The sequence below is a fragment of the Actinacidiphila epipremni genome (assembly GCF_012034175.1).
GTDB lineage: Bacteria > Actinomycetota > Actinomycetes > Streptomycetales > Streptomycetaceae > Actinacidiphila > Actinacidiphila epipremni.
In genome coordinates, this window is record NZ_JAATEJ010000028.1 from 57422 (window position 1) to 115092 (window position 57671).

At 74.7% G+C, this 57671-nt stretch carries 49 protein-coding genes and 1 riboswitch (2 of these 50 running past the window's edge); of the genes, 21 read left to right on the forward strand and 28 right to left on the reverse strand.

Translation table 11 applies throughout. The annotated features are described in order from the left end of the window. The 6 genes from HCN08_RS28220 to HCN08_RS28245 form a co-directional block, all read right to left on the reverse strand. Window positions 1-1180 carry the 5' portion of a CBM96 family carbohydrate-binding protein gene (locus HCN08_RS28220; protein WP_167986100.1) on the reverse strand. It extends 863 nt beyond the left edge of the window, so 1180 of the gene's 2043 nt are visible here — the first part of the coding sequence; its start codon is at window positions 1178-1180; its stop codon lies beyond the left edge, outside the window. An 88-nt stretch (window positions 1181-1268) separates the two neighbouring features. Further along, on the reverse strand, window positions 1269-2741 hold the full coding sequence (locus HCN08_RS28225; protein ID WP_322974733.1) for a DHA2 family efflux MFS transporter permease subunit: 1473 nt from the start codon (window positions 2739-2741) through the stop codon (window positions 1269-1271). Between the two features lie 267 nt (window positions 2742-3008). Next, a complete protein-coding gene (locus HCN08_RS28230; protein WP_167986101.1) occupies window positions 3009-5660 on the reverse strand; it encodes a LamG domain-containing protein in 2652 nt (883 codons plus the stop codon). Continuing rightward, window positions 5657-6490, reverse strand: coding sequence for a carbohydrate ABC transporter permease (locus HCN08_RS28235; RefSeq protein WP_167986102.1), 834 nt, complete (start codon window positions 6488-6490; stop codon window positions 5657-5659). The genes HCN08_RS28230 and HCN08_RS28235 overlap by 4 nt, the downstream gene beginning before the upstream one ends. Then, window positions 6487-7386, reverse strand: coding sequence for a carbohydrate ABC transporter permease (locus HCN08_RS28240; RefSeq protein WP_322974734.1), 900 nt, complete (start codon window positions 7384-7386; stop codon window positions 6487-6489). Before HCN08_RS28240 ends, HCN08_RS28235 begins: the two co-directional genes overlap by 4 nt. Before the next feature lie 28 nt (window positions 7387-7414). Beyond that, complete coding sequence (locus HCN08_RS28245) at window positions 7415-8692, reverse strand: ABC transporter substrate-binding protein (protein WP_167986103.1); 1278 nt, start codon at window positions 8690-8692, stop codon at window positions 7415-7417. Between the two features lie 328 nt (window positions 8693-9020). Between HCN08_RS28245 and HCN08_RS28250 the strand changes: the two genes are divergently transcribed. From HCN08_RS28250 to HCN08_RS28260, 3 genes are all read left to right on the forward strand, one after another. Then, on the forward strand, window positions 9021-9992 hold the full coding sequence (locus HCN08_RS28250) for a LacI family DNA-binding transcriptional regulator (protein ID WP_167986155.1): 972 nt from the start codon (window positions 9021-9023) through the stop codon (window positions 9990-9992). 597 nt (window positions 9993-10589) lie between these two features. Further along, window positions 10590-13448, forward strand: a complete 2859-nt coding sequence (locus HCN08_RS28255; protein WP_167986104.1) for a glycosyl hydrolase family 95 catalytic domain-containing protein — start codon at window positions 10590-10592, stop codon at window positions 13446-13448. A 397-nt stretch (window positions 13449-13845) separates the two neighbouring features. Further along, window positions 13846-15435: a CocE/NonD family hydrolase gene (locus tag HCN08_RS28260; RefSeq protein WP_206319342.1), complete on the forward strand. Its 1590-nt coding sequence runs from the start codon at window positions 13846-13848 to the stop codon at window positions 15433-15435. A 115-nt stretch (window positions 15436-15550) separates the two neighbouring features. Here the strand turns inward: HCN08_RS28260 and HCN08_RS36760 are convergent, their stop codons facing one another. After that, window positions 15551-17206, reverse strand: a complete 1656-nt coding sequence (locus tag HCN08_RS36760) for a GDSL-type esterase/lipase family protein (protein ID WP_206319343.1) — start codon at window positions 17204-17206, stop codon at window positions 15551-15553. 251 nt (window positions 17207-17457) lie between these two features. Beyond that, window positions 17458-17517, forward strand: a riboswitch (guanidine-III (ykkC-III) riboswitch). A 31-nt stretch (window positions 17518-17548) separates the two neighbouring features. Between HCN08_RS36760 and HCN08_RS28270 the strand changes: the two genes are divergently transcribed. From HCN08_RS28270 to HCN08_RS28280, 3 genes are read left to right on the forward strand one after another with little or no spacing between them, the layout of a single operon-like run. After that, window positions 17549-17869: a DMT family transporter gene (locus tag HCN08_RS28270; RefSeq protein WP_167986105.1), complete on the forward strand. Its 321-nt coding sequence runs from the start codon at window positions 17549-17551 to the stop codon at window positions 17867-17869. Between the two features lie 30 nt (window positions 17870-17899). After that, the gene (locus HCN08_RS28275) at window positions 17900-18301 is read left to right on the forward strand and encodes a hypothetical protein (protein WP_206319344.1); all 402 of its coding nucleotides are present in this window, start codon (window positions 17900-17902) and stop codon (window positions 18299-18301) included. Between the two features lie 32 nt (window positions 18302-18333). Continuing rightward, window positions 18334-19428, forward strand: a complete 1095-nt coding sequence (locus tag HCN08_RS28280) for a P1 family peptidase (RefSeq protein WP_167986157.1) — start codon at window positions 18334-18336, stop codon at window positions 19426-19428. 32 nt (window positions 19429-19460) lie between these two features. Here HCN08_RS28280 and HCN08_RS28285 read toward each other — a convergent pair whose 3' ends face one another. Further along, entirely contained in the window at window positions 19461-20630 is a 1170-nt protein-coding gene (locus HCN08_RS28285) for a hypothetical protein (protein WP_167986106.1), read from the reverse strand. A 218-nt stretch (window positions 20631-20848) separates the two neighbouring features. Here HCN08_RS28285 and HCN08_RS28290 point away from each other — a divergent pair, with 218 nt between their 5' ends. The 4 genes from HCN08_RS28290 to HCN08_RS28305 all read left to right on the forward strand — a co-directional run bounded on the left by HCN08_RS28290 (window position 20849) and on the right by HCN08_RS28305 (window position 24096). Then, window positions 20849-21457 (forward strand): DedA family protein, encoded by a 609-nt coding sequence (locus HCN08_RS28290; RefSeq protein WP_167986107.1) that lies wholly within the window; start codon window positions 20849-20851, stop codon window positions 21455-21457. A 101-nt stretch (window positions 21458-21558) separates the two neighbouring features. Beyond that, complete coding sequence (locus HCN08_RS28295; RefSeq protein WP_167986108.1) at window positions 21559-22350, forward strand: DUF4232 domain-containing protein; 792 nt, start codon at window positions 21559-21561, stop codon at window positions 22348-22350. A gap of 45 nt (window positions 22351-22395) precedes the next feature. Beyond that, on the forward strand, window positions 22396-22983 hold the full coding sequence (locus tag HCN08_RS28300; protein WP_167986109.1) for a glycoside hydrolase family 25 protein: 588 nt from the start codon (window positions 22396-22398) through the stop codon (window positions 22981-22983). 51 nt (window positions 22984-23034) lie between these two features. Beyond that, window positions 23035-24096 carry a PHP domain-containing protein gene (locus HCN08_RS28305; RefSeq protein ID WP_167986110.1) on the forward strand — a complete coding sequence of 354 codons (1062 nt, stop codon included), beginning with the start codon at window positions 23035-23037 and terminating at the stop codon, window positions 24094-24096. 114 nt (window positions 24097-24210) lie between these two features. Here HCN08_RS28305 and HCN08_RS28310 read toward each other — a convergent pair whose 3' ends face one another. The 7 genes from HCN08_RS28310 to HCN08_RS28340 form a co-directional block, all read right to left on the reverse strand. Further along, window positions 24211-26301 carry a cellulose binding domain-containing protein gene (locus tag HCN08_RS28310; protein ID WP_322974735.1) on the reverse strand — a complete coding sequence of 697 codons (2091 nt, stop codon included), beginning with the start codon at window positions 26299-26301 and terminating at the stop codon, window positions 24211-24213. 113 nt (window positions 26302-26414) lie between these two features. After that, window positions 26415-27815, reverse strand: a complete 1401-nt coding sequence (sthA, locus tag HCN08_RS28315) for a Si-specific NAD(P)(+) transhydrogenase (RefSeq protein WP_167986111.1) — start codon at window positions 27813-27815, stop codon at window positions 26415-26417. Window positions 27816-27894: 79 nt separating this feature from the next. Beyond that, window positions 27895-30261, reverse strand: coding sequence for a glycoside hydrolase family 65 protein (locus HCN08_RS28320; RefSeq protein ID WP_167986112.1), 2367 nt, complete (start codon window positions 30259-30261; stop codon window positions 27895-27897). Continuing rightward, on the reverse strand, window positions 30258-31001 hold the full coding sequence (locus HCN08_RS28325) for an HAD family hydrolase (protein WP_167986113.1): 744 nt from the start codon (window positions 30999-31001) through the stop codon (window positions 30258-30260). The genes HCN08_RS28320 and HCN08_RS28325 overlap by 4 nt, the downstream gene beginning before the upstream one ends. A gap of 76 nt (window positions 31002-31077) precedes the next feature. Beyond that, window positions 31078-31755, reverse strand: a complete 678-nt coding sequence (locus tag HCN08_RS28330) for a Rossmann-fold NAD(P)-binding domain-containing protein (RefSeq protein ID WP_167986114.1) — start codon at window positions 31753-31755, stop codon at window positions 31078-31080. A gap of 99 nt (window positions 31756-31854) precedes the next feature. Then, window positions 31855-32493 carry an NAD(P)-dependent oxidoreductase gene (locus HCN08_RS28335; RefSeq protein ID WP_167986115.1) on the reverse strand — a complete coding sequence of 213 codons (639 nt, stop codon included), beginning with the start codon at window positions 32491-32493 and terminating at the stop codon, window positions 31855-31857. 89 nt (window positions 32494-32582) lie between these two features. Further along, the gene (locus tag HCN08_RS28340) at window positions 32583-33047 is read right to left on the reverse strand and encodes a MarR family winged helix-turn-helix transcriptional regulator (RefSeq protein WP_167986116.1); all 465 of its coding nucleotides are present in this window, start codon (window positions 33045-33047) and stop codon (window positions 32583-32585) included. Window positions 33048-33240: 193 nt separating this feature from the next. Between HCN08_RS28340 and HCN08_RS28345 the strand changes: the two genes are divergently transcribed. Next, window positions 33241-34518, forward strand: coding sequence for an MFS transporter (locus HCN08_RS28345; protein ID WP_167986117.1), 1278 nt, complete (start codon window positions 33241-33243; stop codon window positions 34516-34518). On the opposite strand, the gene HCN08_RS28350 is transcribed toward HCN08_RS28345, so the two are convergent. After that, entirely contained in the window at window positions 34490-35026 is a 537-nt protein-coding gene (locus HCN08_RS28350) for a hypothetical protein (RefSeq protein ID WP_167986118.1), read from the reverse strand. The two genes, HCN08_RS28345 and HCN08_RS28350, sit on opposite strands and share 29 nt — an antisense overlap. 236 nt (window positions 35027-35262) lie before the next feature. Here HCN08_RS28350 and HCN08_RS28355 point away from each other — a divergent pair, with 236 nt between their 5' ends. Next, entirely contained in the window at window positions 35263-36630 is a 1368-nt protein-coding gene (locus tag HCN08_RS28355; protein ID WP_167986119.1) for an NAD(P)/FAD-dependent oxidoreductase, read from the forward strand. Window positions 36631-36657: 27 nt separating this feature from the next. Here HCN08_RS28355 and HCN08_RS28360 read toward each other — a convergent pair whose 3' ends face one another. After that, window positions 36658-38628 (reverse strand): ATP-binding SpoIIE family protein phosphatase, encoded by a 1971-nt coding sequence (locus HCN08_RS28360; RefSeq protein WP_167986120.1) that lies wholly within the window; start codon window positions 38626-38628, stop codon window positions 36658-36660. Between the two features lie 131 nt (window positions 38629-38759). Here HCN08_RS28360 and HCN08_RS28365 point away from each other — a divergent pair, with 131 nt between their 5' ends. Continuing rightward, window positions 38760-39479 (forward strand): ribonuclease H family protein, encoded by a 720-nt coding sequence (locus HCN08_RS28365; RefSeq protein WP_407648904.1) that lies wholly within the window; start codon window positions 38760-38762, stop codon window positions 39477-39479. Window positions 39480-39500: 21 nt separating this feature from the next. Here the strand turns inward: HCN08_RS28365 and HCN08_RS28370 are convergent, their stop codons facing one another. From HCN08_RS28370 to HCN08_RS28385, 4 genes are read right to left on the reverse strand one after another with little or no spacing between them, the layout of a single operon-like run. After that, on the reverse strand, window positions 39501-40361 hold the full coding sequence (locus tag HCN08_RS28370) for a DUF4232 domain-containing protein (RefSeq protein WP_167986121.1): 861 nt from the start codon (window positions 40359-40361) through the stop codon (window positions 39501-39503). After that, entirely contained in the window at window positions 40345-40836 is a 492-nt protein-coding gene (locus HCN08_RS28375) for an RNA polymerase sigma factor (protein ID WP_167986160.1), read from the reverse strand. Before HCN08_RS28375 ends, HCN08_RS28370 begins: the two co-directional genes overlap by 17 nt. Before the next feature lie 53 nt (window positions 40837-40889). Next, the gene (locus HCN08_RS28380) at window positions 40890-41549 is read right to left on the reverse strand and encodes a class F sortase (RefSeq protein ID WP_240970508.1); all 660 of its coding nucleotides are present in this window, start codon (window positions 41547-41549) and stop codon (window positions 40890-40892) included. 4 nt (window positions 41550-41553) lie between these two features. After that, window positions 41554-42282 carry a DUF4232 domain-containing protein gene (locus HCN08_RS28385; RefSeq protein ID WP_167986122.1) on the reverse strand — a complete coding sequence of 243 codons (729 nt, stop codon included), beginning with the start codon at window positions 42280-42282 and terminating at the stop codon, window positions 41554-41556. A 306-nt stretch (window positions 42283-42588) separates the two neighbouring features. On the opposite strand from HCN08_RS28385, the gene HCN08_RS28390 reads away from it, so the two are divergent. The 4 genes from HCN08_RS28390 to HCN08_RS28405 all read left to right on the forward strand — a co-directional run bounded on the left by HCN08_RS28390 (window position 42589) and on the right by HCN08_RS28405 (window position 46158). Next, on the forward strand, window positions 42589-43857 hold the full coding sequence (locus HCN08_RS28390; protein ID WP_167986123.1) for a VWA domain-containing protein: 1269 nt from the start codon (window positions 42589-42591) through the stop codon (window positions 43855-43857). Further along, window positions 43857-44705 carry a hypothetical protein gene (locus HCN08_RS28395; RefSeq protein ID WP_240970509.1) on the forward strand — a complete coding sequence of 283 codons (849 nt, stop codon included), beginning with the start codon at window positions 43857-43859 and terminating at the stop codon, window positions 44703-44705. Before HCN08_RS28390 ends, HCN08_RS28395 begins: the two co-directional genes overlap by 1 nt. 282 nt (window positions 44706-44987) lie before the next feature. Continuing rightward, a complete protein-coding gene (locus tag HCN08_RS28400; RefSeq protein ID WP_167986124.1) occupies window positions 44988-45755 on the forward strand; it encodes a dienelactone hydrolase family protein in 768 nt (255 codons plus the stop codon). Between the two features lie 100 nt (window positions 45756-45855). Then, on the forward strand, window positions 45856-46158 hold the full coding sequence (locus HCN08_RS28405; RefSeq protein WP_167986125.1) for a YciI family protein: 303 nt from the start codon (window positions 45856-45858) through the stop codon (window positions 46156-46158). Here HCN08_RS28405 and HCN08_RS28410 read toward each other — a convergent pair. The 5 genes from HCN08_RS28410 to HCN08_RS28430 form a co-directional block, all read right to left on the reverse strand. After that, window positions 46130-47092 (reverse strand): carbohydrate kinase family protein, encoded by a 963-nt coding sequence (locus tag HCN08_RS28410; RefSeq protein ID WP_167986126.1) that lies wholly within the window; start codon window positions 47090-47092, stop codon window positions 46130-46132. The two genes, HCN08_RS28405 and HCN08_RS28410, sit on opposite strands and share 29 nt — an antisense overlap. Before the next feature lie 150 nt (window positions 47093-47242). Next, complete coding sequence (locus HCN08_RS28415) at window positions 47243-50113, reverse strand: NHLP bacteriocin export ABC transporter permease/ATPase subunit (RefSeq protein ID WP_167986127.1); 2871 nt, start codon at window positions 50111-50113, stop codon at window positions 47243-47245. 1 nt (window position 50114) lies between these two features. Beyond that, window positions 50115-52349, reverse strand: coding sequence for an NHLP family bacteriocin export ABC transporter peptidase/permease/ATPase subunit (locus HCN08_RS28420; RefSeq protein ID WP_322974736.1), 2235 nt, complete (start codon window positions 52347-52349; stop codon window positions 50115-50117). Beyond that, complete coding sequence (locus HCN08_RS28425) at window positions 52346-53143, reverse strand: hypothetical protein (RefSeq protein ID WP_167986128.1); 798 nt, start codon at window positions 53141-53143, stop codon at window positions 52346-52348. The genes HCN08_RS28420 and HCN08_RS28425 overlap by 4 nt, the downstream gene beginning before the upstream one ends. A 203-nt stretch (window positions 53144-53346) precedes the next feature. Continuing rightward, entirely contained in the window at window positions 53347-53553 is a 207-nt protein-coding gene (locus HCN08_RS28430) for a type A2 lantipeptide (RefSeq protein ID WP_167986129.1), read from the reverse strand. 543 nt (window positions 53554-54096) lie between these two features. Between HCN08_RS28430 and HCN08_RS28435 the strand changes: the two genes are divergently transcribed. Both HCN08_RS28435 and HCN08_RS28440 read left to right on the forward strand, forming a co-directional pair. Then, complete coding sequence (locus HCN08_RS28435; protein WP_167986130.1) at window positions 54097-54585, forward strand: peptidylprolyl isomerase; 489 nt, start codon at window positions 54097-54099, stop codon at window positions 54583-54585. Window positions 54586-54822: 237 nt separating this feature from the next. Beyond that, window positions 54823-55494, forward strand: coding sequence for a DUF4232 domain-containing protein (locus HCN08_RS28440; RefSeq protein WP_167986131.1), 672 nt, complete (start codon window positions 54823-54825; stop codon window positions 55492-55494). A 27-nt stretch (window positions 55495-55521) separates the two neighbouring features. Here HCN08_RS28440 and HCN08_RS28445 read toward each other — a convergent pair whose 3' ends face one another. After that, on the reverse strand, window positions 55522-56178 hold the full coding sequence (locus tag HCN08_RS28445) for a PhzF family phenazine biosynthesis protein (protein WP_167986132.1): 657 nt from the start codon (window positions 56176-56178) through the stop codon (window positions 55522-55524). Between the two features lie 240 nt (window positions 56179-56418). Here HCN08_RS28445 and HCN08_RS28450 point away from each other — a divergent pair, with 240 nt between their 5' ends. Then, on the forward strand, window positions 56419-56715 hold the full coding sequence (locus HCN08_RS28450; protein ID WP_167986133.1) for a dsRBD fold-containing protein: 297 nt from the start codon (window positions 56419-56421) through the stop codon (window positions 56713-56715). A 49-nt stretch (window positions 56716-56764) separates the two neighbouring features. Here HCN08_RS28450 and HCN08_RS28455 read toward each other — a convergent pair whose 3' ends face one another. After that, window positions 56765-57202: a nuclear transport factor 2 family protein gene (locus HCN08_RS28455; protein ID WP_167986134.1), complete on the reverse strand. Its 438-nt coding sequence runs from the start codon at window positions 57200-57202 to the stop codon at window positions 56765-56767. Between the two features lie 369 nt (window positions 57203-57571). On the opposite strand from HCN08_RS28455, the gene HCN08_RS28460 reads away from it, so the two are divergent. After that, window positions 57572-57671: the start of a hypothetical protein gene (locus HCN08_RS28460; RefSeq protein ID WP_167986135.1), read on the forward strand. Its footprint extends 443 nt past the window's final position; 100 of the gene's 543 nt are visible here — the first part of the coding sequence; the start codon lies at window positions 57572-57574; its stop codon lies beyond the right edge, outside the window.

The following is a 57671-nucleotide window of genomic DNA, read 5'->3' on the forward strand; positions in this document are numbered from 1 at the left end:
TGGCGATCCGGGTGAACTCCCCGCCGACCCACAGGTAGTCGGTGCCGCCCTTGCCGGCCAGCGTCAGCGCCCGCGGGCCGATCTGCTCGGTGCCGGCCGGGCCGTCGTCGGTGTCGGGGAACCAGCCCAGCAGCTGCGGGCCGCCGACCGGCTCGGCGAGCAGGTGCTGGCGGTCCTGCATCTGCGGGAAGCCGCCCATGCTGGAGCAGTCATGGGCGTGCGAGGCGCTGTACAGCACGCCCCGGTAGACCTGCACCGCCTGCGTCGCGCCCAGGCACGAGTCGCGCCAGCGCACCGCGAGGGTGCCGAAGTCCACCGCGATCCGGCCGTCGAAGCCGCCGGTGCCCTCGTTCGCGGTGTAGAAGCCGGTCGCGTCCGACGCCAGGTCCTGCACGGTGGAGGTCGCGCCGATGAGCCCGGGATACGTGTGGACGTTCGCGCCGGTGGCGGCGTCCACGACCGCGAGGGCGTGCGAGTTCGCGCCGTTGACGGTGTCGAAGTCGCCGCCGAGGACCGCCTTCGAGCCGTCGGGCGAGAGCGCCAGCGCCTTGCCGGCCTTGTCCGCGGCCGGTGCGAAGGGCCGCAGCGCGCCCGCGGTGCTCACCGCGGCGAAGTGCTGCCGGGCCTGGCCGCCGACCGAGGTGAAGTTGCCCGCGAGGTAGACGGTGTCCGCGGTCGCGAGGATGCCGCGGACCTGCGCGGACACCGCGACCTTGAAGCCGCTGCGGACCGTGCAGGTCGCGATGTCCACCGCCGCCAGGTTGCTCACCGGTGTCCCGCCGACCGCGCCGAACGTACCGCCCACATACAGCGTCGACCGGTCCGGCGACACCGCGAGCGCCCGCACCGTCGCGGTGCCGGTGCCCACGGTGAACGACAGCCGGCAGGAGGTCGGGACGCCGGTGGCGGCGTCGAACGCCTGGAAGTTCAGGGCCTGTTGCTCGCTCGTGCCGGCGGCGGCGCCCGGCGGGCGGACCGCGGAGAACGTACCCCCGGCGAAGACCACGCCGCCCGCCTGGGCGAGCGCCCAGACCACGCCGTTGGTCTGCCAGGTCGGCAGGTCGTCCGCGGTCATCGCCACCGGCGCCGTCAGCGCGACCGCCGGCGGCGCGGCGGTGAAGCCGGCCAGCGACGCCGCCGCGAGCCCTAACGCCGCAAGACCCGCGCCGTAACTCCTCATGTGCCGCCGCCCCCACCCGAGAAGCCGATCACGGCACGGCGCCGCACCGTGCCGTACGGCACCGCTCCGCGCGGCGCCCGGGGCAAGGCTAGCTTTTCCCCTTCTCCAGGATGCCCGTTTCGCCGCCTCCCACCCGTGCCGCGGGCTCCGGCTGCTGCGCCGGGGCCGCGGCCGGGGGAGCGGGGCGGCGGGCCGGGACGCCGAGGGCGACCAGCGCCCCGAGGAAGGCGTAGCCGGCGACCGCCGACATCGCCGCGGTGAAGCCGCGCTGGAAGTCCGCCGCCGAGGCGTAGCCGCCGCGCCCGGCGAAGACCGCCACGGTGACCGCGGTGCCGAAGACGCCGCCGAAGATCCGCAGCATCATGAACGCGCCGGACGCCTGCCCGATCTCCTGCGGTCGCACCGCCCCGACCACCGCCCGCTGCGCCGCCGGCATCGCCATCGTCAGGCCCACGCCGCTGACGACCAGCCCGGGCAGCAGCTCCGGGTAGGCGGTGCCGGTGCCGGCGACCGCCGCGATCCACGTCATGCCGAGCCCCTGCAGCAGCAGGCCGCCGGCCACGAACGCCCGCTCGCCGAAGCGGTCGGCCAGCCGCCCGGCGATCGGCGCGCACACCATCAGCGTCGCCGTCCACGGCATCAGCCGCAGGCCCGCGCCGAGCGGGCCCTGGCCGCGTACCGTCTGGAAATACTGCGCCAGGAAGAACAGCGTGCCGTACAGGGACGCGAAGACCAGGAAATTCGCCGGGTTGGCGGTCGCGAACGCCCGCACCCGGAAGAAGCGCATCGGCAGCATCGGCGCCGCCGTCCGCCGCTCCCACAGCACGAACGACGCCACCAGCACCACGCCCAGCACCCACGCGCCGAGCACCTCCGCGCTGCCCCAGCCCGCGGTGTTGCCGCGCACCAGGCCCCACACCAGGCCGAACGCGCCGCCCGTCACCAGCAGCACGCCCACCAGGTCGAAGCGGGTGTGGGGCCCCGAGCTCTCCGCCAGGCGGCGCGCGGTCAGCGCGATGACGGCCGCGCCGACCGGCAGGTTCAGCCAGAACACCCAACTCCAGTCCAGGCCCTCGGCGATGACGCCGCCGATGAAGGGCCCGCTGAAGGTGGCCAGGCCCGTGATGCCCAGATACAGGCCCATCGCCTTGCCGCGCCGCTGCGGCGGGAAGGCGGCGCTGACCATGGTCAGCGACAGCGGCAGCACCATCGCGGCGCCCGCGCCCTGGAGCGCGCGGAAGGCGATGAGCGCGCCGACGTCCCCCGACAGCGCGCACGCCGCCGAGGCGACCGTGAAGAGCGCGACGCCGGCGGTGAAGACCCGGCGCCGCCCGAAGCGGTCGCCGAGCGCGGCGCCGGTCAGCAGCAGGGCGGCGAAGGTCAGGTTGTAGGCGTTGACCACCCACTCCAGCGCCGCGGTCGACGCGGTGAGGTCCTTGCGTATCGTGTTCAGGATCGTCGAGACGACCACGCTGTCCAGCGACATCATGAACGACGCCGTCGAGGCCAGGGCCAGGACCCAGCGCTGCGCCGGTGTCATCCGTACGTTCTCGGTAGCCACTTTCTCCCCTTGCTTGCGGGTTCTTCCACAAGGGGCAGACACGGCGTACCGCGGAAAACTGTCAGGGCCGGCAGTCGTGCGGCCCGCGAACCTGCCGGCTCGCGGACCTGCCGACCGCGGACGCACCGGCCCGGATACGGCAGGGCCCGGGAGGACCGCGCCTGCGGCGGTACTCCCGGGCCCCGGTGCCGTCCGGCGCGCCGCCCGGTCCGCGCCGCCCGAGCCGACCTCGGCGGGCAGGACCGGCGGGCGCTGCCGGGCGGCGGCTCAGCGGGCCGGCGCACCCCCCGCGGGGCCGAGGTCGAAGCCGACCGCCCGCACATGGCGCAGCTCGCCGAACGCACCGCGGGTGGCGCCCGCGACCGGTCCGGCGAGGCCTTCGACGCCCGCCTCGATGCCGAACAGCCCGGCCAGCACCGCTTCGGTGACCGCGACCGCCGCCACCGACTCCCGGTTGGACACCCCGCGCTCGGCGACCCGGTAGGAGCCGTCCGCGGTCACCTCCATGGCCTGCCCCCACAGCCCGCCCGAGGTCGCCCGGTGCGCCCGGCGCAGCACACCGGCGGCGAGGTCCGGCCGGCCCAGCCGGCACAGGCCGTACGCGGTCGCGCCCGGCCAGGCCGCGAAGGCGCCCGCGGCCCCGTGGTCGGGGCGGTCGGACAGCGGGGCGACGGGGTCCCGCGGGTCCAGCGCCCGCATCCAGTCGCCGTCGAGCAGCCGCCCGGCGACGAACCCGACCATCTCCGCCCGCTGCCCGGCCGGCAGGTCCCCGGCCATGTCCGCCGCGACCAGCGCGAAGTCCAGGACGTGCCCGATGCTGTCGCAGCCCTCGGGCCGGGCGATCCGCCACCGCCCGCCGCCCGCGTACTGCCCGAGCACCGCCTGCGCCAGCGCGTCACCGTCCGCCCGCGCCGCCGCCGCCTCGGCGCCCTCCCCGAGCAGGTCCAGCAGCGCGCCGAGGGTGCGCAGCATCCCCGCGTAACCGGCGTTGAACGACACCACCGCGTCACGGTAGTTGGGCACGCACTCCAGCAACTCCCAGGCGTCCCGCCCGAGATCCACCAGCACCCCGTCGCCGAAGGCCGCCCGGCGCGACCGCGGCCGGTAGGCCATCGCCCGCAGATGGTCCAGCACACTGCGCCCGCCCGCGAGTTCACCGAGCAGCCCGGTGTCGCCGGTCACCCCGACGTACGCCGTCACCGTACGGAACAGGGCATGGTCGTTGGCCGCGTAGTGGTTGCCGACCGGCAGCAGGTTGTAGGTGTCGAAGGAGTGGCAGTGGTCGTACGGCTGCGCGAGCGCCGCCAGGATCCACGCCCGCATGCCGCGCGGCTCCAGCATCGCGGCGGTCCTGGCGAATTCCGACTGGTCCCAGAAGTAGGTGGTCGTCGGCCCGAGCCGCGGCCCGCCGGTCAGGAACACCGGACCGGTGCGCGACACCCGGGTGTTGCGCAGGTAGACCGCCAGCAGCGCGCCGAGGTAGTACGTACGCGCCAGGTCCGCGTCACCGGTGACCAGCGTCGGCAGCCAGCCCGAGAACTGCGTGCCGCCCGGCTCGAAAGCCTGCCGCCAGATGTCCCGCCAGCGCGCCGCGACCTCGTCGAATGCCGCGCCGAACCCGCCGGCGACCTCGGCCGCTGCCTGCCGCACCCGGTCCGCGTCGTCGCCGATCTCCAGGACGAAGCCCAGCTCACGGCGCTCCCCGGGCGCCAGCAGCACCTCCCAGCGGGCCAGCCCCCGCGCGCCCTCGGCCGTGAGCGCATCGGGCGCGGCGGCGAAGGCGTAGGCGCAGCGGGCCGGGCTCGACGCGTCGGCGACGACCAGCGCCCCCTCCCGCACCGCCGCCGTCCAGCGCTGCCCGCCCCACCAGGGCGCGGTACGGGCCGCCGCCGCGCCGTCCAGCAGCAGTACGGCCCCGTCCGCGCCGAACCGGACGGCGAGCCGGTGCCAGGAGCCGACCGGCAGCGGCCCGGGCGCGACCACGTACTCCCCGCCGATCCGCAACGACGGCCGGCCGCCGTCCAGCCCGAGCTGCGCGGAGTCGGGGTGGTTGCCGTGGGTGGCGACGACCCCGGTGGCGCCGGGCTGGTCGACCCGCACCTCCAGGGCGAGCGTGTCGCCCGCGGCGAGCGCGGCCGTGCCGGCCCGCACATCCGTCCCGGCCCGTACCGTCCAGGCCGCCGCGGCGTCGCCGACCGGCTCGGCCGTGCCGTCCGCGCGCAGCACCCGCAGCGCCCGCACCAGGCAGGGCGCGCCGGGCGCCCTGACCCGGCCGGAGTCGGGGGTGGAGTGGTCGGGCAGCTCGGACTCCAGCAGCATCGGGGCGGAGTCCTCGTCGCGCTGGATGCCGGGGATCCGCGGTGAGCCCAGCCGGATCCACCGCTCGCCGTGCGGCAGCGTCTGCACCTGCCGCGGGCGGTCGGCCAGGACCTCGGCGCGCAGCCGCTCGGTGGCGTAGAAGTCGTGGTGGTGGCCGCTGTTCCACGGGGTGCCGTACAGCCAGCCCCAGTCCGTCGTGCTGCGGGCGACCATCGCGAGCAGTTCCTGCTCGACGGTCACCGGGAGGGCCGTGTCACCGGCGTTGTGCAGGGTGATCCGCCACAGCAGCCGGCTGCGCTCGTAGCCCATCCGGACCTCGGTGCGTACCGCCAGCGCGCCGCTGCCGGCCGCCCGCTGCACGCCCCAGGGCGCCCAGCGCATCCGCTCGGCGGCGAGCGGCCGGCCGCCGACGCGCAGCACCCCGGTGTGGTAGCCGCCGCTGTAGGGGGTGAAGGCCAGCCAGGACAACGATGTCAGGTCGTGGTTGACATGGCCCTGGCCCCACTGGTTGCGCAGCGTCGGCAGGTGTGCGAGGGCGGCGGCCGGCAGCCAGTCGCCGGCCAGCTCGTCGAGCGCCGGCACACCGGCGCCGGCGCTCACTTGGCCGACCCCGACGTCAGGCCGGCGATGAACTGCTTCTGCATCGCCAGGTAGCCGGCGACCGGGATCACCCCGGCCAGGAACATGATGCCGAACAGCTGCCCGTAATCCATCTGGAACTGCCCCACGGAGAGATAGAGACCGGTGGTGATGGTCTGGCCCTGCAACGGGCCCAGGATGAACTGCGGGTTGAGGAAGTCGTTCCAGATCCACAGCGACAGGAAGATGGCTACGGTCGCGGTGGCCGGCCGCACCAGCGGCATGATGATCGTCCACCAGATCCGCAGGCCCCCGGCCCCGTCCAGCCGCGCCGCCTCGACGACTTCGTCCGGCACCGCCCGCATGAAGCCGACGTAGACGAAGACGGCGAAGGAGAAGTACCCGCCGCCCAGGTTGGACAGGATCAGGCCCGGGTAACTGTGGTCCAGGCCGAGGAAGTCCAGGATGTGGATCGTCGGCAGCAGCACTACCTGCGGCGGGATCATCAGCCCCGCGGCGAGCACCGCCAGGACCAGCGCCCGCAGCCGGGTGCGGCGGCGGGAGACGAAGAAGCTGAAGGCCGAGCCGAGCGGGATCAGCAGCACCACCGAGCAGACCACCACGACCAGCGAGTTGCGCAGGCCCAGTTGGAGCAGGTGGTCGGGACGGCCGAGGGCGGTCGACAGGTTGCCCAGCGTCGGGTGGACCGGGGGCGCGGCGGGGGAGGAGACGATGTCGTCCTCCTTCTTGAACGCGTTGACCACGGTCAGGTAGAGCGGGCTGACGAAGGCCAGCACCACCACGGCGGCGAGGACGAGCCGCGCCGGGCTCAGCAGCCGGCGTCCGGTCACAGGTCGACCTCCCTGCGGCGCAGCATGCTCGTCACGGACAGCGCGATCACCGCGGACAGCGCCAGCAGGAACATCGCGATCGACGAGGCGTATCCGAACCGGTCGTCGGTGAACGCCATCTTCACGATGTACTGCGCCGTGGACTGGGTGGCGTTGGCCGGCCCGCCGGAGGTGAGCACCTGGATGACGTCGTAGAGCTTGAGCACCGTGATCAGCGAGATGGTGACGCTGATCGTGGTCGCCGGCGCCACCATCCGCACCGTGATCATCCGGAACTGCTGGGTGGTGCTCGCGCCGTCGATGGCCCCGGCGTCGTACAGCTCGCGCGGGATGTTCTGCAGCGCGGCCAGGTAGACCACGGTGGTGAAGCCGGACAGCACCCAGGCGACGACGACGCCGACCGAGAACTGCGCCAGGTGCGGCTTGCCGAGCCAGTCCACCGGGTCGTGCACCAGGTGCACGCTCTTCAGCAGCGTGTTGAGCAGCCCGTCCTGGGTGAGGATCGTCTTCCACACGAAGCCGACGATCACCCCGGAGACCACCTGCGGCAGGAACGCCAGGGTGCGCAGCACCCGGTAGCTCAGGGCGGTCCGGTCCAGCAGCAGCGCGAAGGCCAGCCCCAGCACATTGGCCACCACCGTCACGGCGAGCGCCAGCAGCAGGGTGAAGACGACGCTGTCGCGCAACTGCGTGTCGTGCAGCATCTCGGAGTAGTTGGCGAACCCGATCCAGTTGCTGCCGGACTTCAGCGGGTTCTCGTCGGTGAAGCTGCTGCGCAGGCTCATGAAGACCGGTACGACGATGAAGACCGTGTAGAGCAGCAGGCCGAGGGCGGCGATCAGCCGCAGGCCGGCGTCCTGCGAGGTGTGGCGGAAGGGTGGCGAGGGCGGCTTCACCGCACACGTCCTTTCGTGGTGCGCGGGTTCACTTGGTCGCGGTGTCCCAGGACTTGTCCAGCTTGGACATCTGGCCCTTGACGTCGGAGCTGTTGAACAGCGCCTGCGCGGCGGCGTAGAGGTCGTTGTTGAGCGAGCCCGGCAGCGCGTCGTCGTTGGTGGCCCAGCCGATCGCGCCGACCTTGGCGTCGGTCCGCGTCACATACGCGTAGGAGTCGGTGAAGGCGGGGCTGACGGTGACGCCGTAGTCGTCCAGGGTCTTGTTCTTGAGCATCGGGTACGCGCCGTCGACCTCGATGAGCGCCTTGAGGTTCGCCGGGTCCAGGGACCAGGTCTTGGCGAAGGCGGTGGCGGCCTTGACGTCCTCGGCCTTGGCGCTGATCGCCATCGAGCCGCCCACCGCGAAGGGCACCACGACCTTGCCGTCGTCGGTCGGCCACGGGAAGACGCCGATGTTGTCCCACTGGTCCTTGGGGATGGAGCCGAGGTACCAGCTGCCCATCGGGTACATCGCGGCCTTGCCGGCGTTGAAGTTCTTGATGGAGTCGGCGTAGCTGACGTTGAGCGCGCCGTCCTCGAAGTAGCCCTTCTCCACCAGGGTGCGCATCTTGGTCGCGGCGGTGACCACGTCGGCGTCGGCGAACTTGACCTTGCCGGCGTGGCGTTGCTGGATCCACTGCGGGTCCTTGCCCAGCACGTCCGCGCTGAGCGCGCCGGTCAGCGGCATCGCGGCGGCGAAGGGGTCGTTGCCGCCCAGCTCCAGCGGGGTGATGCCGGCCGCCTTGAGCGTGGCGTTGACCTGGAGGAACTGCGCCCAGGTGGTGGGCGGTTGAACGTGCGCCTTGGCGAAGAGCGACTTGTTGTAGAAGACCAGCGGGATGATCTGCGAGTTGGTCGGCGGGATGTAGACCTTGCCCTTGATCGCATTGCCCTGCGGCAGCAGGAAGTTGGCGTCCACCCACGACTGGTCGTAGGGCGTGAGCAGCCCGGCGTCGGTGTACTGCGACGGCGTGATCGACTGCAGCAGGTCGGGGAACTGCCCCGATGCCTGGAGCTGCTTGGCGTACGAGTCGCGGTCGGTGCTGGGCGCCACCACCTGCTTGATCGTCAGCCCCGGCACGGTCTTCTCGGCCCGGGCGATGGAGTCCTTCCAGAACGCCGGGGTGAGGGAAGGGGTGTTGAAGGTGAGATACGTCAGCGTCGTCTTGCCGCCGGCCGCGCTGCCGCCGCTGGAGGCGGAGTTGGAGCACGCGGCGAGCAGCAGCAGGCCGGCGGCGCCGGCTATGGCGGCACTTCTTCTGAACATGGCCGTCCCTTTCCTGGGTGGGGAGCGCAGAGATTCCTTGGTTGCCTCGGTCCGTGGGGGAGACCCGAGATCCCCGGCCGCGGTCGCCGGAAGGCGCGGCTCGTGTCCGCGGTCGGGATAACGTTATCTCGCCGAGTACAGTAAGGTTCCGCGACAGCAAGTCAAGCCCCCGCACCATCACGGACCGGTCTCGGCCCACCGGGGGCAGGTCAGCGCACCACCGGCGAAGGGAAGCGAAGTGCCTGGTCCAAGCGCTACCGGCAGGCCCGGCGACAAGCCCCGTGCCGGCCGCGAGGCCGAACCGCCGCGCAAATCGCGCCGGCCCACCATGGTCGACGTGGCCCGCGAGGCGGGCGTCGCGCTGCGTACGGTCTCCCGGGTCGTCAACGGCGACGCGACCGTCGGCGACGAGCTGGCCGCACGTATCAGGACCGCCATCGACCGGCTCGGATACCGCCCCGACGTGCGCGCCCGGCAGCTGCGCAGCGGACGCACCGGCACCATCGGCGCCGCCGTGCGGCACATCGCCGACGCGCACCCGGTGCTGCGCGCGGTCGACGAGACCGCCCGCGAGGCCGGGCTGACCGTGGTGGCGATGTCCACCGAGGACGACCCGGAGCGCGAGCGCGAGGCCGTGATGTCCATGTGCGGGCGGCGGATGGACGGCATCGTCATCGAGCCGATCGCCGACGGCCACCAGTACCTCCAGCCGGAGATCGACAACGGCCTGGCCGTCGTCGCCTTCGACCGGCCCGCCACCGGCGTCGAGGTGGACACCGTGCTGTCCGACAACCGCGGCGGCATCCGCCAGGCCTTCGCCCACCTGGCCGCGCAGGGCCACCGCAGGATCGGCTACATCGGCGACGACGAGCGCATCTACACCGGTCACGAGCGTGCCGCCGCCTTCCGGCACTGCCTGCGCGAGGCCGGCCTGCCGGTCGAGGGGCGGGTGCACCCCGGACCCATCGACGACCGCCGCATCGGCGCCGCGCTGGAGTCCCTGCGCCGCGGCCCCGAGGGCGTCACCGCGCTGGTGACCGGCAACTTCTCCACCACGGTCGCCGTCATCCGGGCGCTGGGCCCGGACTTCGGCAGCCTCGCGCTCGTCGGCTTCGACGACTTCGGGCTCGCCGACCTGCTGCGGCCGGGGCTGACGGTGGTGGCGCAGGGCGAGCGGGAGATCGGGCGCACCGCGATCGAGCTGTTCCGGGCGCGGCTGGCCGAGCCGGCGCGGCCGGTGCGTACGGTCATCGTGACGACGTCGCTGATCGTCCGGGGCTCGGGGGAGATCGCGCCCTGAGGCGCGGGTTCACGGGGACGGTCGCGGGCCCTGTTACGGGGCCCGGTTGTGGGGCCGGGTGCGGGCTCGGGCGGCGGCCCGCGCGACGGCCGGGCGACGGGTCCGGGTGGCCCGCCCCCCTTTACAACGCGCGGTGGCGCCTCTATAAACGTCCGAGACATCCTACGATAACGTTCTCTCGGGGTGCGGCTCATCCGCTCCGGGGAACGCCCGCGGGACCCTGGTGAGCCGCCGCGGTCTCCGCATCCACCCGTGTGCAGCTCTTCACCATCCCCCCATGACGCGCCCTGCCGCTTTCCCCTGCTCCACCGGTTCTCCCTGCTCCGCCCGGCCGTTCGCCGGCCCCGCGCCGCCGGGCCCGCTCGCTGTGGGCCCGGGGTCCCCGCTCCGTCGCCGGGGCGGGGGCTGACAACGCTGTCATCGACTGCCGTGCTCGTATCCGCTCCTGGACATCCGATGTCTGGGGTGATTTGGGGCGGTACGGTGCCGGGTCCGGGTCCGGGTCCGGGTTCGGTGCCGGCCTCGCGGACCGCGGGACCGGCGGACCGGCGGACCGGAAAGCGGCGGCGCGTCCCGTACCAGAAAGGCAGCAGCCCCATGAGGCTCTCCCGGCCGGCCCTCGGCAGTGTGGCCGCGGCGGCAGTCGCGGCCCTGCTCGGCGCGACGCTGACCACCGCGCTGGCCCCACCCGCCGCGGCCGACTCGATCACCGCCGCCCAGGGCGTGAACACCGTCGCCCAGTACCAGGGCGTGTGGACCTCGCCGCCGACCCAGCTCACCGGCGGCGGCAGCACCGACGCGCCTGAGCTCGGCAACGGCGACGTCGGCGTCGTGATCGGCGGCGGCATCGACAACCAGACCTTCTACCTCGGCAAGAACGACTTCTGGTCCGCCACCAGCCACGCCATCAAGCCGCTCGGCCGGGTCGTGGTCCGCGCCGCCGGCCTGTCGGGCGCGAGCTACAACGTCGTCCAGGACATCGCCCACGCCGAGGTCCGCGGCACGTACACCAAGGGCGCCCAGACGCTGACGACCACCAGCTGGACGGACGCCGACCGGGACGTCCTGGTCACCTCCTTCACCCTCACCGGCGGCAGCGCCCAGCAGATCGCCATCCAGCTGCAGAACGGCACCGGCGGCGCCCCCACCGTCACCACCACCGGCAACGACCTCGACGCCGACGTCGTCGCCGACACCGGCGGCAGCGGCGACCCGCGGGCCAGGATCGCGGCCCGCACCATCGGCCAGAGCCAGAGCATCTCCGGCAGCACCCTCACCCTGACCATCCAGCCCGGCACAACCTCGACCCTGGTCGCCGGCATCCAGTCCAGCACCGACACCGCCGGCTACCAGGCCGCCGCCGACGCCCTGGTCAGCGGCCTCACCCAGGCGGACGTCGACAACCACAAAGCGGCACACCGCAGTTGGTGGCAGACGTACTGGTCCCAGTCATACGTCCAGATCCCCGACAAGGCCGTCGAGAAGAGCTGGTACGGCTCGCTCTACCTGCTCGCCTGCGTCTCACGCCCCGGCAAGTACGCCCCGGGCCTGTGGGGCAACTGGATCACCGGTGCCATGAACTGGAACGGCGACTACCACACCAACTACAACTACCAGGCGCCCTTCTACGCGGCCCTGACCACCAACCACATCGACCAGATGGCCGGCTACGACCAGCCGGTCCTCGACTGGATGAGCCGCGGCCAGCAACTCGCCGCGCAGAACGGCTTCCAGGGCGTCCTCTACCCGGTCGGCATCTCGCCCAAGGGCACCAGCGCCGACATGAACCTGCACAACCAGAAGTCCAACGCGGCCAATCTGGCCAGCGACATGGTCATGCGCTACGAGCAGACCCGCGACACCGGCTACGCCGCGACCGTCTACCCGTACCTGAAGCAGGTCGGGCTGTTCTGGCAGCACTACCTCGTCAAGGACTCCTCCGGCACGTACACCATCACCGACGACGCGCCGCAGGAGGACAACGCCTACCCGCAGACCAACAGCATCCTGTCGCTCGGCCTGGTGCACCTGCTGATGCAGGGGCTCGTCGACATCTCCACCGCGCTCGGCCAGGACGCCGCGACCCGCGCCACCTGGAGCGACATCGACGCGCACCTCGCGCCGCTGCCGACGATGACGCAGAACGGCCAGACGGTCTTCCGCGAGACCTCCACCGGCGCGGGCTTCGTCAACGACGGCAACGACATCGACATCCAGGCCGTGTACCCCGGCGGGCAGGTCGGCCTGGACAGCAGCGCCTCGCTGCTGCAGACCGCGCGCAACACCGTCGGGCAGCTCACCAACGCCTGGCACGGCGGCAACGCGCCCGCCACCTTCTACGCCGCCGCCGCGCGGGTCGGCTACGACGCCGCGACGATCCTGTCGAACCTGCACACCGAGGCGACGAGCAACAGCTACCCCAACATGGGCATCCACCACAGCGGCGGCGGCATCGAGAACGTCAACGTCACCACCTCGGGCCTGGACGAGATGCTGCTCCAGTCGTTCCAGCACGACGTCAAGGTCTTCCCGGACTGGCCCACCGGGGTCAACGCCAAGTTCGGCGACCTGCTCGCCGACGGCGGCTTCCTGGTCTCCAGCAGCAAGGCCGGCAACGCGGTGCAGTACGTGCGGGCCGTCAGCCAGAAGGGCGGCACCCTCACCGTCACCAACCCCTGGCCGGGCAGCGCGGTGCAGGTCTACCGCGGCGGCAGCAGCGCCGGCACAGTCTCGGGGACGAAGCTGGCGCTCGCCACCTCGGCGGGGGAGACCATCACCCTCGCGCCGCCCGGCACCTCCTACGCCACCGTCCAGACCCTGCTCGCCCAGCCGCTCCAGGCGACCTCCGGCGGCGGCACGAGCAGCAGCTTCGGCACCGGCTTCGAGGCCGGCGACCCGCAGCCCAGCTGGACCGACACGGTCGACACCGCGGGCGGCAACGACGTCGGCGTCACCGGCGTCAACGGCGACTCCCCGGGCCCGCAGGCGGGCGTGCGCACCGGCGAGACCGCCCGCACCGGGAGCGCGGCGCTGATGTACTCCGGCTCCGCGTCCGGCAGCAGCCCGCACGCCTACCTCAAGGTCTACGACCTCGCCGCCGCCCCGCTGGCCGTCGGCACCGCCAAGACCCTGCGCTACTGGATCTACCCGCAGTCCCACACCACCACCCCCTGGGTGCCGGCCGGCTCCACCGAGAGCGAGTGCGTCGCCGTCGACCTCGTCTTCACCGACAACTCCACCTTGCGCGACTCCGGCGCCGTCGACCAGAACGGCACCCGCGCCCACCCCGCCCAGCAGTGCGGCCACCTCACCCTCGACACCTGGAACCACGTCACCGTCAACCTCGCCACCAACAACTCCGGCAAGCAGATCGCCCGCATCCTCCTCGGCTACGACCACCCGGCCAGCCCGGGCGGCGGCTTCCGCGGATACGTGGACGACCTGACGATCAGCTGAACAACCGCTGGTGGCGGGCTGATCGTCAGGCCCGCTGAGCGTCAGCTGTCCGCACGGGCTGATCGTCAGGCGGGCTGAGCTTCAGCGGTTGGTGGGGCCTGATTGTCAGGGGGGCTGACCGTCAGCTGTCGGTGCGGGCTGATCGTCAGGGTGGCTGAGTGTCGGCTGTCCGTGCGGGCTGATCGTCAGGAGGACTGAGCACCAGCCGTCCGTGCAGGCTGATCGTCAGCCGAGCTGACCATCAGCCGTCAGCGTGAGCCGATCGTCAGGCCCGCTGATCGTCAGCCGTTCGCCGGGACTGATCGTCGGTGCGCCCGACCGTCAGGGCGGCTGATCATTCGTCATGCCTGGCCCCCGCCGTGCGGCTTGCGGCGGGGGCCGGCCGGAGGGAGGCATCGTGGCCGGGGAGGCCGGGGGCCCGGAGATCGCCTGGGGCGTCATGCGGGACGGCGTCGGGTTGTGCGCGGACGTCTACCGGCCGGGGGTGGGGCGGGGGCCGTGGCCGGTGTTGCTGGCGCGGACGCCGTACGGGCGGCGGGATCCCGGGGTGCTCGCGCGGCTGGAGCCGGGGGGTGCGGCGGGGCGCGGGTTCGTGGTCGTCGTGCAGGACGTGCGGGGGCGCGGGGACTCCGGTGGGGTGTGGGAGCCGCTGGTCGGCGAAGGGGCGGACGGGTACGACACCGTGCGCTGGGCCGCGCGGCTGCCCGGGGCGGACGGGCGGGTGGTGATGTACGGGCCGAGCTACCTCGGGCACACCCAGTGGGCCGCGCTCGGCGCGAGGCCGCCCGAACTCGTCGCCGCCGTACCGGAGTTCACCTGGGCCGAGCCGCGTGACGGGCTCGTCGCGCGGGGCGGCGCCGCCGAGCGCGGGCTGCTCGCGCAGTGGACGCTCGGGCTCGGGCACGAGGTGCTGAGCCGCGCCCACGCCGCCGACCCGGCGGCAAGGGCCCGCGCGCTGGACGAGCTGGCCCGCGCCCGGGAAGGGCTCGACGCCGGCGACTGGGACCCGCAGGCGCTGCGCGCCCTCCCGCTGCCCGGCCGGCCCGGCGGCCCGCCGCTGCCCGCCGTCCCCGCGGACCACCGCGCGCTCCCCGCCACGCCGACCCTCACCGTCGCCGGCTGGTACGACGCCTTCCTCCAGGGCAGCCTCGACAACTACACCGCGGCCCGCGCCGCCGGCCACCCGGCGGCCCTGATCGTCGGACCCTGGACGCACGACGACCAGGCCGGCCGCACCCCCGGGTACGACTTCGGCCCGGCCGCCGACGCCGCCGCTCTCGACGGCGGGCCCTCGCTGCGCGCCCGCACCCTGACCTGGCTCCGCGCGGTGCTCGACGGCGCCCCGCCGGCCGGCCCGCCCGTCCTGGTCCACGTCATGGGCGCCGGCGAGTGGCGCGCCCTCGACGGCTGGCCGCCGCCCGCGCGGCCCACCGCCTGGTACCTGCGGGCGGGCGGCCCCCTCAGCACCGCGCCGCCGCACGCGGGGGAGGAGCCCGGGCGCTTCCGGCACGACCCGGCCGATCCGGTGCCGACCCGGGGCGGCGCGCTGCTGCTCACCGCGGCGTATCCGGCCGGCCCCCACGACCAGCGGGCGGTCGAGGCCCGCGGCGACGTGCTCGTGCACACCAGCGCGCCGCTCGCCGCGCCGCTGGAGGTCATGGGCCGGATCCGGGCCGTGCTCGCGGTCGCCGCGGACGCCGGGCCCGCCGACTGGGTCGTGCGGCTGTGCGACGTCGCACCGGACGGCACCTCCCGCGTCCTCGCCGACGGCGTGCTGCGGACGGCCGCGGCCGGCGAGCGCGAGGTCGCCGTCGACCTGTGGTCGACCGCCCACCTCTTCCGTACCGGCCACGCCGTGCGGCTGCACGTCGCCGCGAGCAGCCACCCCCGCTGGGACGTCGCCGGCCCGCCCGGCACCCGTACGGTCTTCCGGGACGCCGCCCGCGCCTCCCGGCTCGTCCTGCCGGTCACGGCCGGCGCGGTCTAGCCGGTAGGGCCAAGCGCACGGAACAGGCCCGCCCCGGGCTCGGCGCCCGGGACGGGCCCGGCTCATACCGCGCACCCCGCGCCGGCCGGCGCACCGCACCGGCGCGGTCAGCGCGTCACGGCGTGACCAGGTCGAACTCCTCCCACGGCCCGATCGCATCCCGGTTGGCGATCAGCGGCTGCGCCCCCGCCGCCTCCGCCGTCACGTACTTGCCGTTGACCTGCGCCTTCAGGGAGAAGCTGTGGTCCGGGTTCTGGATGAGCTGGAAGGTCTCCCACAGCCCGACCGCCGTGCGGTTGGCGATCAGCGAGGCGGCGCCGGCGTTCTCCGCGGTCACCAGCAGCCCGTCGGCGTGGGCGCGCAGCGCGATCTGGCCGTTGCCGACGTTGATCTCGTCGAACTGCTCGGACGTGCCCGCCGAGTTCGCCGCGGCGATCAGCGGCGAGGCACCGCCGTCCGGCGCGGTCACGTACTTGCCGTTGGCGTGCGACCGCAGCGCGATCCAACTGCCCCCGGGCTGCGTGCCGGTGCCGAAGAGCGACAGGTCCACCGCGTTCGCGATGGCCTGCAACCCCGCCTCGTTCGGGTGCAGATGGTCGCCCGCGTCGTAAGCGGGCAGGTAGCGCGCCGGGTTGGCCGGGTCGTGCGTCGCGGTGTCCTGGTCGACGACACCGTCGCAGCCGCTGGCCGCACTTCGCACGAACGCGTTGATCTGCGCCCGCGCGTCCTCACCGGCCTGCGACCAACCGCCCGAGCCCTGGAAGGGCGTGAGCGTCGAGCACAGGAACTTCAGCCCCGCGGCATGCGCGCGGCTGACCAACTGCTGGAGTCCTGCGATGAGTTGGTCGCCGCTCGGCCGGTTGGCCGCGCCCAGGTCGTTGATCGGGTCGTCGGAGAAGATCACCCACTTCACGCCGGGCTGCCCGATGACGTCCCGGTCGAAGCGGCCCAGCGCGCTCTGGCCGGCACCGTCGCTGAGCAGCTTGTTGCCGCTGATGCCCTGGTTGAGCACGCCGACCGTGCGCCCGCTGCCCGCGAGCCGCTCGGCGAGGTCGTTGGGCCAGCGCCGGTTGCTGTCCTGCGCCGAGGCGACGCCGTCGGTGATGGACGCGCCGAGCGTCGCCACCGCGCCCTGCGCGGCCGGGTTCTGCACGTCCAGGTTGGTCAGGAAGGAGTAACTGCCGCTGGTGGAGGCCACATTGATGCTGCCCGCGGCACTGACGTCGCCGTTCGCCAGGTAGTTGGTCTGCGTGCCCTGCTGGTGGTACGTCGCCGAGCCGGTGGACTGCGGCAGGTAGAAGCTGACGGCGACGTCGGAGAGCGCCGGCACGCTGAAGCCCACCGCGTCGCTGACCGCCGTGCCGCCGGCCGGCACCGTCACCGTGCCCTGCCCGCCGAAGGTGACCGCCCGGTCGGTGCCGGTGTCGACCGAGGAGCCGGACGCGCGCCGCGCGAGGTGCACATCGGCCACGGTCAGCGGCGCCGACCCGAAGGCGTTGGAGATCCGCAGCCGCGCGGCGCTGCCGCCGATGCTGGTGTGCACGATCTGCCGCAGCGTCTGCTGGCGGTACGAGGGCCCGCCGCTCTGCGGCGACACCGACCACGTACCGGTGAAGCCGTCCGCGGCGGCGGGGGAGAGGGAGTGGGGGGAGGCGGGTGCGGCCGGGGTGGCGGCGGTCGCACCGGTGGGGGCCGCCAGGAACAGCCCGGCGGCCAGGGCTGCGGTCGCCAGGACCGCGGTGCGTCGCAGCGGGCGCACATGTCGTTGCACAGGGACCTCCTGTGGTGGGGGGGAATGGCTCTGTCATTCCCCCGGCGGCCCGCCCCGACACCCGCCCCGCAGCGCAGAGTTCGGATGACTCGCTCCCCCGCGCCCCGCCAAGTGCCCCGCGTCGGCGGAAAACCGCCCTGACATCGGACCTCTCGCCCCCCAGCCGCCGTACGCACCCCGCCGCGCCCCCGCCGCGCCCCCGCCGCACCGCGGACGGGCCGCCGCCCCGCCCGCCCGTAATGCCGGACTTTGCTAGCCTGGGGGGAACCCGACGAGCGCGCCGTACCGGGACCCTGCAAAGACGGCGCACCCCCGTACATCACCGTTCACGGAGGTGCCGTCATGGCATGGGTCCTGCTCGTCCTCGCCGGTCTGCTGGAAGTCCTCTGGTCGGTCGGTATGAAACACACCGACGGCTTCACCCGCCTGTGGCCGAGCCTGGCCACCGGCGCGGGCATCGTCGCCAGCATGCTGCTGCTGTCCCGCGCCGCCCGCACCCTGCCCATCGGCACGGCCTACGGCGTATGGGTCGGCATCGGCGCGGCCGGCGCCGCGATCGCCGGCATGCTGCTGCTGGGCGAGCCGGCGACCGCCGCGCGGATCTTCTTCGTGGCGCTGCTGATCGTCGCCGTCGTCGGCCTCAAGGCCACCTCGGGCCACTGACCGCGCCCGCCGGTGACGCACACTTGGACCATGGCGGACACCTACCGGGACACCTGGATCAGCTGCACCGACGACGCGATACGTATCCGCGGCTACTACTTCCCCTGGGGCACCAAGACCGTCCCTTACGACCGGCTCGCCGCCGTGCGCCGGGTGCGGCTCGGCCCGCTGACCGGGCAGTACCGCGTGTGGGGGACCGCGAACTGGACGGTGTGGGCGAGCCTCGACCCGCACCGGATGCGCAAGTCCGAGGGCCTGCTGCTGGACCTGGGCCGCCGGATCCGCCCGCTGGTCACCCCGGACGACGTACCCGCCGCCCTGTCCGTGCTCGCCGCCCACGGCGTGCCCGGCGCGCGGCCGGGCGAGGGCACCGGCGAGGATGGCGGCGACGGAAACCGGGGCAGGGACGGAAACCGGGACGGAGCGGCGTGACGCAGCCGCACGGCAGGCGGGAGGCGGGCCCGATGGGCGAGCAGCAGGCCACCGGCGCCGCCGACGCGCTCACCGACGTGGCCGGCCTGCGGGTCGGCCACGCCGGGCGCGCCGGCGACGGCTGGCTGACCGGCGTCACCGTCGTACTGGCCCCCGCCGGCGGCGCGGTGACCGCGGTGGACGTACGCGGTGGCGGCCCCGGAACCCGGGAGACCGACGCCCTCGACCCGCGCAACCTCGTCCCGCGCGTCGAGGCGGTCGTGCTGACCGGCGGCAGCGCCTACGGCCTCGACGCGGCCTCCGGCGTGCTGGCCTGGCTGGAGGAGCAGGGCCGCGGCTTCCCCGTCGGCGGACCCGGCCGGGTGGTGCCCGTCGTGCCCGCCGCCGCCCTGTTCGACCTCGGCCGCGGCGGCGACTGGCGCGCCCGACCGGACGCCGCGATGGGCCGCGCGGCGGTCGAGGCCGCGGCGGCCTCAGCCGAGGGCGCGCCCGTGCCGCAGGGCAACGCCGGCGCCGGGACCGGCGCGGTCGCCGGCGGCCTCAAGGGCGGCGTCGGCAGCGCGAGCCTGGTGCTGCCCTCCGGGGTCACCGTCGCGGCGCTCGCCGTGGTCAACGCGGTCGGCTCCGCCGTCGACCCCGGCACCGGCGCGCTGTGGGCGGGCCCGGACGCGGCGGGCCGCGGCGGCCCGGTCGCCGCGGACGTACGGGAACGGGCCGCGCGGCGGCTCGCCGCCGCGGCGAAGGACGCCGGCGAGCGCCTGGCGCAGCCGCTCAACACCACCCTCGCCGTCGTCGCCACCGACGCCGAGCTGACCCGCGCGCAGGCCCACAAGCTCGCCGGCACCGCCCACGATGGGCTCGCCCGCGCGATCCGCCCCGTCCACCTGCTCTCCGACGGCGACACCGTCTTCGCCATGGCGACCGGCCGCCGCCCCCTCCTCCCGCCCGGCGCGCCCGTCCCCGACCCGGCCTTCGCCGTGCACGCCGAGGCCGGCGCGCTGAACGCGGTCCTCGCGGCGGGCGCCGACGCCCTCGCCCGCGCGATCCGGCACGCCCTGCTGGCGGCGCAGTCCGTGTCCGGCCCCGGCGGCGACTTCCCGAGCTACCGCGAGCTGTACGGCACCTGACGCCCGCCGGGACCCCGCCGCCGGCCGGGGGCTCAGCCCGCCCGCACCATCCGGCGCCGGGCCGCCGCCAGCAGCAGGCCCGCCGCGATCAGCGTGCTGCCGCCGGTCAGGAAGGCCGCGCGGGTGAAGCCGTTGGGGCCGGTCGCCGCGAGGTCCGGCTGGACGTCCTGGCCCGCCGCGCTGGGGGAGGGCGTCGGGGCCGCGGCCGGAGCCGCCGGCGCGGACGCCGTGGCCGTCGCGGTGCGGTGCCGCACCGCCGGTGCCGCCTGGTGCCTCGGGGCCGGCGTGGGCGTGCCGGCCGTCGGACTCGCCGTCGGGGCGGCCACCGTCACCTGCGCGGTACGCGGCCGGGCGGCGCCGAGGTCGAGGTACGGGTCGTCCGAGGGGCCGAGGTCCGCCGACACCGTGCCGGTCGCGGCGGCCGTGAAGTCCGTGCCGAAGCCGCCGTCCGCGCCCGTGCGCACCGTCACCGCGACCGGCGGCGTACCGTCGTCCGGCCGGAAGCCGACGCGTACCGCCGCCCCGGCCACCGGCAGCCACCCCGCGCCCGCCGCCCGCTCGACCACGCCCGACACCGTGACCTGCCGCCCGGCCGCCGCCTGCGCGCCCGGCGTGAAGTCGGCCGTCAGCCGCACCGCGCTCGGCACCACCGTGACGTCCACCTCCGCGTCGGCGTCCCAGTCGCCGTACGCGCCCGCGGCGGTACGGTGCAGCGCGTGCACCGGCACGCTGAACGGCCCCGGGCCCACGCTTTCCGGCCGCACGTCCACGCTCGCGCCCGGCAGCCGGAAACCGCCGCCCAGCCCCGTGGTGACCGTGCCCAGCAGCTTCCCGCCGCCGCCCTGCGGATCCCCGGCGACCAGGTCTATCGTCTCGCCGAACGCGCCCCCGGCCCGCCCGCCACCGCTGCTCCCGCTGCCGCTCCCGGTCCCGCCGGTGTGCCGCTCCAGCCGCCCGGCCAGCTCCACCGTACGGTCGGCGTAGTCCGTCATGCCCGGGTCCGCGGTGAAGGTGGGGAAGCCCCACCCGCCCGCGTCGTCGCCGGGCGCCGCGTGCGCCGCCCCCGGCAGCCACAGCAGCAGCGCGAGCAGCGCCGCCGCCACCGCGCCGGCCCGCCGCGCACCACCCCGGACGGCACCCGTCACCGCACGCACCGCCGCGCCCACCGCCGTGCCCGCCACCGCAGCCCGTGCCGCCCGCACCCACCGCACGGTGCCCGCCCCCGCCATCACGTCCCCCGCCTCCCGCACAAGCGCCTGTACTCATTGGACGAGCCGACACCCCATCACGTTGCGGCCACCGGGCCTAATTCCCGGTGAGGAGTCCGTGAATCCCGGCCCAACCGCCCATTTCGCCGACCCCGGGGCGCGTCGCGGCGACTTGGCCGGGAGCGGCGCGGCGAAGCGGGAAGGCTCACCTCATGCATTCCATCACCGACTGGCTCTCCCGCTCCTCCGGCGCCGCCGTCTACGCCATCGTGGGGGCACTGGTGTTCTGCGAGGACGCGCTGTTCTTCGGCTTCGTGCTGCCCGGCGAGACGGCGGTGGTGCTCGGCGGGGTGATCGCCAGCCAGGGGCGGGTGTCGGTGTACTGGCTGGCGCTCGTGGTGGTCGTCGCGGCGGTCGCCGGGGACTCGGTCGGCTACGAGGTCGGCCGCCGGTTCGGGCCGCGCATCCTGGAGACCAGGGCGCTGCGCGGGCACCGCAAGCGGATCGACCAGGCGCGGAATTTCATCCGCAGACGCGGGCCCGCCGCGGTCTTCCTCGGGCGCTTCATCGCCTTCTTCCGGGCCATGATGCCCGCCCTCGCCGGTATCTCGCGCATGCCCTACCACACGTTCCTGCTGTTCAACGCGCTCGGCGGGCTGGTGTGGGGCGTCGGGTTCACGCTGCTGGGCTACTTCGCGGGCTCGGCCTACCAGCAGGTCGAGAAGACCGCGGGGACGGCGGTCGCGGCGGTCGTCGCCGCGGTGGTCGTGGCCGCGCTGGTGGTCTGGGAGGTCCGCCGGCACCGGCGCGGCCGGGAGTGACGCTCAGGCGCCGCCGGGGGCCATGAGCCGCCCGCCGGTCATACGTACGTACGGTCGGCGTACACGTGTTTCGTATGGGTGTGCTGTTCCCACCGTTCCGTATGGTGACAATGTGCGAAGACGGCAACAATAAGGGCCTGCCAGGTTCGAACCGGGCCTTCGGCGAGCACCTGATCAGTATGTCGAACTCGTCCTCCACCGAACCCACGACTGCCACGGGCCCCCGCCCGCGGCGGCACCGGCGCCGCGCCGCCGTCCTCGCAGCCGCGTCCGCGGCGCTGCTGTCCGCGGCGGCCGTCGGCTGCGGCAACGGCAACGGCGACGCCACCGGCCCGGCCGCGGACAGCAAGCCCGCCCCGTCGGCCACCGCGCCGGCGCCGACCGGCACCACCCCGGGCGACTCCTCCGGCGCCACCGCGACCACGGCCCCGACCACCGCCGCGCGCAGCACCACCGGCACGGGCTCCGGCTCCGGTTCCGGCTCCGCGCAGGCGGCGTCCGCGCGCTGCACCGTCACCGAGCTGAAGATGACGCTCGGCCGCGGCGACCCGGGCGCCGGCAGCATCTACTACCCGCTGGACTTCACCAACACCACCTCGCACGCCTGCACCCTCACCGGCTTCCCCGGCGTGTCGCTGCTGCGCGGCGACGGCAGCGTCATCGGCAAGCCCGCCGACCGGCAACCGGTCAAGGCGAGCGCCGTACGCCTCGCGCCCGGCCAGACCGTCGAGGCCGACCTGCACACCCTCAACCAGGGCATCAAGGACGGCGGGTGCTGGCGCACCCCCACCCTCATCATGGTCTACCCGCCCGGATCCAAGGACTCCATGACGCTCGCGACCAAGAACCCGGTCGTCTGCGGCGACACCTTCGACGTCGGCCCCGTGCACTGAGGCACCGGCCGGAGCACCGCACCTGAACCACCGAAAGGACCGCCCATGACGGTCAACGGCATCGACGTCGCCTCCTACCAGAGCAGCGACTACGCCACCAAGGGACTGGACTTCGTCGTCGTCAAGGCCACCGAGGGATCGGGGTACGTCAACCCCAAGCACGCCGGGCAGGTCGCCACCGCCCGCTCCCACGGACTGGTCGTCGGCCACTACCACTTCGCCCGCCCCGGCTCGGTCAACGCCCAGGCCGACTACTTCCTCGCCCACGCCGGCGCCAAACCAGGCGACTTCCTGGCCCTGGACTGGGAAGACGCCGGCGTCTCCAACGCGAACAAGGACGCCTGGCTCAAGCATGTGAAGTCCAAGGCCCCCGACCACCGCGTCGTCCTGTACTGCAACCGGGACTTCTGGCTGCACCGGGACACCACGTCCTACTGCGCGGACGGCCTCTGGATCGCCGACCCCTCGGCCCCCAAGGGCCACCCGCGCGTACAGCACCCCTGGCTCTTCCACCAGTACAGCGAGGCCGGCGGCCTGGACCACAACGTCGGCAACTTCGCCGGCCGGGCCGCCCTGCGTACCTGGGCCGCCAAGGGCGCCGCCGCCGCGGCGGAAACGGGCCCCGACGTGTGACGCGTGGTGCCTGGCTGTTATGGCGTGGGTGGGGGTGGGAAACGGGAGGGGGTGGAGCCGATCGAGGTGTTGGAGCGGGTGGCGTTTCTGCTGGAGCGCGCTGACGCGCCCGTCTACCGGATCCGGGCGTTCCGCAATGCCGCCGCCGTGGTGGGCGGGCTGCCGGACGCTGAGCGGGAGCGGCGGGCGGCGACCGGGCGGTACACCGACCTCAAGGGCATCGGTGCCACCACCGGTACGGTGCTCGCCGAGGTCGCCGCCGGGCGCATCCCGGGCTATCTGGCCGATCTCGAACGGACCGCCGGCGGTCCGCTCGCGGCGGGCGGGGGTGCGTTGCGCGGTGCCCTGCGCGGGGACTGCCATCTGCACTCCGACTGGTCCGACGGGGGCAGCCCGCCGGGGGTGATGGCTCGCGCCGCCCGGGCCGCCGGGCACCGCTGGGCGGTGCTCACCGACCACTCGCCGCGGCTGCGCATCGCCCGCGGCCTGACCGCCGGCCGGCTGCGCCGGCAGCTCGACGCCGTCGCGGAGCTCAACGCCGAGCTGCGCGCCGAGGAGGAGGCCGGCGCGGCGCCCTTCCGGCTGCTCACCGGCATCGAGTGCGACATCCTGCCCGACGGCTCGCTCGACCAGGAGGACGAGCTGCTGGACCGGCTGGACGTCGTGGTCGCCTCGGCGCACTCCGAGCTGAAGATGCCCGCGCCCGCCTTCACCCGCCGGCTGCTCGCCGCGGCCGGCAACCCGCTGGTGGATGTGCTGGGCCACTGCACGAACCGGCTGCTCGGCCCGCGGCGCAGCCGCCCGGAGTCCTCCTACGACGCCGGCGCCGTCTTCGCCGCGTGCGCGGCGGCCGGCACCGCCGTGGAGATCAACAGCAGCCCGCAGCGCCTGGACCCGCCGCGCCGGCTGCTGGCGCTCGCCCGCGACGCCGGCACGCTCTTCGCGATCGACAGCGACGCGCACGCCCCCGGCCAGCTGGACTGGCAGGCCTACGGCTGCGCCCGCGCGCAGGAGGCGGGCATCCCCGCCGCGCGCATCGTCACCACCTGGACCGCCGACGAGCTGCTGGCCTGGACCGCGACCCGGCGCGTACCGGCCGGCGGGCAGGCGTAGTCCTACCGGGGTGCGGCCGGGCACAACCCCGCACGCCGCAGAAATGCGCCTGCCGCGCCCGGCGCCCCTGACAGGCGGCGGGTGCGGCAGGCGGGCCAGAAGGGCGGACGGGCCTCACACCGTGGTGCAGACCGTCCCGTTGAGCGTGAAGACCGTCGGCGGCTGGTAGGCGCCGTTGTTGGCGCCGGTGAAGCCGAAGGTCGCCGAGTTGCCGCCGTTCGGGGCGAGGGTGGCGTTCCAGTCCACCGGGGTCGCCGTCACATGGCTGCCGTCGGAGCTCAGGTTGGCGTTCCAGAAGCCGCTGACGGACTCGCCGCTGCTGGGGAAGGTGAAGGCCAGCGTCCAGCCGTTGATCGTCGCCGGCCCGGTGTTGGTCACGGTGACGTTGGCGTTGAAGCCGTTGCCCCAGCCGGCCGTCAGGTCGTACGACACCTTGCACGTCGCGTCCTGCGGTGTGCCGGTGCGTACGGTCACCGGGTCCGAGGGGCGCGACAGGTGGCCGCTCGCGTCCCTGGCCAGGACGTTCCAGGTGCCGGTGCTGCCGGGCGGCAGGTTGTGCACGGTCGCGGAGGTGCCGGTGGAGGTCGCCAGCAGCTCGCTGTTGGCGCCGGCCTGGCGGTAGACCTCGTAGCGGTCGGCCTTGCCGCCGCTGGACGGCGTCCAGCTCACGGTGGCGCTGGTGGCGCCGGCGGCGGTGACCTTCGGGGCGCCGGGCGCGCTCAGGGCCGAGGAGGTGCCGGACTTCGGGTGCACGGTCACCGTCGTGATCGAGTACGGCGGCAGCGTCCAGGTGCCGGTGTCCGGCGCGGTCGTGCTGTCGATGGCCGACGCCCGGTCGCGGAAGGTGTCGACGGTGGCCGCGGAGCCGTCCGCGGTGAAGCCCGCGTAATGCAGCGCGACGGTCTGCGGGTTCGCCGGGTCCTTGTTGATGAGCATGACGCTCAGGTCGCCGTCCTTGCGGTGCACCGCGTGCGCGGCCACCAGCTGGCTGCCGCTCGCGGCGGCGATCAACTGGTCGCCGGGCGTGCCGAGATGGCTGAGCATCGAGATGGCGTGGTAGGGCGCGAAGGGCGTGTTGAGCGGCGGTTCGCACACCGTGCCGACGCAGGTGCCGCTGGACAGGATGCCGTAGTCGTTGAAGTCGGTCGCCCCGTCCGGCGCGGTGCTGATGGTGCCCGGCCCGTTGTGGGTGTCCCACCAGTCGACGGTGAAGACGCCGCTCTGCAGCGCGGTGAGGTAGGCGTCCGCGCCGAACAGCGCGTTGGGCTGCGTCGTCTCGAAGACGTTCGAGTTGAGCTCGGTGAGCGCCACCGGCATGCCCGCCGCGCCGCCCTCGGCCAACTGGTCGTGCAGCTGGGCCAGTTCACCCGCCAGCTGCGAGGGGGTGTTGAGCATCCCGGCGGCGTCGGAGCCGCCCGGGTACCAGTGCACGATGACGAAGTCGGCCTTGCCGGCGACCAGCGGGATCACCGTGTGGTTCCAGTCGGAGGTCTCACCGCCGGCCATCACCCCGTCCGGCCAGTTGCCCGGCAGCGTCAGCACCGCGCCGACCTTGATCGTCGGGTCGACCGCCTTCATGGCCGTCACGTAGGAGACGACGTTGTTCGCGTAGGCCGTCGGCGAGGTGTCGGCGTGGTTGTCGGTCTCCCAGCCGCTGCCGTAATGGCCGTTGCCGTACAGCTCGTTGCCGACCTCCCAGAACTTCGCGCCGTAGTTCTTGGTGACGTTGGCGTAGCGGACCCAGTCGGCGGCTTCCTGCGGCGTGCCGGAGCCGTAGTTGGCGATGAGCATGGGCTGCGCGCCGATCTTCTTCGCCGTGCCCATGAACGCGTCGAAGTCGGTGCCGGGTGCGACGTAGCCGCCGGGGGCGGTGTTGTCGACCCAGTGGTAGATGTCGCCGTAGGAGCCGCCGGGGTAGCGCAGCATGCCGATGTTCGCGGCCGACAGCAGGTCCTGGACCTGGGGGGCGTTCATCTGGGAGTCCCACACCGCGCTGTTGAGGCCGTAGGCGGTGTCCGGGATGGTGCCCTGGCCCTCGGCGGCGTTGACCGTGACGTCGACGGCCTGCGGGGCGGGGGTGCCGGGGTCGTCGGCACTGGCGGCCTGGCCGCCGGCCAGCAGCGCGGCGCCGAGTGCCACGACGGAGGCGCAGGCGGCGAGCCGTCTGCGCAAGGGGGCCGAGCTGATCGCAATGCCTGGGCGCACAGGAGTTCTCACCTTCGCTGAGGCGGATGTGGGGGTGCCATGCGTGGGAGCGCTCCCATATTTGACATGGGGGCAGTGGTTGTCAATGCCCGGGCGTGCACAGGGAGCCGGCGTCAGTCCAGCCGGTCGATCTGCCGCATGCGGTTGGTCACGTCCAGCGCGGCCACCTTGTACGACTCGGCGAGCGTCGGGTAGTTGAAGACCGCGTCCACCAGGTAGTCCACCGTGCCGCCGCAGCCCATCACGGCGTGCCCGATGTGGATCAGCTCGGTCGCGCCGGTGCCGAAGCAGTGCACGCCCAGCAGCTTGCGGTCCTGCGGCGACACCAGCAGCTTGAGCATGCCGTGCGCGTCGCCGATGATCTGGCCGCGCGCCAGCTCCCGGTAGCGGGAGACCCCGACCTCGAACGGCACGGAGGCGTCGGTCAGTTCGTCCTCGGTGCGGCCGATGAAGCTGATCTCCGGGATGGTGTAGATGCCGATCGGCTGCAGGTCCGCCAGCCCGTGGGCCGGCTCGCCGAAGGCGTGGTAGGCCGCGCAGCGGCCCTGCTCCATCGAGGTCGCGGCGAGCGCCGGGAAGCCGATGACGTCCCCGACGGCGTAGATGTGCGGGACGGCCGTGCGGTAGTGCTCGTCCACCGCCAGCCGGCCGCGCTTGTCGGCGGTCAACCCGGCCTTGTCCAGGGCCAGTCCGTCGGTCAGGCCCTGCCGGCCGGCGCTGTACATCACCGCGTCGGCCGCGATCTTCTTGCCGCTGGCCAGCACGGTGAGCGTGCCGCGCTCGTGCCGCTCCACCGCGGCGACCGTCTCGCCGAAGCGGAAGGTCACCCCGAGGTCGCGCAGGTGGTAGCGCAGTGCCTCGACGATCTCGGCGTCGCAGAAGTCCAGCATGCCCTCGCGCTGCTCGACCACCGTGATCCGGCTGCCGAGCGCGGCGAACATCGAGGCGTACTCCATGCCGATGACGCCGGCGCCCACGATCACCATCGAGCGCGGCACCCGGTCCATGCGCAGCACGCTGTCGGAGTCCATGACCGTGACGTCGTCGAACTCCACGCTCGCCGGTCGGGCCGGCCGGGTGCCGGTGGCGATGACGACGTGGTCGGCGGTGACCGCCCGTTCCTGCCCGCCGGGGCCGGTGACCGCGACGGTGTGGTCGTCCAGGAAGCGCCCGGTGCCGTCCAGCACGGTGATCCGGTTGCGGGACAGCTGGCTGCGCACCACGTCCACCTCGCGGCCGACCACGTGCTGGGTCCTGGCCGTCAGGTCGGCGACGGTGATGTCCTCCTTGACCCGGTAGCTCTGCCCGTACAGGTCGCGCTGGTTGAGGCCGGTGAGGTAGAGCACCGCCTCGCGCAGCGTCTTGGACGGGATGGTGCCGGTGTGCAGCGAGACCCCGCCGAGCCGGTCGCCGCGGTCCACCAGCGCCGCCCGCCGCCCGAGTTTGGCCGCCGCGATGGCCGCCTTCTGCCCGCCGGGGCCCGAACCGATCACCACTATGTCGTAGTCGCGCACCGGGCCAGTGTGTCAGCCCGCTCCGCCCCGCGTCACCCGCTTCCCGCCGGGCCGGCGGCCATCGGCGCGGCCCGGCGGGCTACTTCTGCTGCCGGCGCCGCAGCGGGGCCCGGCCCGGGGGCTGCCGGGGCGGCGGGCGGTGGGTGAACTCGGGCAGGTCGCGCTCCTCGGGCTTGTCCGGGTGCAGCGTGAACGGCGTCTCGTAGTGCCGCACCTCCAGCGGGCCGCCGCCGGTCATCGTGTACGTCGCCGACGTCCTGCCCACCTCCACCCGCAGCCGCCGGCCGCGGAAGAGCAGCCGGAAGGCCAGCCGGCTGAGCGCGTCGGGCAGCTTGGGCGCGAAGCCGATGGACTGCCCGCCGTCCACCATCCGCATCCCGCCGAGCCCGGCCACCAGCGCCGTCCAGGTGCCGGCCAGCGCCGCGATGTGCAGCCCGTCGCGGGCGTTGTTCTCCAGGTCCTCCAGGTCGATCAGCGCCGACTCGCCGATGTAGTCGTACGCCAGCTGCAAGTGCCCGACCTCGGCGGCGATCACCGCCTGCCCGAAGGCCGAAAGCGACGAGTCGCGTACCGTCAGCGGCTCGTAGTAGGCGAAGTTGCGCGCCTTCTGCTCCGGGGTGAAGGCGTTGCCGCGCAGATACATCCCCAGCACCAGGTCGGCCTGCTTGACGACCTGCTTGCGGTAGAGGTCGAAGTACGGGTAATGCAGCATCAGCGGGTAGTTCGCCGAGTCGGTGCCGGCGAAGTCCCACACCTGGTGCCGGGTGTAGCCCGCCGACTGCTCGTGCACCCCGAGGTCGTCGTTGTACGGCAGGGTCATCGCCGCCGCCGCGTCCCGCCAGGCCGCGGTCTCCTCGTCGGTCACGCCGAGCGCCGCCGCGTGCCGCGGGTGCCGCTTTGCGGCGTCGGCGGCGGCGTCCAGGTTCCCCTGCGCCATGAGGTTGGTGTAGACGTTGTCGTCGCTGATCGCGCTGTATTCGTCCGGCCCGGTCACGCCGTCGATGTGGAAGGCGCCGGCGTGGTCGTGGTGGCCCAGCGAGCGCCACAACCGGGCGGTCTCCACGAGCAGTTCCAGGCCGGTGTCGCGCTCGAACGCCTCGTCGCCGGTGGCCGCGACGTACCGCACGACGGCGTCGGCGATGTCGGCGTTGATGTGGAAGGCGGCGGTGCCGGCCGGCCAGTAGCCGGACGCCTCCTCGCCGTTGATGGTGCGCCACGGGAACGCCGCGCCCTCGAAGCCCAGTTGCCGCGCCCGCTCCTTGGCGGCGGGCAGCGTGTTGTACCGCCAGCGCAGCACCTCGGCGGCGGCCCGCGGCGAGGTCAGGCACAGCATGTGCAGCACGAACGTCTCGGCGTCCCAGAAGGTGTGCCCGTCGTAGCCGGAGCCGGTCAGGCCCTTGGCCGGCAGCGCCCGCTCCTCGGCCCGCGCGCCGACCTGGAGGACGTGGAAGAGCGCGAAGCGCACCGCCTGCTGGATCTCGGTGTCGCCGTCCACCTCGACGTCGGCGCGCTCCCAGAAGTCGTCCAGATACGCCCGCTGCTGGTCCAGCAGCCCCTGCCAGCCGGTGTCCTTGGCGCCGACCAGCGCCGCGTCGGCCTGGTCGCGCAGCGCCGGCAGCGAGCGGGTCGCCGACCAGCCGTAGGCGACGAACTTCTCCAGCCGCAGGCACTCGCCGGTCTTGACCACCGAGGTGACGGTGAGCCGGCTGACGTCGGCGCCGGAGTCCGCGGAGACCTGCGTGGTGCCGGCCGGGCCCTGCACCCGGTGGTCGGCCGCCGCCGCGACCCGCAGCCGGCTGCGGGTGGTGGAGTGCACCAGGCGCAGCCGGGTGCCGGAGGCGGCGTGCTCCTCGGGCTGCAGCGGCGACTCCAGCGCCGCCGAGACCCGCGGGTCGCCCGCCGCGTGCGGCACCTCCTCGTTGGCGGCCAGCTCCGACTGCACCACCAGCCGCACCTCGCCGTCGTCCAGCGGCTCGACCTCGTAGGCGATCGCGGCGACCGCGCGCTGCTGGAAGGACACCAGCCGCGTCGAGCGCACCCGTACCGCCCGCCCGGCGGGGGAGACCCACTCGCACTCCCGGCGCAGCACCCCGGCCCGCAGGTCCAGCTCGCGGGTGTGCGAGCGGATCGTGCCGTAGCGCAGGTCGAACGGCTCGTCGTCGACCAGCAGCCGGATCAGCTTGCCGTTGGTGACGTTGATGACGGTCTGGCCCGACTCCGGGTAGCCGTAGCCGGCCTCCGCGTACGGCAGCGGGTGCAGCTCGTGCAGCCCGTTGAGGTACGAGCCGGGCAGGCCGTTGGGCTCGCCCTCGTCGAGGTTGCCGCGCCAGCCGATGTGCCCGTTGGACAGCGCGAAGACCGACTCGCTCTGCGGCAGCAGGTCGAGGTTGAGCTCGTGCTCGCGCAGGCTCCACGGCGAGACCTCGAAGGCCGGGTCGATGATCACCGGTGCGGCTCCAGCAGGTCGGCGAGGTCCTTCACGACGACGTCGGCGCCGTGCCTGCGCAGTTCCTCGGCCTGCCCGACGCGGTCCACGCCCACCACGCAGCCGAACCGGCCGGCGCGCCCGGCGTCCATGCCGACCAGCGCGTCCTCGAAGACCGCGCACGCGTCGGGGCCGAAGCCCAGGTCGTGCGCCGCCTCCAGGTACGTGTCCGGTTTCGGCTTGCCGCGCAGGCCCCGCTCGCGGGCCACGACGCCGTCGATCCGCACGTCGACGAGCTGCTCGATGCCGGCCGAGACCAGCACGTCCTTGCAGTTGGCGCTGGAGGAGACCACCGCGGTGCGCAGCCCCGCGCCCCGCACCGCCTCCAGGTAGCGCACCGAGCCGGGGTACGGGTCCACGCCGTCCTCCCGGATCTTCTCCAGCACCAGCACGTTCTTGCGGTTCCCCACGCCCTGCACGGTGTTGAGCTCCGGCGGGTCGTTCTCCTCGCCCTCGGGCAGCTCGATGCCGCGGGTGGCCAGGAAGGTCCGCACCCCGTCGGCGCGCGGCCGGCCGTCCACGTAGGCGTCGTAGTCGGCGGTGGCGTCGAAGGGCTGGAAGTCCGGGCCCTCGATGGTGCGCAGCAGCGCGTCGAAGGTCTCCTTCCACGCGGCGGCGTGCACCAGCGCCGTCGGTGTGAGGACCCCGTCGAGGTCGAAGAGGCAGGCGCGGATGCCGCTGGGCAGTCCGATCTCGGTCATGACGCAGCTTGTGCCCGCTCGGCCCCCGGGGTATGTCCCCCGGGCGTGAAGACCGCCCGAGTCGCCGAACGCGGCCTCACGCGCCGGCCCCCGCGCCCAGCCGGTTGATGTCCCGGGTGGACAGGATGTGCGGCCCGGCGCCCGCCAGCCGCACCACCGCCAGCATCGACCGGCCCAGCACCTCGGTCGTCGTCACCCGGTCCGGGACCAGGCGGTGCGCCAGCGGGTAGAGCCAGGAGGTGAGCCGGTAGGCGATCCGGTAGAGCCGGGTGCGGGAGACCGCTCCGTCGACCGGGCGGATGTAGCCGGGGCGGAACATGTACGCGCGCATGTCCATCGCGAGCAGGGCGTTCTCGGTGCGGCCCTTGACCCGGGCCCACGCGACCCGGCCCTGCTCAGTGCTGTCGGTGCCGGCGCCCGAGACGTAGGTGAAGGTCAGGTCGGGGTTGCCCGGCGCCAGCAGGCGCGCGGCGGCGAGCGGGAAGTCGTGGCTGACCCGGCGGTAGACCTCGGCGCTGTGGCCGCTGGTCGACACGCCCAGGCAGTAGAAGCAGGCGTCCGCGCCGGCCAGCTCGGCGGCGACGGGCGTGAGGTCGGTGAAGTCGTGGTGCGCGACCTCGCGCAGCTTGGGGTGGGCCAGGCCCAGCGGGCTGCGGCCGACCGCGACCACCTCCGTGACGCCGTCGTCCAGCAGCGCGGCGCGCAGCGCCCCGTGCCCGACCATGCCCGAGGCACCGAAAACAACCACCTTCATCGCGGGCCGCCGCCGCCTTCCGTGTGAACGGGCGCCGGCCGCACCCGCGGAGGGACGATGGTAACGCCCTGGTGGGCGGCAACTCCCCTGCCGGGCGGGTCAGTCCGCGATCACCGCGATCTTGTGCAGGTAGTCGCCCGAGGTGACCCGGCCGAGCATGAAGGCGGCCACGTCGGCCCGCGCGACGGTGGGCACCCCGCGCAGCTCCAGCCGCTCGCCGTGCCGGTAGCGGCCGGTGGGGGCGCCGTTGGTCATCATCACCGGGTAGACCAGCGTCCAGTCCAGCCCGCTGCGGCGCAGCAGGCGCTCGCCGGCCGCCTTGTCGGCGTAGACCCGGCTTAGCAGCGCGCGGTAGGCCAGCCGCGGCAGCGGCGGCACCTCGGCGAGGGTGTCCCCGACGCCCAGCCCCGACAGCCACACCACCCGGGCCACCTCCGCCTCCCGCATCGCCGTGACGATGCGCGCGGTCGCCTCGGCCATCACGGTGGGCGCCCGTACGCCCTGCCAGGTGCGCTCGGTGCCCAGTGCGCTGACGACGGCGTCGGCGCCGGTGACGGCCGCGGTCACCGCGCCCTGGTCCGAGGTCGCCTCGCCGGTGAGCACGGTCAGCCCGTCGTGGGCGGGCGGCGCCTTGGCGGGGTCGCGTACCAGCGCGATCAGCTGGTGGCCGGCGGCCAGCGCCTGCGCGACGAACCGGCGCCCGGTGCCGCCGGTGCCGCCGAAGACCGCGATCCGCACCTCGTCCTCCCGCTGCTCGGGGGTGGCCGCGGCGGTCCGCGGGCCCAGGCTGGTAACCGTACGCCGCCGGGTGCGGTGGGGGCGCGGAGTCAGGCGGGGACGGGCCCGCCGATGTGCTCGACGGCGGCGACCAGCGGGGCGAGCCGCGGGTCGGCGGCGGCCCGGCCGAGGGCCTCGCGCAGCGCCGCGTCGCCGGTCGGGCGGGCGGCGGCGAGCAGGTCCGCGCCGGCCGCGGTGACGTCGGTGTAGATGCCGCGCCGGTCGGTGGGGCACAGGTAGCGCGAGAGCAGGCCGCGTTCCTCCAGCCGGGTGACGAGCCGGGTCGTCGCGGACTGGCTGAGCACCACCGCGTCGGCGACCTGCTTCATCTGCAGATGCCCGCCCTCGCCGTCGTGCTGCCGGCTGAGCACGTCCAGCAGCGAGAACTCGCGGACGCTCAGCCCATGGCCGTCCTGGAGCGCCCGCTCCAGGTGCGCCTCGATCCGCCCGTGCAGCAGCGACAGGGCGCACCAGCCGGCGGCGAGTGCGGTCATGGCCGGATCGGTGGCGGTCATCGCTCCTCCATGGCGGGGCGGTGGGCGGCGGCTGCCGGGCCTGGTTCCGCCCGCTTCCGCCCCACTCTAACGCGTTTGCAAATAACCCGCGCCTGCAACTATTGTCAGCGCGTGTTAAGTGCCGACGCGCTTAACGCGCTGCCGCACATACACATGCGCCGCATACACATGCCATCGGAAGGGTGTGCCCCTCATGCCTCTCGCCTTGCTGGCCCTCGCCATCGGGGCCTTCGGGATAGGCACCACCGAGTTCGTGCCCATCGGGCTGCTTCCCCAGGTCGCCGACGACTTCGGCGTCTCGGTCCCGACCGCCGGATTCCTGGTCACCGGATACGCCCTCGGTGTCGCGGCCGGCGCGCCGCCGATGACCGCGCTCGGCACGAAGATCACCCGCAAGCGCATGCTGGTGCTGCTCATGGGCGTCTTCACCGCCGGCAACCTCATCTCGGCCGCCGCCCCGGACTTCGGCGTCATGCTCGCCGGCCGGGTCGTCACCTCGCTCGCGCACGGCGCCTTCTTCGGCATCGGCTCGGTCGTGGCCGCCGAGCTCGTCGCACCCGCCAAGCGGGCCGGCGCGATCGCGGCGATGTTCACCGGCCTGACCGTCGCCAACGTCCTCGGCGTGCCGCTGGGCACCTTCGTCGGCCAGGGCGCCGGCTGGCGCGCCACCTTCGTGGTCGTCGCCGGCCTCGGCGTGCTCGGCATGATCGGCGTCGCCGCCCTCGTCCCCGACCTGCCGCGCCCCGCAGGCGTCAGCCTCCGGCACGAGGTGGCGGTGCTGCGCAACCCGCAGGTGCTGCTCGCCCTCGGCATGACCGTGCTCGGCTTCGGCGGCGTCTTCGCCGCCCTCACCTACCTCGCGCCGATGATGACCGACGTCACCGGCTACTCCGACGGCGGCGTGACCTGGCTGCTGGTGCTGCTCGGGCTCGGCATGGTCGCCGGCAACCTCGCCGGCGGCAGGTTCGCCGACCGGCGGCTGATGCCGGCGCTGGTCACCTCGCTCGGCGGCCTCGCCGTGGTGCTCGGCCTGTTCGCCTTCACCGCGCACGACAAGGCCGCAGCCGCCGGCACCGTCTTCGCCGTCGGCGCGCTCGGGATGTCCACCACCCCGCCGCTGCAGAAGCGGGTGCTCGACCAGGCTGCCGGCGCCCCGACGCTCGCCTCGGCCGCCAACATCGGCGCCTTCAACCTCGGCAACGCGCTCGCCGCCTGGCTCGGCGGCCTGGTCGTCTCGGCCGGCCACAGCTACGCCACCGCCAACTGGGTCGGCGCCGGGCTCGCCGGCGGCGCGCTGCTGCTGGCCTTGTGGTCGCTGGCCCTGGAACGCGGCGGCGCCCGCCGCCCCGGGCGCCTGGTCGTCCGCTCGGTCGCCGGCACAGGAACCGGCGCGGACGCGAGCGGTACCCGGTGCGGGCCCGCGGCGGACGCCGCCGCCCGGCTCAGCCCGCCGGAGTCACGCCCACGCTGACGAAGGTGACGTCCACGGTCGCCGGCTGCGCGGTCGCGCTGGTCGGCGCCGGGACGAAACCGACCGTCCCGGTGCCGGAGCACGGCAGGTTGAGGTCCGCCGGGATCGGCACCGCCAGCCCGTACGCCTTGATCACCGTCTGGGCCGACACCGACGTGGCGTTGCCGAAGGCGACCAGCACCCGGTCGGCCGACTCACCCGTGTAGCCGACCCGCGCCTGCGCGGGAGTGTTGCCCTGGACGAGCTGCACCGACACCGTCTGCCCGGCGAGCGGGTGGCCGGTGGAGTCCCAGCTGACCGGTCCGAAGCAGCCGACCTTGATCACCGCGTTGATCGTCACCCCGTTGACCTGCCCGACGAACGTCTGGTGTGCCCCGACCGGCAGCGGTGAGACCTCCGCCGCCGCCGCGGACGACATCCCCAGCGCGCCGCCCAGCACGGCGACCGCCGCGACCGTGCCGCAGGTGCCTAACCGCGAGCCGCGTGCCCCGGCCTGCCTCTTGCGCATGTCTACCTCCGGAAGTTGTGGGGGACCCCGGGGCCGTCCGCGGCCCCGGGAGTACGAGGGCGAACCGTGCGAGAGCACCAGCATGGTAGCGAGCCGCGGCCCGATCCGACCCCGTCCGTCCGCACCCCGCCCGGTGGCGGGGCGCAGGGCCCCGGGGTAGGACAGGAGGTGCGAAGCGCCCGCGTGCGGGAAGGCGAACCGCCGGACCGCAGGCACCCCCAGAAAGGGACGACATCGTGGCACGACCGAAGATCCTCGTGGTGGGCGCCGGTTTCGCCGGGGTGGGAGCCGTACGCAGGCTGGAGCGCAACCTCGGCAGGGACGAGGCGGACATCGCGCTCGTCACGCCGTTCTCCTACCAGCTCTACCTGCCGCTGCTTCCCCAGGTGGCCTCCGGGATCCTGACACCGCAGTCGATCGCGGTGTCACTGCGCCGCAGCCGCCGCTACCGCACCCGGATCATCCCCGGCGGCGCGGTCGGCGTGGACACCAGATCCAAGGTCTGCGTGGTGCGGACGATAACGGACGAGATGGTCAACGAGCCCTACGACTACATCGTCCTGGCCCCCGGCAGCATCACCCGCACCTTCGACATCCCCGGCCTGGTCGAGAACGCCCGCGGCATGAAGACGCTCGCCGAGGCCGCGTACGTACGCGACCACGTCATCGCCCAGCTGGACCTCGCCGACGCCTCGCACGACCCGGTCGAACGCGAGTCGCGGCTGCAGTTCGTCGTCGTCGGCGGCGGCTACGCCGGCACCGAGACCGCGGCATGCCTGCAGCGGCTCACCAGCGCCGCGCTGTGCCGCTACCCCCGGCTGGATCCCAAGCTCATCAAGTGGCACCTGATCGACATCGCCCCCAAGCTCATGCCCGAGCTCGGCGAGAAGCTCGGCGACAGCGCCCAGCGGATCCTCCGCGACCGCGGCATCGAGATCTCGCTCGGGGTGTCCATCGCCAAGGCGGGGCCGGAGGAGGTCACCTTCACCGACGGCCGGGTGGTGCCCTGCCGCACCCTGATCTGGACCGCGGGCGTCGTGGCGAGCCCGCTGATCGGCACGCTGGGCGCCGAGACGGTACGCGGCCGGCTCGCCGTCACCCCCGAGATGACGCTGCCCGGCGCCGACGGGGTCTTCGCGCTCGGCGACGCCGCCGCCGTACCCGACCTCACCAAGGGCGAGGAGGGCGCGGTCTGCCCGCCCACCGCGCAGCACGCCATGCGCCAGGGCGTACGGGCCGCCGACAACGTCATCGCCTCGATCCGGCACCGGCCCCTCACGCCGTACAAGCACAAGGACCTCGGGCTGGTCGTCGACCTCGGCGGGCGGGACGCGGTGTCCAAGCCGATGGGCATCGAGCTGCGCGGCATGCCCGCGCAGGCCGTCGCCCGCGGCTACCACTGGTCGGCGCTGCGCACCAACGTCGCCAAGACCCGGGTGCTGACCAACTGGCTGCTCAACGCGGTGGCCGGCGACGACTTCGTCCGCACCGGCTTCCAGTCGCGCAAGCCCGCCACACTGCGGGACTTCGAGTACACCGACGCCTACCTGTCGCCGGACGAGCTGCGCGACCAGATCGCCGACGCGATGCCGCAGCACCACTGACCCCGCCGCCCGGACGCCGGGCGGCGCTCACTCCCAGGAGTCGACGGACGGTTCCTCGCCGTCCGCCGGCTCCTCGGCCGTGTCCTCCTCCTCGTCCTCCCACAGCGAGAACCACACCGTCTTGCCCTCCGACTCCGGCCGGACGCTCCACTGGCCCGACAGGATGTCCAGCAGCATCAGCCCGCGCCCGGAGGACGCCATCTCGCCGGGGCTGCGCTGGTGCGGCAGCTCGTCGCCGTTGTCGGCGACCTCCACCCGCAGCACCCGGCGGCCCGGCTCACCGGTCAGCGACGCCGACAGCGACGCCGACTGGTCGGTGTGCATCAGCACATTGCCGACCAGCTCCGACGTCAGCAGCACCGCGGTGTCCACCTGGTCCGGCTGCGCCCAGTCGTGCAGCAGCGCCTGCAGCTCCGCCCGCGCCTCCGACAGCCCCTGCGCCTGGTCCTGCTCGATGGTCAGCACCAGCTTGCGCTCGGGCACCACCCGCTGCTGCACGCCCGCGTCACGGCGCAGCAGCAGCAGCGCGATGTCGTCCTCGTTGCGCGGCGCGAGGTCCGGGCGGGCACCGGCCGCCGCCCGCTCGTCGTCGCCCTCGCGGACCGGCGGCTGCGCCAGCGGGTCGTTCACCGCCTTGATCAGCCGGTCGGCGATGCCCTCCAGGTCGTCGGTCGGCCCCGGCGACATCGCGTCCCTGACCCGCACCCAGCCGCTGTACATGTCGTGCCCGCCGGTCTCGATCAGGCCGTCGGTGCACAGCATCAGGATCTCGTCGGGCCGCAGCTCCAGATCGGTCACCGGGTAGTCCTCGGTGCCCGGCATCAGGCCCAGCGGCAGCCCGCCGCCCACGTGCTTGAGCATGCACGTGCCGTCCGGCAGCCGCAGCACCGGGTGCGGATGCCCGGCCCGCGCGATGTGCAGCATCCCCGTGGACGGCTCCGCCTCGATGTACAGGCAGGTGGCGAAGCGGTCGTCGTCCAGCGCGGCCAGGAAGTGCGAGGCCCGCACCAGCACCGCGTCCGGCCCGTGGCCCTCGGCGGCGTACGCGTGCACCGCCGTGCGCAGCTGCGCCATCAGCGCGGCGGCGTGCACGTCATGGCCCTGGACGTCGCCGATGACCACCGCGAGCCGCCCGCCGGGCAGGTTGATCACGTCGTACCAGTCGCCGCCGACCACCAGCCCGCCGCCCGTCGGCACATACCGGGTGGCGACCGTCAGCCCGGCCGTCGCCGGCGCGGTGGCCCCCATGCTGCGCCGCAGCCCCCGCGACAGCGCCAGCTCCGCGGTGCCGGTCCTGGTGCGCTCCAGCGCCTGCGCCACCAGCCGGGCGATCAGCACCAGCAGCGCCCGCTCGTCGGTGCCGAACTCCATCGGCGTACGGAACGAGACCAGGCACACCGCGCTGACGTGCCCCGACGTCACCAGCGGCAGGAACGCCCAGGCCTGCCGCCCGTAGCGGGCGGCCAGCGGCCAGGTGGCGGGGTAGCGGGAGCGGTACTCGCCGGGCGAGGACAGGTACACCGCGCGGCCCCCGGCGACCACCTCGGTGGCCGGGAAGGTCGTCGCGACCGGCATGTGGAACGCCTGCTCGTCGTCGCCCCTGCGGTAGCCCCACTGGCCGATGACCTTCAGGAACTTGTCGGTGACCCCGAAGACCACCAGCCCGTCCAGCGGGAAGCCCGGGGAGGACAGCCGGGTCACCGTCTTCAGGGCGGCCGACAGCGACTCGGTCTCCGCCAGGTCGTGCCCGGTCTCCAGCAGCAGCGCGTCGCGCCGCCGGTCGGCCCCGGCGGCGCCGCCGTCCAGGGCGGCGGCGGTCTCCGCGGCGGGCGGCGCGGTGCGCGCGTTGGGCTCGTCGGAGAACCGGTTCATGGCGTCGATCTGCCGCCGCTCGGCGGCTTCCGCCTCCGTCGGCTCGCGGCGGCCGGCGTCCCGCGGCCCGCGAGTGCCGTCGTCCGCCGGCTCGCGCGGCTCCGGACGGCCCGCTCCGTTGCCCATCCCGGCGCCCTCTCACCGCAGCGGTGTGCTGTCCGTACCCATGCTCGGTGACGACCGCGATCGGCGCACTCGGAGCGCCGCCGGCGGGGCCGGTGTGCCCGCGGCCCCGGGCGGCTGGCATCCTCGACGGTGTGGGTGAACGCATCATCGCCGCGTGTGACGGGGCATCGAAGGGCAATCCGGGACCTGCGGCTTGGGCCTGGGTCATCGCCGACGACCGGGGCGACCCGGCGCGCTGGGAGGCCGGGCCGCTGGGCGGCACGACCAACAACGTCGCCGAGCTCACCGCGCTGGAGCAGCTGCTCGGCGCGGTGGACCGGGATGTCGCGCTGGAGGTCAGGATGGACTCGCAGTACGCGATGAAGGCCGTGACGACCTGGCTGCCGGGCTGGAAGCGCAAGGGCTGGAAGACCGCGGCCGGCAAGCCGGTCGCCAACCGGGAGCTGGTGGTGCGCATCGACGAGCTGCTGGCCGGCCGGGACGTCGAGTTCCGCTACGTGCCCGCGCACCAGGTGGGCGGCGACCGGCTCAACGACTTCGCCGACCGGGCCGCGAGCCATGCCGCGATCGTCCAGGAGGCGGCCGGCAGCCACCTCGGCTCCCCGCCGCCGCCGCGCACACCGGACACCGTCCGCAAGGCGCCGCGCCCGTCCGGCGCGACCGCGGTGTCCGGTACGGGCGGCTCCTCCGGTACGCGCTCCGGCGGCGGCGCGGGCGGCGGCTCCGGTTCGGGCCCGGCCCGTACCCTCAAGGCCAAATACCCCGGCCGCTGCCGCTGCGGGCGCCCGTACGCCGCCGGCGAGGTCATCGCCAAGAACGCCGACGGCTGGGGCCACCCCGACTGCCGCTGACCGGGCCGGGCACGCCGCCGGCTACCCCGGGGGGTTGCCGGTACGGCCCGCGGTGAGCGGGGTGATCGTGAACAGGTCCGAGCAGATCGTGACCTCGCCGGGCACGTCCAGCCACTGCTTGCTGCCCGGCGGGTAGATCCGCACCTTCGCCGAGGCCGCCCAGCACGTGCCCATCCGGTTCGCGGTGTGGATCGTGTCGCTCGCCGTCTGGCCGGGCCCCAGTACCACCTGGCTGTAGCCCATCGCCTGCCGGTCGGCCGGCGTGCCGATGCGCTTGCCGCCGGCGTCCAGCAGCGACACGCCCGGGTAGCCGGTGAGGTGGCAGGCGGTGGAGCCGTGGTTGGTCAGCAGCAGATAGCGGTAGAGGTTGCCGGCGCCCGCGTCGCTGCCGCCGAGCGCCGCCGTCAGCTGCGAGGCCGCGCACATCGGGGTCGATCCGCCGCGGGTGGCGGTGCCGTCGTCCGGGGCCGGTGTGCCGGTCGTGGTGGCCGGGCCGGTGCTCGCCCCCGGCGACGGCGTGTCGCCGCCGCGCCGGGCGCTCGGGGTCGCCGACGGCGCGGCCGGCGAGGTCGGGCCCGGCGGCATGGGCGTCACCGTCCGGGGCGCCGGGCTGGTCAGCGAGTTCGTCGCCGGCGGGCTCACCGTGTCGTGGCCGCCGCGCGGGCCGAGCGCGCCCACCAGGTACAGCGACCCGCTCAGCACCGCCGCCGCGGCCAGCCCGCCGCCCGCCGTCCGCAGCCGCCGCCGGCGTGCCGCCCGCCGCCGGATGTGCCCGAACGCGCCGGGTGGCGGCGGCAGATACCCCGGCGGCTGCCGCAGCAGCGGCTCGTCCGGGCCGGGGACCTCGGGGTCGCCCCCCGTGAGGTCAGGAAATCCGGTCATGGTGTTCCTCGAGTCGGGCACGCAGCAACTGGCGGGCGGAGTGCAGATCGGCCTTGACGGTGCCCTCGTTGCGTCCCAGCAGCGCGGCCACCTCCCGGACCGGCAGGTCCGCGTAGTAGTAGAGCAGCACCGGATTGCGCAGCCGCTCCGGCAGCGACTGCACCAGTATCCGCACCGACGGGTCGGCGGCCTCTGCCTGCGCGCGCAGGGCCTGCTCGGTCGTCACCCGGCGCAGCGCCCGCCGCTCGCGCTCGGTCCTGCGCCAGTGGTCGCGTACGAGGTTGGCCGCGGTCACGAAGAGGAAACCGGTGGGCTCCTCGACCCGGGTCCAGCGGGCCCACAGCCGGGTGAACGCCTCGGCGGCGATCTCGTGCGCCGTCCCGTCGTCGTCCACCAGCCGGCGGCACCAGCCCGCCAGCCTCGGGTACACGGCTTCGAACAGCTCGGAGGCGGCCCGTTCTTCCTGCTGCCGGATGACGCCCCTCCTCACTCCCGCCACCGGGGTGGCGACCGCCGCGGACCAGTCGTTCACGAGCCGTCGACCAGCGAGGCGTAGACGATGACGTTGTCCGTGTACCCCGCTCCGCCCGACAGTTTCGTGCCGCCGCAGGTGATGAGACGCAAGGCCGGGTGGTCGACGTTCCCGTAGACCTCCTGCGTCGGGAAGTGGGACTTCGCCACCGTCTGCACCCGCTCCACCGCGAACGTCGCGACGCTGCCGTCGGCCCGGTCCACCAGCACCTTGTCACCGGGCCGCATACGGTCCAGGTGGCGGAACACCCCGTCGCCGTACCGCCCCACCGTCACATGCCCCAGCACCACCGCGGGACCGGTCTGGCCGGGCGTCGGCGACCCGTCGTACCACCCGGCGGGGGAGTGCGCCGCGATGGGCGGTACGCGCACGGTGCCGTCGGGTGCGAGGCCGAGCGGCATCACGGAGGTGTCCACGCCGATGCCCGGGATCCGCAGCCGCTTCGGCGCGGACCGGGGCATCGCCGCGGCCGGCGGTGCCGCCGGGGCGGTGGTGGCCGGGGCCGTCGCGGTGGAGGCGCCGGCGGCCGGCGCGGTGGGCGAGCCCGGGCCTTCCGGCCGCGAGCCGGTGCCGGGGTCGTTGCACCCCGCCAGCACACCCACCGCGAGCACGGCGCCCGCCGCCCACCGGGCCGGCCGGGCAGTGAGGACGGCCAACGCGTCAGCCCCTGCTGCCGCGGCGCCGGGCCGCCGCGACCCCCAGGCCGCCCACGACGAGCGCCGCCGCGCCCGCGGCCAGGCCCACCGTCAGGTCCGGGTTCCCGCTGCCGCCGGTGCCGGCGGCCAGGCCGGTGTCGGGGGCGCCGCTGGGCACGGTCGACACCTGCCCGCCCGACGACGACGGGGACGTGGCGCTGCGGGTCGGCTGGGGCGCGCCCACCGGGTCGCTGCCGTGGCTGCCGGCCGCCATCGGCGTGACGGTGAAGGTGTCGTGGCAGTTCGCGATCTTGCCGGCGATGACGGTCGAGGCCGTGTTGCCCGGCGGGTAGATCCTTATCTTTGCCGACGTCGGCAGGCAGGTGCCGAGGTGGTTGACGGTGTGGATGGTGTCGCTCGCCGAGGCGCCCGGCTTGAGCTCGACCGCGGAGTAGCGGCTCGGCTGGCGGTCGGCCGGCTTGCCGATCTGCTTGCCGTTCGCGTCCAGCAGCGACACGCCCGGGTAGCCGGTGAGGTGGCAGGTCGTCGAGCCGTGGTTGGTGAGCACGAGGTACGTGTAGAGGTTGCCCGCGCCCGCGTCCCCGCCGCCGAGCGAGGCGGTCAGCTGCGAGGTGGCGCACATCGGCGTGCTCGGCGCCTTGGCCACGGGGGCCGAGGCGACCGCCGGGGCGGCCCCCGCGACCGCCACCGCGATGACCGCCGCCGCACCGGCGGCGAGTTGGGTGCTGCGCATGTCCCGTCCCTCTTTTCCCCGGCGGCCCGCCCGCGCACCGTGGGCGCGGGGCCGGGCCGGTCCGGCAGTCGGGGGCAGAGACGACACGGGCGCGCCCCGGGTTGTAAAGACTTCACCAAGTCCTCCCGGGGCCGGCCCGCGCGCCCGGCCGTACCCGGCGCCAGCCGGGCCGCCGCCGCCCACCCGGGCGCACCCGGCGTGCCGGCCGTCGTGCGGCGTTTCCCCGGCGTTTCCCGACGGCGCGTCAACTCGGCCCGCTGACCAGCCGACTTCATGATTGCGGGGCACCTTCACTACGATCCTGCGATGATCATGAGAAGACTGCTGGCCACGGGAATGGCCGGTGGCCTGCTGGCCACCCTCGTCTGCGGGCTGCTGCCCGCCGGCGCCGCAGCCGACGACGGCGAACCGGCGGCGCAGCCCGCACCGAAGGTCGAGCTCGTCCTCGACGTCAGCGGCTCCATGCGGGCCACCGACATCGACGGGCAGAGCCGGATGTCGGCCGCCAAGCAGGCGTTCGACGACGTCCTGGACTCGACGCCGCAGAACGTCCAGCTCGGCATACGCGTCCTCGGCGCGGACTACCCCGGCAACGACCGCAAGACCGGCTGCAAGGACACCCGGCAGCTCTACCCGGTCGGACCGCTGGACCGCACCGAGGCCAAGACCGCGGTGGCGACCCTCGCCCCCACCGGCTGGACGCCGATCGGCCCCGCGCTGCTCGCCGCCGCCGACGACCTCAAGGCCGGCGGCGACGGCACCCGCCGCATGGTCCTCATCACCGACGGCGAGGACACCTGCAACGCCGACCCGTGCGACGTCGCCCGCGACATCGCCGCGCAGGGCATCCACCTGACCATCGACACGCTCGGCCTGATACCCGACACCAAGACCCGCAACCAGCTCAGCTGCATCGCCGAGGCCACCGGCGGCACGTACACCACCGTGCAGCACAAGGCCCAGCTCACCGACAAGGTGCAGCAGCTCGTCAAGCGCAGCACCGACCCGGTCGTCACGCCCGTCGCCACCCGGGGCGCCGGCTCCTGCGCGGACGCGCCCGTGCTCAAGGCGGGCCTGTACTCCGACCGGGAGACCTTCTCCGAGAACCGCTGGTACCGCGTCGCCGTGCCCCCGGGCCGCGAGCTGCGCGCGTCCGTGACGATCGCCGACGACCGCGCCGTCAACGCCGGCTACGGCGTGCTGCTGCGCGGCGTCACCCTGCACGGCCGGGAGATCGTCCGCGACGACGAGGGCGGCACCGGCCGCACCGACGCGGTCTCCGCCGGCATCCGCTACCCCAAACCGAAGGCCGACGACGACACACCACCGGAGACCGTCTGCCTCCAGGTCGGCAACTCCTTCTCCGCGCCGGCCACCGTCAAGACCACGCCTGGCCTGCCCGTCGAGCTGGTCATCGACCTCGTCCCGAGCCCCGACCAGCCCTCCGACGTCGCCTTCTTCGGCCTCGGCCGCGGCTGGTGGCTGCTGGGCCTGCTGACCCTCACCGGCGGCATCGCCGGACTGCTCACCGGCTGGGTCGCCCGCTGGCGGACGAACACGGGAAGGGCCTCCTGATGCGCACCGCACGACGACTGGCCGCCGCACTGCTCTTCGCGGCCACCGCGCTCGCCGTCCCGGCCGCCGGGCAGGCCGCCGCGGACGCCACCCCGAGCGCCACCCCGACACCGACCGCCACCGACGGCTCCGCCGGCGACGACGGGCCGCCCACCGAGGCCGGCACCAACTTCCGCACCGCAGTCGCGATCACGCAGGGCGAGCAGGCCACCGCCGCCGCCTCCGCGGGCGACTACCTCTACTGGGTGGTGCCCGCCGACACCGGGCAGAACGTCACCGTCGAGGCCACCGTGACCTTCGGCTCCGGCACCGGGACGGCCGCCGCGCACGGCGCCTCCACCTGGCAGCTGGACGTCTACGACGGCCTGCGCCGCCGCCAGCCGTGCCGCTACGGCGCCCAGACCCGCACCGCCGCGGCCAACGCGCAGAGCGTGCAGCTGGTCTGCCACCTGCGGACGGTACGCGCCTGGGCCGACACCTGGTCCAACGACCCGCTGCGCGGCGCGTACTACCTGCGGCTGACCGCGCTGGAGGTCACCGACGCCGATCTCGGCCAGCCCTTCCGCGCCGCCGTCGAGGCGACCTCGGACGGCACCGCCGGCCGCGACGCCGTCGACGGCTCGGTCGCCCCGGTGGTCTCCAGGACCGCCCCCGACGTCCGCCCCGGCGACGGCTGGGCCGGCACCTGGTGGTCGCCGCGCTGGCTGTGGACCACCGGCGGCGGCCTGCTCGCCGTTGCCGCGGCGCTCGCCGCCCACCGGCTGGCCCGCGGCCCGATCGCCCGGTCGTACCGCCACCGCCCGCCCGAGCCCCCGCGCCCGCACGAGCCGCCGCCGTACGGCTCCTGACCCTCGTGGGGCCGCGCCGCCGGGAGCACCGCCCGCTCCCGGCGGCGCGCCGCGTCCCGGCGGTCCCGGGCGGGAAAAGGGCCGGGCGCGGCGCGGCCGGAGCTGATAGCGTGCCGGTGGCCGTGAAGATCACCGGAAGGAGGTGGGACCCGTGAACGCAAGACGTCTATGGGTGCTCCTTCCTGCCCGCACGGTCCAGGGCGGACGGACGTAGGTCCCGCCGGGAGCGCCCCTTTCCGAGGCACTCCCGAAAGGCAGCATCCCGTGCATTTCGCGCCCCGCGTGCGGTTCACGTCCGAATCGTCGGCCGACGGCATCGTCACCCGCGACTTCACCCTCGACGGCATCCCCGGCGTCCTGTGGTCGCCGGCCGCCGGCCCCTCCCGCGCGCCCCTGGTCCTGATGGGCCACGGCGGCGGCAACCACAAGCACTCCCCGGCCATGTCGGGCCGCGCCGCGCTCCTGGTGCGCGGCGGCGGCTTCCACGTCGCCGTCATCGACGCGCCCGGGCACGGCGACCGGCCGCGTACCGCGCACGACGAGCAGGAGATCGCCGCCCTCTACGCGGCCCGGGCCGCGGGCCGGCCGGAGGGCCCGATCGTGGTCCGCTACAACGCCCATCTGGCCGAGCAGGCGGTGCCCGAGCACCGGGCCGTCCTCGACGCCCTCCAGCGGCTGCCGGAGATCGGCGCCGACGGGCCCGTCGGCTACTTCGGCCTCAACATGGGCACCGCGATCGGCGTGCCGCTGGTCGCGGCCGACCCGCGCTTCACCGCCGCGGTCTTCGGCCTGCACTGGCCCGACGCGCTGGCCGGGCACGCCCGGCGGATCACCGTGCCCGTCCAGTTCGCCATGCAGTGGGACGACGAGCACATCCCGCGCGAGGCCGCGCTCGCGCTCTTCGACGCCTTCGCCTCGAAGGACAAGACGCTGCACGCCAACGCCGGCCGCCACAAGGAGCTGCCGCGTTTCGAGGCGAACGACGCGGTGCCGTTCTTCGTCCGGCACCTCGGCAGCGCGATCCCCGGCGCGTCACCTGCCCTGACGTGAGGTGACCGCCATTCGGCGCCCCCGCCCGCCGCGGCCGGGGGCGCCGGACCCGGCGGCGTGCGAGGCTGCTCCAGCGAGCCGAACCACCGAGGGAGTCACCGTGCTGCATCTGCTGTTCCTCACCTACACCGCCGCGGAAGAGGACGCGGAGCCCTTCGTCCGGGACCATGTCGCCTTCCTGGAGGAGCACCACGGCGACGGGATCTTCCTGGTCTCCGGGCAGACCGCCCCCACCACCATCGGCGGCGCGATCATCGCCCAGGGCGTGGACCGCGCCGGGGTCGAGCAGATCGTCCGGCAGGACCCGTTCGTCACCCACGGCGTCGCGGAGTACACCATCACCACGATCGTCCCCGGCCGCGTCCACCCCGCCCTCAGCGCCCTGCTGGCCCAGAGCTCCTGACCGCCCCGCGCAGCACCGCCGCGTCCAGTTCCGCCGCGTCCGGCGGCCGGGCGCCGGCGCGCGAGACCGTCAGCGCCGCCGCGGTGCCGGCCCGGCGCAGCACCTCGGCCAGCGCGGGGCCGTCCAGCCGGGCGGGCAGCAGCGGGCGGGCGGCGGCGCCGGTCAGGCCGAGGGCCGCCAGCGCGTCGAGCACCGCCGCCATGAAGGCGTCGCCGGCCCCCACCGTGTCGGCCACCTCGACCGGCACCGGAGCGGCCGTCACCCGGCCCGCCGCCGTGAACGCGTCCGCTCCGCGCGCCCCGAGCGTCACGAACACCACCGCGGGGCCGAGGGCCAGCCAGCGGCGCGCCACCTCGCCGGGGGCCTCGCCCGGGTGGAGCCACGCCAGGTCCTCGTCGCTGGCCTTGACGACGTCGCTGAGCGCCACGCACCGCTCCACCGCTGCGAGCGCCGCCGCCCGCTCGCCCATCAGCGCCGGCCGCACGTTGGGGTCGTAGCTGACGGTCGCCGTTGCCCGCATCCGCTCGGCCACGCCCTGCGCCGCCGCGGCGCCCGGCGCGGCCACCGCGCCGATCGACCCCAGGTGCACATGCCGCACCCCGTCCGCGGGCGGCTCCACCGGCCGCAGCGTCCAGCCGATCGCGAAGTCGTACGAGGCGGCGCCGCGCGCGTCCAGCGTCACCACGGCGGTCGGCGTGGCAAGCCCCGGCCGGCCGTCGGCCAGCAGCTCCACCCCGGCGGACTCCAGGTGCTCCCGGATCAGCGCGCCGGCCGCGTCCTGCCCGAGCTGGCTCAGCAGCCGCGCCCGGTGGCCCAGCCGCGCCAGCCCGTAGGCGACGTTGGCGGGGCTGCCGCCGGGGTGCGTGACGTCGGGCGCGCCGGGGGTGCGGACGATGTCGGCGACGCACTCGCCGATCACCAGGAAGTCGCTCATCGGCTCATCATCCCGCACGCCCGCCCCGCGACCCCCGCGCCCGCCCGCCGCGCCGCCCGCGCCCGCAGGGCCCGCCCCCGCAGGGCCCGCCCCGCCCTGCCGCCCGCCGAACACGCCCGCCGCCCCCGCAGGGCCCGCCCCCGCGGCGGCTCACAGCGTCTGCCGCCGCACCAGCGCGTGGAACGCCCCGCCCTCCTGCGCCAGCAGCCGCTCCGGCGGGCCCTCCTGCACGATCCGCCCCGCCTCCATCACCACCACCCGGTCCGCGTCCAGCACCGTCGACAGCCGGTGCGCGACCACCACCCGGGTCGCGCTCAGCTCCCGGGTCGCCGCGATGACGGCCCGCTGCGTCGCGTTGTCCAGCGCGCTCGTGGCCTCGTCCAGGAACAGTACGCGCGGGCGCCCGATGAGCGCCTGAGCGAGCATCAGCCGCTGCCGCTGGCCGCCCGAGACGGCCCCGCCGCCGTCCGGCAGCACCGTGTGCATGCCCATCGGCATCGCCCTGACGTCCGCGGCGAGCCCGGCCATCTCCGCCGCCCGCCACGCCTCGTCCAGCGTGTGGTCGCCGGCCCCGCGGATGCAGTCGAACACCGACCCGCTGAACGGCTGGGCGTGCTGGAGCACCACCCCGCACTGCCGCCGCACCGCCGCCCGGTCCAGCGCCGCCAGATCCTGGCCGTCGTAGCGGACACTGCCCGACAAGGGCGCGTCGAAGCCGATCAGCAGCCGCAGCAGCGTCGACTTGCCGCACCCGCTCGGCCCGACGACCGCCACGAACTCGCCCGGCGCCACCCGCAGCGACACCTCGTCGAGCACCAGCGGCCCCTCACCCGGATAGCGGTACGACACCCCGGCCGCCTCGACCGCGCCGCCCAGCACACCGGGCTGCGTGCTGCCCGCCGGCACCTCGGGGGCCGCCCGGAGCACCGGCCGCAGCTGCTCCACCATCGGCAGCGCCGCCACCGCGGACAGCAGCGCCCCGCTCAGCTGCCCGGCCGAGGAGAGCAGCATCGTGGCGGCCGAGGTGAAGGCCAGGAAGGCCGCCGGCGACAGGCTGCCCCGCGCCGGGCCCGCCACCAGCGCGTAGACCGCGAGCGAGCACAGCGGCAGATGCACCGCGCCCACGACCGCCGCCGTATTCGCCGCCCGGCCCGCCCGGCGCTGGAGCTCCCGGCTGCGGGCGAAGTCCGCCGCCCACGCCGCGTAGGCGAAGCTCTCCGCCGCCGCGACCCGCAGCTTCGGCAGCCCCCGCAGCGCCTGGAAGGACCGGTCGGCCAGCCGGTTGGTCAGCTCCACCAGCCGCCGCTGCCAGCGCAGTTGCCGCAGGCCCGCCGCGAGCAGCGCCGCGGACGCCACCGCCAGCATGCCCAGCACCGCGAGCGCCAGCGGCACGCTGAACCACAGCAGCAGCGCCAGGTTCACCGCCGCGACGGTCCCGGACTGCACGGCCACCGCCGTCGTGCCCGACAGCACCCGGCGGATCGCGCTGACGCCCATCGCCGCGCTCGCCAGCTCGCCCGTGGAGCGGCGCGCGAAGAAACCGGCCGGCAGCCGCAGCAGCCGGTCCCACACGGCCGGTTGCAGCGCCGCCTCGACCCGGCCCTCGATCCGCAGCACCGCCAGGTTCTGCACCAGCATGAAGGCCGCCGAGACCACCGTCGCGGCCACCACCGCGAGCGCCGCCTGCACGATCAGCCCGTTCTCGCCGCGCGGCACGTACGAGCCGAGGACCCGCCCGGTCGCCAGCGGCACCAGCGCCCCCAGCCCCACCGCGACCAGGCTCGCCGCCAGCAGCCGCGCCACGTCCCGCCCCGTGCCGCGCAGCCCGGACCGCAGCAGCCGCCGCGCGGACACCGGGCCCGGCGGCAGCGGGCGGTAGAACATCACGGCGTGCCCGGCCAGGCCCGCCGCGAAGGCCGCCCCGACCCGGACCGTACGCCCCGCCGCCGGGTCCACCGCCAGGTAACCGCCCCGCCGCCACAGCAGCGCGACCGGCGCGCCCGCCGACGTACGGCCCACCAGGGGACCGGCGTCCGTACGCCACCAGCGCCCGCCGAGCGCGACCTCCCGGGTGCGGAACCCCGAGGCGAGCGCCACGCGCTCCACCGCCCCGACCCGCGCGCCGGCCGCCCCGGGACCCGGCGCCGCCACCTCGACGCCGCCCGCCGCGCCCACCAGCCGGCACACCGCGAGCACCGCGTCGTCCCCGTCCCCGTCCCGCTCCCCGCCATCGCCGTCGCCGTCGCTCGCCGCGGGGCCGCCCAGCGCCGACAGCAGCAGCCGCTCCGCCCGCGCCCCCGCCGCCTCGCCGGCCCGCGTCCCGGCCGCCGCCCGCTCCTCGTGGGCGTGCTCCAGTTGCGCGATCCAGCGCCCCAGCGCCACCAGCAGCCGCGACTGCTGCCGGACCATGCGCCGCCACAGCTCGCCGTCCACCAGCAGCTGCCCGGCCGCCTCCGGGCTCACGTCCCCGCCGTGCCGTACGCTCCCGGGCGCCACCTCCACCCACTGCCCGTCGTCCTGCGCAGGCTCCGCCGCGGCGCCGGCGGCCGGCCGCCCGTCCACCCGCGCCTCGAACACCAGCCGCAGCCCCCGCCCGACCCCGCGCGCGAACGCCTCCTCCAGCGCGCTGCGTTGCGGATACGGATACGCCCCCGGCTGCGCGAACAGCTCGCGCAGCGCGATCCGCCGCAGCCCGCAGCCCGGCAGCGGCCGGCCCACCAGCGTGTGGTGCGGCCCGCGCGGCGGCCCGAGCAGCGCGGTGCCCGCCGCCAGCCGCCCGAGGAAGTGCCAGCGGCCCGCCCCGTCGCCGCCCACCGCGAAGAGGTCCATCGCCCCGCGTGCCACCACCCATAGCGCCTCCGGGCCGGCGAGCGGCACACTGCGCAGGCCCCCGGCGTCCACGTCCTCCCCGAGCCCGCCGAGCACCGCGACCACCGGATCGGCCGCGCCGCCCGCCGCCTCGTACGCCCCCTCGCCGGCCGCCCCCGGTGGCAGCGCGGCACCGTCCGTCGCGTACGTCATCTCACCGCTCCCGCACCAGCGCCGCGTACGGTCCGCCCGCCGCCACCAGGTCCTCGTGCCGGCCGCGCTCGACGATCCGGCCGCGCTCCAGCACCACGATCTCGTCGCTGTCCCGTACGGTGCTCAGCCGGTGCGCCACCACGATCCGGGCGCAGCCGCGCCGCCGCAGGTTGTCGGTGACCAGCCGCTCGGTCTCGGCGTCCAGCGCGCTGGTGACCTCGTCGAGCACCAGCACCGCGGGGTCGCGCACCAGCGCGCGGGCGATCTCCAGGCGCTGCCGCTGCCCGCCGGAGAAGTTGCGGCCGTCCTGCTCGACCCGGCAGTGGATGCCGCCGGGGCGCCGGGAGACCACGTCCAGGACCGCCGCGTCGGCGAGCGCGGCCTCCACCGCCGCGTCCGGCACCGACGGGTCCCACAGCGCCACGTTGTCGCGCACCGTGCCCTCGAAGAGGAAGACGTCCTGGTCGACGAAGGCCACCGACGCCGCCAGCACCGTACGCGGCAGGTCGGCGAGCCGCCGCCCGTCGACCCGTACGGTGCCGGCCGCCGGCTCGTACAGGCCCGCGACCAGCCGGGCGACCGTCGACTTGCCGCTGCCCGAGCCGCCGACCAGCGCCACCTGCCGGCCGGGGCCCACCGCCAGCGAGAAGCCGGTGAGCAGCGGCGGGTCCAGCGGGCCGTAGCCGAAGGTGACGTCCTCCAGCGCGACATGCCCGGTCAGCCGGCGGGCGCCCGGCGGGTGGCCGGCGCCGCGGGCGGGGGAGTGGACGGGGTCGGCGGGGAAGTCCTCGACGTCCCGCAGCCGCGCCACGTCCGCGGCCAGGTCCTGCGCCCGCCCGGCGACCGCGCTCAGCCGGGCCACCGGCGCGGTGAAGCCGGTCACCAGCGCCTGGAAGGCGACCAGCAGGCCCACCGAGATCCGCCCCTCGACCGCCCGCTCGCCGCCCACCAGCAGGATCAGCGCGCTGTTGAGCGCGGCCAGCCCCGGCGCGACCACGGCGAGCGCCGCGCCCGGCACCCCGAGCCGCTGCCGGCCCTCCAGCGTCGCCGCGTGCTGCCCGGCCCAGCGCCGGAAGTAGCCGTCCTCACCGCCGGTCGCCTTCATCGTCTCGATCAACTGCAGCCCGCTGTAAGCGGTGTCGGTCAGCCGCGCGGTGTCGGCCCGCAGCTTGCGGGTACCGGTGGCCCGCAGCCGCACCACGACCCGCATCGCCACGACGTTCAGCAGCGCCACCAGCACGCCGAGCGCCGTCAGCCCCGGGTCGTACGTCCACAGCAGCGCCGCGTAGAGCAGCACCACCACCGCGTCCACCCCGGCCGAGGCGAGGTCGCGGGCCAGCGTCTCGGCGACCGTGTCGTGCGACTGGAGCCGCTGCACGAGATCGGCGGGGCTGCGCTGGGCGAAGAAGCGCACCGGCAGCCGCAGCAGGTGCCGCATGAAGCGGGCGCTGCCCACCGTCGCCGACACCACCCGCGCGTGCAGCAGGTTCGCCTGCTGCACCCACGTCAGCAGCCCGGTCAGCCCCACCACGACCGCCATCGCCGCGAACAGCGTGCCCAGCAGCGAGGTCCGCCCGCCGAGCACGAAGCCGTCGATGTACGTCCGGCTCAGCGCCGGCGCCGCCGCGCCGGTCAGCACCAGCAGGAAGCTCGCCAGCACCGCCGCGGCCGTCGCCCGGGACGTGCCCCGCAGCCGCGCCGGCAGCCCGCGCAGCGGCGACGGCCTGCGCCCGTTCCGTACGAACCCCGGGCCCGGCGCGAACGTCAGGACCACGCCGGTGAAGGCGGTGTCGAACTCCTCCGGCGTCACGAAGCGCCGGCCGCGCGCCGGGTCGGCCAGCTGCACCCCGCGCCGGCCCGTGCGCCGACCGGTGCCCTCGTAGACCACGTAGTGGTTGAACTCCCAGAAGAGCACCGCCGGCGGGGCCAGCAGCGCCAGCGCCGCGGGCTCCATCTGCATGCCCTTCGCCGCCAGGCCGTAGGCGCGGGCCGCCTTCAGCAGGTTGCCGGCCCGCGAGCCGTCCCGCGACACCCCGCACGCCACCCGCAGCTCCTCCAGCGGGACGTGCCGCCCGTGGTGGCCGAGCACCATGGCCAGGGCCGCGGCGCCGCACTCGACGGCCTCCATCTGCAGCACCACCGGCGTCCGCACCCGCCGCGGCCGGCGCCGCCCCGGGCCGCCGGAGCGCCGCGCCCGGGCCGGCCGGTGCCGGCCCGCCGCCGCCCGGGCGGTCACGGCAGCAGCCAGTCGAGCGGGCGCTGCGCGGGCAGCAGCACCGAACCGCTCACCGCCGTCAGCGAGTCGAGCGCGTGCGGCGGCCCGCCGCGCGACCAGCCGTAGCCGCTCGCCGTGCCCGCGGCCCGGTCCAGTCGCACGGTGACCGCGACCGGCTCGCCGTGCGCGGCGAAGGCCGCCCCGAGCCGGGAGTCGCCGAGGAAGCCGGCGATCTGCCCGGCGCTCTGCGGCGCGCTCCCCACGGCGGCGACCGTGCCGCGCAGCACGCCGTACCGGGCGGCCGGCACCGAGGCCACCGTCAGCTCCACCCGCGCGCCCACCGGCACCGGCGTGCCGCCCACCGGGTACAGCACCGCCTCCAGCGGGTCCGCGGGGCCCGTCGCCAGCTCCACCTCCGCGACCGGCGTGCCCGCTGCCACCACCGAGCCGAGCCCGGCCGGCAGCGCGGTCAGCCGCCCGCCGGCCACCATCCGCACCTGCCGCGTCCCCTGACCGGTCGTCACGTCCAGCAGCGGCGCGCCCGCGGCCAGCAGGTCGCCGGCCCGGGCCCGTACCCGTACGACCTGGCCGGCGAGCGGGCTCTGCAGGACGTAGCCGCCCCGGCCGCGGGTGAGCACGCCCGGCAGCGTCGTCCGGGACGCCACCGAGCCGCCCACCGCCCACACCGCGGCGCCGGCCAGTACGACCACCGCCACGGTCAGCGCGAGCAGCCCCTGCGGCCGGGCCAGCCGTACCGGCAGGTCCAGCTCCTCGGGGGAGCGCAACCTCGCCAGCGCCTTGTGCCGGAACTCCACCGGCGTCTCCTCCTGTTGCGGGCCTCAGCGGGCCTCAGCGGGCCTCAGCGGGCCTCAGCGGGCCTCTGCGGGTTTCTCCGGGCTACTGGGCTACTACAGGCTGCCGCGGGCTTCTGCGGGCGTCCCCGGGTCCGGACAGGCCCGTGGACCCCGGGTCGTCAGGTCCCGGGGTCCACGGTCGGTCCGTGTGCGTCAGCCGGCGGTCACAGACCGGCGAGACCCGTCAGCGGCGCCACGTTGAGGCCGGTCGCCGAGGTGGCGAGCCCCGCCACGTCGGACACGCTCGGCAGTGACGAGTCGACCGACCAGACGGTGTCGAGAACCGGGCCCAGAATGCCGCCGGAGACGGTGTCCAGCTCGCTGTCGGCAATCTCGCGGGTCTGGACCTGGGGGGTGGAGTCCTTGCGCATTACTGCTCGTTCCCTTCGTTCGGCCAATGCGTATCGAAAATCCGGTCGACCGGGCAGGCGGCATTATCAGCGCGGGATCGGTCGCACACCGGCCCGGCCGCCGGAATTCCGCGGCGATGGGGAGTCATCCGCCGCTTGGCGCATGATGCAATCACGTACGCGCCGCTCCGGCCAGCCGCGGCTCGACACGGATCGGCCCAGGTGGGCGCGGTGTGACGAGGGCCCGCACGGGTTGCCGACGAATTCTTCACACCGCTTTCCCCCGGCAATTCGCACACCGCGGCCGGGCGCCCGAAGACGCGGCATTTCCGTCGAACGCCCCTGCGTATTCACCGCGGCGGGCCGGCCCGCGCGTGACACCGGGGACGGGAGTGTGCAGAGTCTGCGCCCGTGATGTGCGGTCCGGTCGAAAACCGTATGCGTACGGTCACGTCGGCGAACGGGCCCGACATCCGGGAATCTGCCGCCATGTCGGATTTCCCGTGCGGCGGCCGGCGGCCCCGATGCGCGGCCCCCGCACGGGGGGATGCGAGGATGGGGCCCATGAACAATGTGTACTTCGACATCTCCGTCGACGGAGCCCCGGCCGGACGCATCGTCTTCCAGCTGTTCGACGACGTGGTGCCCGAGACCGCCAGGAACTTCCGCGAGCTCGCCACCGGCGAGCACGGCTTCGGCTACGCGGGCTCCGCCTTCCACCGGATCATCCCGAGCTTCATGCTCCAGGGCGGCGACTTCACCGCGGGCAACGGCACCGGCGGCAAGAGCATCTACGGCGAGAAGTTCAAGGACGAGAACTTCCAGCTCAAGCACGACCGCCCGTTCCTGCTGTCGATGGCGAACGCGGGCCCGAACACCAACGGCTCGCAGTTCTTCGTCACCACCGTCGTGACCGACTGGCTGGACGGCAAGCACGTCGTCTTCGGCGAGGTCGTCGAGGGCCAGGACCTCGTCAAGCTCATCGAGAGCAAGGGCTCGCGCAGCGGCAAGCCGTCCGCGAAGGTCGAGATCACCGCGTCCGGCACCGTCTGACCCACCCGGTCCGGCACTTCTCCGCAGGGCCCCCGGCGCGACCGCCGGGGGCCCTGCCCGTTTCGCCCGGCCCCGCGACGGCCCGGCCCCGCGCGGGCTACGTCACGGCACGTCCACATGATCGTCACAGCCGTGTCCTGATGCCGCGGACACGGCAACCGCGCTGGTGGGACGTGGTGTCCTGGTGAGCGAAAGGCCCACCCGGCGCGGGCGGGCACCGATCACGGAGGAGAAACCATGCGCGCTCGGAAGATCCCGGCAGTCGCCCTCGTCGCGGTCGCCGCGGGCCTGTCGCTCACCGCCTGCGGAGGCGGCGGCTCCGACGACGCCTCGGCCACCACACCCCCGGCCGCGCCCTCCGCCCCCGCCGCGCAGGACACCGGGGCCCCGGCCGACCCGGCCTCCGACGGCTCGAACGCCTCGGGCTCCTCCTCCCAGGGCTCCCAGGGCTCGGAGGGCTCCGGCGGCTCGGACGGCTCCGGCGGGTCGAAGGGCAGCACCTCCGGACACGGCTCCGGCGCCAGGTGCACCACCGCGAACCTGGGCCTGAGCGCCAGCTACGGCATGGCCGAGGGCGAGATCCTGGTCAACTTCCAGAACAACGGCCCTGCCACCTGCACCCTGCACGGCTTCCCCGGCGTCGACCTCAGCGGCAAGGACGGCACCATCAGCGCCGCCCGCAGCAGCCTCACAGCCCCCGATGTGACCCTGCGGCACGGCGAGTCCACCCGCGCCACGGTCCACTTCCCGCCGAACACCTCCGGCGGCAGCGGCGCGACCTTCACCACCCTCGTCGTCACCCCGCCCGACGAGACGCACTCACGCTCGCTGTCGGTGACCGTGAACCTCCCGGTGACCGACGGCTCCGGTTCCGGCGTCAGCGTCGACCCGGTCGGCACCGGCAAGTAGCCCGCGGGAGCCGGGCCGGCCGGCGGCTCAGACGTACTCCTGGCCGTCCAGCCGGACCCGGCCGCCGACCTCGATCAGCCCGTCCGGGTGCGGCGCGGTCACCAGCTGCGAGCCGCGGCCCTGCGCGATGTTCAGCGCCCGCCCCAGCCGGGCGGTGAGCAGCAGCGCTGCCGCGCCGGTCGCCTCGTCCTCGTCGATGCCGTCGTCGCGCCCCGGGAACGCCCTGGCCCGTACCCGGCCCGCGGCCTTGTCCTGCCACGCCCACGCGTAGATCCACTCGCCCGGCGGCGGCACCGGCAGCGCCTCGACCTCCTCGGCGGACCCGTACTGCAGCAGTGTGCGCGGCGGCGCCCAGCCGGCCTCCGCCTCGATCCAGCAGAACTCGCCGTCCAGCCGTACCCCCACCACCCCCGCGGGCGTCACCAGCTCCGGCAGGTCGAGCAGCCAGCCGGTGCCGACGCACGGGTGGCCGGCGAAGGGCAGCCGCAGGGTGGGCGTGTAGATGTCGATGGCGCCGCGCTCGGGGTCGTCGACGAAGACCGTCTCGCTGAAGCCGAGCTTGCCCGCGAAGCGCTGCCGCTCGTGCGGCTCGGGCATGGCGGAACCGTCGCGGACGACGGCGAGCTCGTTGCCGTGCCGCCCGTCGGGCCCGCAGAAGACGCGCAGTACGTCGTAGTGGGTCACCCGGGCAGTCAACCACGTGCCGGCGGCCCCGGGGGCCGGGCCGGAGAGCCCCGGCCACCGCCGCGGAGCCGCTCTCGTACCGAAAAACCACGCTTCGCCGCTGATACGGTGGTTTGCCCGGCCGTGGGTCGGGCAGGCGCGGGGCGCAAGGGGCCGGGCGCGGCTCGCGCGACGCCTGCCGGGCGCGCGGCACGTTACACCGACGTCCGGCGACGGACACGCGCAACGAGGGGCCTCGCGATGACGCAGCAGTCAGCGCCGCAGCCGCGCACGAAGACCTGGACCCTGAACCTGGAGATCCTGGAGGAGAGCCGGGACGCCACCTCCGTGGCGGCGGCGCTCGACATGGGGGACACGACGTTGAGCACCACCGCCACCGCCCAGCGCAACCCGGGCGACCCGCCCGCACCCGGCATCGGCGACGAGTACGCCGCCGGGCGGGCGCTGCTCGAACTGGGCAGGCAGCTGCTCCGGGTCGCGACGGTGGACGCCGCCGCGAACGAGAAGAGCGCGCCGCACGAGCCCGCCACCCGCTGAACGGGCCGCCACCGCACGGCGGTCCGGCGGGCTCAGGGGTCGGGCGGGCTCAGCGGTCCGCGGGTACCGGCGCGGGGAGCAGGCCGTCCGCGACGAGCCCGGCGTGGATGGCCTCGGCCACGATCTGCACCGCCGACTGCGGGCGGATCATCACGGTGATCTCCGTGATCCGCCGCGCGCCGTCCAGGTGCAGCAGGTCGATGCCGTGGATCTGCCGCCCCTTCACGCTCGCCTGGAAGGGCAGCGCCGCCGCGGCCGACCGCAGGCCGTCCGCGCCCCGCTCGGCCGCGCCGTCCAGCCGCCCGCTGTAGCGCACGTCCTCGAAGGTGCGGCCGAGGACCCCGAACAGGCCCAGCACCAGGGCCCTGCCCTCGAAGGGCCGGAACTTGACGGGGCTGTAGAGCCGGATGTCCTCGGTGAACAGCGCTTCGAGCGCGCCGAGGTCCCGGCTCTCGACGGCGGCCCGGAAGCGGTCGGTGGTGGCCACGGCGGTACCTCCCCTGCGAGGCGCTGGAGCCTCGTCTCGGTAGTCATGAAGGTGACTAGTCACAGTCTTGACTATCCGGGGCGCGCATGCGGCCGTTTCACGCCACTGCCACCGGGTGTCGGGCCCGGCGGCAGTGACGGTGGAGCGCGGTGAGGCGCAGGTGGGAGATGGTGCGCGGGGTGGGCCGCGTCAACTCGCCGTGCAGGAGCAGCTCGGCCAAGTGGTGGAGCCGTTCTTCCGGATCGTCGGGCCCCAGTTGCCGGAGCCGCCGACCGGGACGTGCGGGTTGCGGCGGCCGGACCGGTCCGGAACCGGGGCGGGGGCGCGGGTCGTCTCTGCGGGCATCGGGCACCGGGGGAGGAATGGGACGTGGCGGAAACGGACGAGGGCGCGGCGCGGTCGCGCCGGGAGGTCGTACGGCTCGCGCAGGAGCGCGGGTTCGGCGCCGGGCAGGCCGTCGTCTCCCTCG

Coding starts and splice junctions, on each gene's coding strand:
- HCN08_RS28390 (WP_167986123.1), top strand. CDS start 42,589: ATGATCATGAGAAGACTGCTGGCCACGGGAATGGCCGGTGGCCTGCTG.
- HCN08_RS28255 (WP_167986104.1), top strand. CDS start 10,590: ATGAGGCTCTCCCGGCCGGCCCTCGGCAGTGTGGCCGCGGCGGCAGTC.
- HCN08_RS28345 (WP_167986117.1), top strand. CDS start 33,241: ATGCCTCTCGCCTTGCTGGCCCTCGCCATCGGGGCCTTCGGGATAGGC.
- HCN08_RS28270 (WP_167986105.1), top strand. CDS start 17,549: ATGGCATGGGTCCTGCTCGTCCTCGCCGGTCTGCTGGAAGTCCTCTGG.
- HCN08_RS28415 (WP_167986127.1), bottom strand. CDS start 50,113: ATGACGTACGCGACGGACGGTGCCGCGCTGCCACCGGGGGCGGCCGGC.
- HCN08_RS28395 (WP_240970509.1), top strand. CDS start 43,857: ATGCGCACCGCACGACGACTGGCCGCCGCACTGCTCTTCGCGGCCACC.
- HCN08_RS28275 (WP_206319344.1), top strand. CDS start 17,900: ATGGCGGACACCTACCGGGACACCTGGATCAGCTGCACCGACGACGCG.
- HCN08_RS28410 (WP_167986126.1), bottom strand. CDS start 47,092: ATGAGCGACTTCCTGGTGATCGGCGAGTGCGTCGCCGACATCGTCCGC.
- HCN08_RS28450 (WP_167986133.1), top strand. CDS start 56,419: ATGACGCAGCAGTCAGCGCCGCAGCCGCGCACGAAGACCTGGACCCTG.
- HCN08_RS28435 (WP_167986130.1), top strand. CDS start 54,097: ATGAACAATGTGTACTTCGACATCTCCGTCGACGGAGCCCCGGCCGGA.
- HCN08_RS28340 (WP_167986116.1), bottom strand. CDS start 33,047: ATGACCGCCACCGATCCGGCCATGACCGCACTCGCCGCCGGCTGGTGC.
- HCN08_RS28350 (WP_167986118.1), bottom strand. CDS start 35,026: ATGCGCAAGAGGCAGGCCGGGGCACGCGGCTCGCGGTTAGGCACCTGC.
- HCN08_RS28325 (WP_167986113.1), bottom strand. CDS start 31,001: ATGACCGAGATCGGACTGCCCAGCGGCATCCGCGCCTGCCTCTTCGAC.
- HCN08_RS28300 (WP_167986109.1), top strand. CDS start 22,396: ATGACGGTCAACGGCATCGACGTCGCCTCCTACCAGAGCAGCGACTAC.
- HCN08_RS28295 (WP_167986108.1), top strand. CDS start 21,559: ATGGTGACAATGTGCGAAGACGGCAACAATAAGGGCCTGCCAGGTTCG.
- HCN08_RS28430 (WP_167986129.1), bottom strand. CDS start 53,553: ATGCGCAAGGACTCCACCCCCCAGGTCCAGACCCGCGAGATTGCCGAC.
- HCN08_RS28360 (WP_167986120.1), bottom strand. CDS start 38,628: ATGGGCAACGGAGCGGGCCGTCCGGAGCCGCGCGAGCCGGCGGACGAC.
- HCN08_RS28290 (WP_167986107.1), top strand. CDS start 20,849: ATGCATTCCATCACCGACTGGCTCTCCCGCTCCTCCGGCGCCGCCGTC.
- HCN08_RS28330 (WP_167986114.1), bottom strand. CDS start 31,755: ATGAAGGTGGTTGTTTTCGGTGCCTCGGGCATGGTCGGGCACGGGGCG.
- HCN08_RS28250 (WP_167986155.1), top strand. CDS start 9,021: ATGGTCGACGTGGCCCGCGAGGCGGGCGTCGCGCTGCGTACGGTCTCC.
- HCN08_RS28370 (WP_167986121.1), bottom strand. CDS start 40,361: ATGACCGGATTTCCTGACCTCACGGGGGGCGACCCCGAGGTCCCCGGC.
- HCN08_RS28245 (WP_167986103.1), bottom strand. CDS start 8,692: ATGTTCAGAAGAAGTGCCGCCATAGCCGGCGCCGCCGGCCTGCTGCTG.
- HCN08_RS28385 (WP_167986122.1), bottom strand. CDS start 42,282: ATGCGCAGCACCCAACTCGCCGCCGGTGCGGCGGCGGTCATCGCGGTG.
- HCN08_RS28280 (WP_167986157.1), top strand. CDS start 18,334: ATGGGCGAGCAGCAGGCCACCGGCGCCGCCGACGCGCTCACCGACGTG.
- HCN08_RS28440 (WP_167986131.1), top strand. CDS start 54,823: ATGCGCGCTCGGAAGATCCCGGCAGTCGCCCTCGTCGCGGTCGCCGCG.